Annotated in this window: 45 protein-coding genes and 2 tRNA genes (2 of these 47 cut by a window edge); 21 read left to right on the top strand and 26 right to left on the bottom strand. The window is 43.6% G+C overall.

The genetic code is table 11. The features are described from left to right. Window positions 1–1,271, top strand: the 3' portion of a protein-coding gene (locus tag EYW48_RS03525) for an EAL domain-containing protein (RefSeq protein ID WP_274700630.1). Its footprint begins 781 nt before the window's first position; the window shows 1,271 of its 2,052 coding nt (coding positions 782–2,052); its start codon lies off the left edge, out of view; its stop codon occupies window positions 1,269–1,271. A 5-nt stretch (window positions 1,272–1,276) separates the two neighbouring features. Here EYW48_RS03525 and rimI read toward each other — a convergent pair whose 3' ends face one another. From rimI to EYW48_RS03505, 4 genes are all read right to left on the bottom strand, one after another. After that, on the bottom strand, window positions 1,277–1,723 hold the full coding sequence (gene rimI, locus EYW48_RS03520; protein WP_176245422.1) for a ribosomal protein S18-alanine N-acetyltransferase: 447 nt from the start codon (window positions 1,721–1,723) through the stop codon (window positions 1,277–1,279). A gap of 7 nt (window positions 1,724–1,730) precedes the next feature. Then, window positions 1,731–2,132 (bottom strand): DNA polymerase III subunit psi, encoded by a 402-nt coding sequence (locus EYW48_RS03515; RefSeq protein WP_277431864.1) that lies wholly within the window; start codon window positions 2,130–2,132, stop codon window positions 1,731–1,733. 159 nt (window positions 2,133–2,291) lie between these two features. Beyond that, a complete protein-coding gene (locus EYW48_RS03510; protein WP_277431863.1) occupies window positions 2,292–2,795 on the bottom strand; it encodes an N-acetyltransferase in 504 nt (167 codons plus the stop codon). Next, entirely contained in the window at window positions 2,779–3,306 is a 528-nt protein-coding gene (locus EYW48_RS03505) for an SCP2 domain-containing protein (RefSeq protein WP_171979544.1), read from the bottom strand. The genes EYW48_RS03510 and EYW48_RS03505 overlap by 17 nt, the downstream gene beginning before the upstream one ends. Window positions 3,307–3,503: 197 nt before the next feature. Between EYW48_RS03505 and EYW48_RS03500 the strand changes: the two genes are divergently transcribed. From EYW48_RS03500 to EYW48_RS03490, 3 genes are all read left to right on the top strand, one after another. After that, entirely contained in the window at window positions 3,504–5,555 is a 2,052-nt protein-coding gene (locus EYW48_RS03500) for a bifunctional diguanylate cyclase/phosphodiesterase (protein ID WP_168786810.1), read from the top strand. A gap of 98 nt (window positions 5,556–5,653) precedes the next feature. Next, on the top strand, window positions 5,654–6,667 hold the full coding sequence (locus EYW48_RS03495) for a peptidase U32 family protein (RefSeq protein WP_171979546.1): 1,014 nt from the start codon (window positions 5,654–5,656) through the stop codon (window positions 6,665–6,667). 4 nt (window positions 6,668–6,671) lie between these two features. Beyond that, a complete protein-coding gene (locus tag EYW48_RS03490; RefSeq protein ID WP_176245413.1) occupies window positions 6,672–7,562 on the top strand; it encodes a U32 family peptidase in 891 nt (296 codons plus the stop codon). A 189-nt stretch (window positions 7,563–7,751) separates the two neighbouring features. Here EYW48_RS03490 and EYW48_RS03485 read toward each other — a convergent pair whose 3' ends face one another. The 16 genes from EYW48_RS03485 to rlmE form a co-directional block, all read right to left on the bottom strand. Continuing rightward, window positions 7,752–9,095 carry an MATE family efflux transporter gene (locus EYW48_RS03485; RefSeq protein ID WP_053311259.1) on the bottom strand — a complete coding sequence of 448 codons (1,344 nt, stop codon included), beginning with the start codon at window positions 9,093–9,095 and terminating at the stop codon, window positions 7,752–7,754. 89 nt (window positions 9,096–9,184) lie between these two features. After that, window positions 9,185–10,111 carry a lipoprotein NlpI gene (gene nlpI, locus EYW48_RS03480; RefSeq protein WP_053311397.1) on the bottom strand — a complete coding sequence of 309 codons (927 nt, stop codon included), beginning with the start codon at window positions 10,109–10,111 and terminating at the stop codon, window positions 9,185–9,187. A gap of 155 nt (window positions 10,112–10,266) precedes the next feature. Continuing rightward, the gene (gene pnp, locus EYW48_RS03475) at window positions 10,267–12,402 is read right to left on the bottom strand and encodes a polyribonucleotide nucleotidyltransferase (RefSeq protein WP_171979548.1); all 2,136 of its coding nucleotides are present in this window, start codon (window positions 12,400–12,402) and stop codon (window positions 10,267–10,269) included. Between the two features lie 316 nt (window positions 12,403–12,718). Beyond that, on the bottom strand, window positions 12,719–12,988 hold the full coding sequence (gene rpsO, locus EYW48_RS03470) for a 30S ribosomal protein S15 (RefSeq protein ID WP_053311261.1): 270 nt from the start codon (window positions 12,986–12,988) through the stop codon (window positions 12,719–12,721). A 109-nt stretch (window positions 12,989–13,097) separates the two neighbouring features. Further along, window positions 13,098–14,048, bottom strand: coding sequence for a tRNA pseudouridine(55) synthase TruB (truB, locus tag EYW48_RS03465; RefSeq protein ID WP_168523209.1), 951 nt, complete (start codon window positions 14,046–14,048; stop codon window positions 13,098–13,100). After that, complete coding sequence (rbfA, locus tag EYW48_RS03460; RefSeq protein ID WP_053311263.1) at window positions 14,049–14,465, bottom strand: 30S ribosome-binding factor RbfA; 417 nt, start codon at window positions 14,463–14,465, stop codon at window positions 14,049–14,051. It lies immediately after the preceding gene. Between the two features lie 105 nt (window positions 14,466–14,570). Beyond that, window positions 14,571–17,282, bottom strand: coding sequence for a translation initiation factor IF-2 (infB, locus tag EYW48_RS03455; protein ID WP_176311988.1), 2,712 nt, complete (start codon window positions 17,280–17,282; stop codon window positions 14,571–14,573). 24 nt (window positions 17,283–17,306) lie between these two features. After that, the gene (gene nusA / locus EYW48_RS03450) at window positions 17,307–18,794 is read right to left on the bottom strand and encodes a transcription termination factor NusA (protein WP_053311265.1); all 1,488 of its coding nucleotides are present in this window, start codon (window positions 18,792–18,794) and stop codon (window positions 17,307–17,309) included. Window positions 18,795–18,829: 35 nt separating this feature from the next. Continuing rightward, window positions 18,830–19,285 (bottom strand): ribosome maturation factor RimP, encoded by a 456-nt coding sequence (gene rimP / locus EYW48_RS03445; RefSeq protein WP_053311266.1) that lies wholly within the window; start codon window positions 19,283–19,285, stop codon window positions 18,830–18,832. Between the two features lie 206 nt (window positions 19,286–19,491). Continuing rightward, window positions 19,492–19,568 (bottom strand) — tRNA-Met (locus EYW48_RS03440). 54 nt (window positions 19,569–19,622) lie between these two features. Beyond that, a tRNA-Leu gene (locus tag EYW48_RS03435) sits at window positions 19,623–19,706 on the bottom strand. Between the two features lie 27 nt (window positions 19,707–19,733). Continuing rightward, window positions 19,734–20,069, bottom strand: a complete 336-nt coding sequence (gene secG / locus EYW48_RS03430) for a preprotein translocase subunit SecG (protein WP_053311267.1) — start codon at window positions 20,067–20,069, stop codon at window positions 19,734–19,736. 261 nt (window positions 20,070–20,330) lie between these two features. Continuing rightward, entirely contained in the window at window positions 20,331–21,671 is a 1,341-nt protein-coding gene (gene glmM / locus EYW48_RS03425) for a phosphoglucosamine mutase (protein ID WP_261926976.1), read from the bottom strand. A gap of 22 nt (window positions 21,672–21,693) precedes the next feature. Next, on the bottom strand, window positions 21,694–22,524 hold the full coding sequence (gene folP, locus EYW48_RS03420; RefSeq protein WP_277431862.1) for a dihydropteroate synthase: 831 nt from the start codon (window positions 22,522–22,524) through the stop codon (window positions 21,694–21,696). Between the two features lie 58 nt (window positions 22,525–22,582). Beyond that, a complete protein-coding gene (gene ftsH / locus EYW48_RS03415) occupies window positions 22,583–24,541 on the bottom strand; it encodes an ATP-dependent zinc metalloprotease FtsH (RefSeq protein ID WP_168523221.1) in 1,959 nt (652 codons plus the stop codon). Between the two features lie 99 nt (window positions 24,542–24,640). Then, on the bottom strand, window positions 24,641–25,270 hold the full coding sequence (rlmE, locus tag EYW48_RS03410) for a 23S rRNA (uridine(2552)-2'-O)-methyltransferase RlmE (protein WP_053311271.1): 630 nt from the start codon (window positions 25,268–25,270) through the stop codon (window positions 24,641–24,643). A 119-nt stretch (window positions 25,271–25,389) separates the two neighbouring features. Between rlmE and yhbY the strand changes: the two genes are divergently transcribed. Then, window positions 25,390–25,686: a ribosome assembly RNA-binding protein YhbY gene (gene yhbY / locus EYW48_RS03405; RefSeq protein WP_053311272.1), complete on the top strand. Its 297-nt coding sequence runs from the start codon at window positions 25,390–25,392 to the stop codon at window positions 25,684–25,686. Between the two features lie 82 nt (window positions 25,687–25,768). Here yhbY and greA read toward each other — a convergent pair whose 3' ends face one another. Then, window positions 25,769–26,242 carry a transcription elongation factor GreA gene (greA, locus tag EYW48_RS03400; RefSeq protein WP_053311273.1) on the bottom strand — a complete coding sequence of 158 codons (474 nt, stop codon included), beginning with the start codon at window positions 26,240–26,242 and terminating at the stop codon, window positions 25,769–25,771. 555 nt (window positions 26,243–26,797) lie between these two features. On the opposite strand from greA, the gene EYW48_RS03395 reads away from it, so the two are divergent. Both EYW48_RS03395 and dacB read left to right on the top strand, forming a co-directional pair. Next, window positions 26,798–27,859, top strand: coding sequence for a porin (locus EYW48_RS03395; RefSeq protein WP_277431861.1), 1,062 nt, complete (start codon window positions 26,798–26,800; stop codon window positions 27,857–27,859). A 100-nt stretch (window positions 27,860–27,959) separates the two neighbouring features. After that, complete coding sequence (dacB, locus tag EYW48_RS03390; protein WP_277431860.1) at window positions 27,960–29,402, top strand: serine-type D-Ala-D-Ala carboxypeptidase; 1,443 nt, start codon at window positions 27,960–27,962, stop codon at window positions 29,400–29,402. On the opposite strand, the gene EYW48_RS03385 is transcribed toward dacB, so the two are convergent. Next, window positions 29,381–30,226 carry a magnesium transporter gene (locus EYW48_RS03385; RefSeq protein WP_053311276.1) on the bottom strand — a complete coding sequence of 282 codons (846 nt, stop codon included), beginning with the start codon at window positions 30,224–30,226 and terminating at the stop codon, window positions 29,381–29,383. The two genes, dacB and EYW48_RS03385, sit on opposite strands and share 22 nt — an antisense overlap. A 440-nt stretch (window positions 30,227–30,666) precedes the next feature. Then, a complete protein-coding gene (tyrS, locus tag EYW48_RS03380) occupies window positions 30,667–31,854 on the bottom strand; it encodes a tyrosine--tRNA ligase (protein ID WP_171979557.1) in 1,188 nt (395 codons plus the stop codon). Between the two features lie 129 nt (window positions 31,855–31,983). Between tyrS and EYW48_RS03375 the strand changes: the two genes are divergently transcribed. Next, the gene (locus EYW48_RS03375) at window positions 31,984–33,276 is read left to right on the top strand and encodes a peptidoglycan DD-metalloendopeptidase family protein (protein ID WP_171979558.1); all 1,293 of its coding nucleotides are present in this window, start codon (window positions 31,984–31,986) and stop codon (window positions 33,274–33,276) included. Window positions 33,277–33,336: 60 nt separating this feature from the next. On the opposite strand, the gene EYW48_RS03370 is transcribed toward EYW48_RS03375, so the two are convergent. The 3 genes from EYW48_RS03370 to erpA form a co-directional block, all read right to left on the bottom strand. Beyond that, entirely contained in the window at window positions 33,337–36,438 is a 3,102-nt protein-coding gene (locus tag EYW48_RS03370) for an efflux RND transporter permease subunit (protein WP_277431859.1), read from the bottom strand. Window positions 36,439–36,446: 8 nt separating this feature from the next. Further along, the gene (locus tag EYW48_RS03365; protein WP_261918090.1) at window positions 36,447–37,553 is read right to left on the bottom strand and encodes an efflux RND transporter periplasmic adaptor subunit; all 1,107 of its coding nucleotides are present in this window, start codon (window positions 37,551–37,553) and stop codon (window positions 36,447–36,449) included. 105 nt (window positions 37,554–37,658) lie between these two features. Beyond that, on the bottom strand, window positions 37,659–38,000 hold the full coding sequence (erpA, locus tag EYW48_RS03360; protein ID WP_053311281.1) for an iron-sulfur cluster insertion protein ErpA: 342 nt from the start codon (window positions 37,998–38,000) through the stop codon (window positions 37,659–37,661). A gap of 442 nt (window positions 38,001–38,442) precedes the next feature. Here erpA and hemL point away from each other — a divergent pair, with 442 nt between their 5' ends. The 13 genes from hemL to EYW48_RS03295 form a co-directional block, all read left to right on the top strand. Next, entirely contained in the window at window positions 38,443–39,735 is a 1,293-nt protein-coding gene (gene hemL / locus EYW48_RS03355) for a glutamate-1-semialdehyde 2,1-aminomutase (RefSeq protein ID WP_053311283.1), read from the top strand. A 260-nt stretch (window positions 39,736–39,995) separates the two neighbouring features. Beyond that, the gene (locus tag EYW48_RS03350; RefSeq protein ID WP_274671918.1) at window positions 39,996–41,081 is read left to right on the top strand and encodes an AI-2E family transporter; all 1,086 of its coding nucleotides are present in this window, start codon (window positions 39,996–39,998) and stop codon (window positions 41,079–41,081) included. A gap of 75 nt (window positions 41,082–41,156) precedes the next feature. Beyond that, complete coding sequence (gene rsmC / locus EYW48_RS03345; RefSeq protein ID WP_171979562.1) at window positions 41,157–42,182, top strand: 16S rRNA (guanine(1207)-N(2))-methyltransferase RsmC; 1,026 nt, start codon at window positions 41,157–41,159, stop codon at window positions 42,180–42,182. 207 nt (window positions 42,183–42,389) lie between these two features. Then, complete coding sequence (locus tag EYW48_RS03340; protein ID WP_277431858.1) at window positions 42,390–45,776, top strand: response regulator; 3,387 nt, start codon at window positions 42,390–42,392, stop codon at window positions 45,774–45,776. Between the two features lie 899 nt (window positions 45,777–46,675). Continuing rightward, a complete protein-coding gene (locus EYW48_RS03335; RefSeq protein WP_053311287.1) occupies window positions 46,676–48,349 on the top strand; it encodes an ABC transporter substrate-binding protein in 1,674 nt (557 codons plus the stop codon). Window positions 48,350–48,516: 167 nt separating this feature from the next. Then, entirely contained in the window at window positions 48,517–49,503 is a 987-nt protein-coding gene (locus EYW48_RS03330; RefSeq protein ID WP_053311288.1) for an ABC transporter permease, read from the top strand. Between the two features lie 2 nt (window positions 49,504–49,505). After that, window positions 49,506–50,540: an ABC transporter permease gene (locus EYW48_RS03325; protein WP_053311289.1), complete on the top strand. Its 1,035-nt coding sequence runs from the start codon at window positions 49,506–49,508 to the stop codon at window positions 50,538–50,540. A gap of 2 nt (window positions 50,541–50,542) precedes the next feature. Next, a complete protein-coding gene (locus tag EYW48_RS03320; protein WP_053311290.1) occupies window positions 50,543–51,526 on the top strand; it encodes an ABC transporter ATP-binding protein in 984 nt (327 codons plus the stop codon). A gap of 37 nt (window positions 51,527–51,563) precedes the next feature. Beyond that, a complete protein-coding gene (locus EYW48_RS03315; protein ID WP_053311291.1) occupies window positions 51,564–52,559 on the top strand; it encodes an ABC transporter ATP-binding protein in 996 nt (331 codons plus the stop codon). Between the two features lie 166 nt (window positions 52,560–52,725). After that, window positions 52,726–54,447 carry a glycoside hydrolase family 9 protein gene (locus EYW48_RS03310; RefSeq protein WP_176312898.1) on the top strand — a complete coding sequence of 574 codons (1,722 nt, stop codon included), beginning with the start codon at window positions 52,726–52,728 and terminating at the stop codon, window positions 54,445–54,447. A gap of 1 nt (window position 54,448) precedes the next feature. After that, the gene (locus EYW48_RS03305; RefSeq protein ID WP_277431857.1) at window positions 54,449–55,324 is read left to right on the top strand and encodes an N-acetylglucosamine kinase; all 876 of its coding nucleotides are present in this window, start codon (window positions 54,449–54,451) and stop codon (window positions 55,322–55,324) included. Between the two features lie 9 nt (window positions 55,325–55,333). Next, on the top strand, window positions 55,334–57,247 hold the full coding sequence (locus EYW48_RS03300) for a family 20 glycosylhydrolase (RefSeq protein WP_176311992.1): 1,914 nt from the start codon (window positions 55,334–55,336) through the stop codon (window positions 57,245–57,247). A gap of 91 nt (window positions 57,248–57,338) precedes the next feature. Beyond that, on the top strand, window positions 57,339–57,671 hold the 5' end (the start) of the coding sequence (locus tag EYW48_RS03295; RefSeq protein ID WP_277431856.1) for a N,N'-diacetylchitobiose phosphorylase. 2,073 nt of this gene lie beyond the right edge of the window; the window shows 333 of its 2,406 coding nt (coding positions 1–333); its start codon is at window positions 57,339–57,341; its stop codon lies off the right edge, out of view.

Genomic DNA, 57,671 nt, shown 5'->3' with positions numbered 1-57,671 from the left:
CTAAAGCTATCGACGAAAGTATTCAAGCGAAAACTTCTGGGGTTTTGTTTTATCTCGATCTGGATCGTTTCAAAACCATTAACGATTCATTAGGTCACACAATTGGCGATAAACTGATTAAAGCCATCGCGATGCGGATGGATGCGTGGCTTAAAAGTAATCATTTAGCCGCAAGGATCGGCGGTGACGAATTTGCGATATTGATACCCAATTTGAACAGAAGCCAGGCCGAAGAACTGGCGCAGCAACTGTTGGCGCTAGTTTCAAATCCGTATTCCATTGATGAGCACCAACTGTATTGTACCGTCAGCGTAGGCATTTCTATTTTCCCTTCGGTTGGCAAAACCAATATCGACGTACTCAGACAAGCCGATACCGCGCTATACCGAGCCAAAGTCAACGGACGTAATAAATACATATTTTATGAACCAGAAATGCAGGCTCAAGTTGAATCGTTCTTAGAAATAGAAAAAGGGCTGCACGAAGCATTAAACATGCAGCAACTTGAGCTTTACTACCAACCTCAGGTAGATGAAAAACATAACATTATTGGAGTCGAAGCATTAATTCGCTGGAATCACCCAACGAAAGGCGTTCTACCTCCTGGTGTGTTCATGCCCATCGCAGAAGAAACAGGACAAATCATTCCGATTGGTCAGTGGATCATTGAGCAGGCATGTTACCAATATGCGACATGGAAAAAACAAGGTGTGCTACCTGCACATTTTCGTCGTCTTGCGATAAACATCAGCCCACTGCAATTTTCTCAGGACTCATTCGTTGAGCACATAAATCAAGCTCTACAACATGCAGGAATAACCGGTGAACATATTGAGTTAGAAATTACAGAAGGTTTATTACTTGAAAATGTTGAAAGCGCCATCCAAAAAATGGTTCAGCTTAAAGAGAGCAACTTAAGTATTTCGATTGATGATTTTGGTACTGGTTATTCATCGTTGCGCTACCTAAAGTTATTATCTGTTGATGTGCTAAAAATTGATCGCTCGTTTGTCACTCAACTGCATTTAGATGAAAGTGATCAAGCGATTGTTGATACGATTTTGATGATTGCTCGACGCCTGAATTTAGAGGTAATTGCCGAAGGGGTCGAAGATTGTGAAGAGCTTTATGCGCTCAAGCAACTTGGATGCACTCAATTTCAAGGCTACTTGTTCGATAAACCACTACCGGCAAACGAACTCGTGAAACGTTTTGAGGCTGCTTGTTATCATATAGAAACAAACACCCCAGATAACATCCACGACCATTAATGTGCTTACAAAAAATAGTAGCTCATGATGATCGCGTCCTCTGAACCTTTATCGGTTGGGTAGTAATTAACTCGGCGATCCAGTTCATTAAACCCTAACGACTCATACAAAGAATAAGCGCGGACATTGCTTTCACGAACCTCAAGCCATGCGCTTTCAGCTTTTGCTTTCTCACACATAGCTAAGAAAAACTCGGTCAGCATTTTACCATAGCCCTTTCCTTGCCACTTAGGATCGACCGCTATGTTCAATAACGTCACTTCACCAATAATATTCTGGGCGTAAAAGTAACCGACGACCTCTTCATTTTTCAACATCACATAGTGACAAGCACCACGGTTATTGAGATCACGCACTAAAGACTCAGCCCAAGGGTGGCTGTGTGCTTGTTGCTCAATACACCAAATGGCATCAAGATAAGGCAGAGATAATGGAACAATATCAATATTCATCAACGTATTACTCATAAGAACAAATCTGCTGCCACAAATCGCGGCGATGTTCGTTATTACCCTCAATATCACTAAGATTTGGAGAAACTAAAACCTTGGCCGACACTTCGCTGTGTGATGGCTCACAGCCCGCAAACCAAACCCATTCAGGCAAAGATCCACTTAATTGATCAATATACTGAGGTTCAAGGTGACGCGCATCATTTAACTCAATCCCCATACTTTTTAGCACACGAGAGAATAACAACGCACTGCTTTGCGGTGGGCAGTTGGGTGAAACCAGTAGTAACCGGCAAGAGTCTGGCAAATCAATCGTAGATAACGACACCCCTAATAAACGCTCAGGATGCACCAACTTCCAATACTGAATGCCCATTTCTTGTAAATATTGATATTCGTGATTTGACATCTGTTTATGACCTTATTGAACGCCGCAATGCTAGCAAATCAGTGCCGATACAGAAACCGTTAATCGCTTTATCTTGGCTAATAAGAGAATCAACTACGCTTAGCGCTATAAAAATTGGGAGCACATTGGCTCCCAATTCACAATCATGTAGTGAGACAATTACAGTTCAGAGAACTCTGAGCAGTACTCAATCAAACCAGAGCGTCCAGACAATTCTCCATCAACTAACTCTGCAATACGGAAAGCGCCAGCGGGTACGTCCCAAGCGCAATGAAACTCCAGTTGCGCTGCATCTTCAAAAGCAAACCGTTGGTAGTACTCTGGATTGCCAAGCACCACACAAGCAGGATAACCAAATTCAGCTAAAGAGATCAGCCCTTCAGTGACTAATTGCGCTGCGATGCCTTGTCTGCGCCACTCTTTTTTGACCGCTAACGGTGCAAGCCCTTGCCAATTTAAGTCTTCACCATTGAGGAATACGGGGCTAAACATTGCATAACCGACAACTTCGCCTTCATCATCACACGCAACAAGCGCTAACGTCAGGTGACTATTTTCTCTTAATGACATCACGAGCTTGGCTTCAGCATCGGTTTCAAATGCAGACTTCAATAAACGGTCGATTGCTAAGATGTCTGCAGGGGCTTCAGTTCGAATAAGCATTGATTACCTCATTTTGTGTCGCCGACGATTGTACGCCTTTATACACAAAATCTGCTAGCTGATTTATTAACATCTGTAACGATTTAGGCAAAAGATCTAAATCAACGCTATCCATTAGATTTTTCACTTCCAAACCAAGTTCAGTATCACCTTCAATCGAAAGACGACGCTGGAAAAAGAGCGTGTCAGGATCTTCTTTGCGTCCCGCAATTAGAACTAAATCATTCAAATTCCCGCTAAAGCTAACGTCTTCTTGTTGTGCTTTGTCTGCCACAACAAGCCGCTGCATTTCATAACTAATGTACCAACTCAGATTCAAATCTCGTATGGAAACTTTTAGCCATTTTCCTTCAAGAAAATCGAAGTCACCATCCTCTAAGGCCTCATGGAATATGGTTTTAAGCCCTTCTAGCAAGGCTTTTTTTTGTACAGTTTGCGGTAATAAGTGGAGTGGAGATCGCAAAATTGATGCGGCATTTTGAACTAGTTGAGTACGAATCTTGTTAATCACGCGCTTTATCCGTTACCTTGTAATGTAGTAGTGGCTAATCATAATGGATGTGATAGTGCTGATTCCTGTTATGCATCAAAAAACGTACATTGTTTGTGAACCTTTTCCATCGCTGCAATCAAAGTTATAGTTAATGTGTTACTTACGTTGTAACATCCTCATGAATATAAGTGCTCTGGAGAGTTGGTAGTACCTTGATGCCTTCGCAACATTTACAACATTGGTTTGCAAAGATAACCGAGAACAACTCGTTCTTTTTTGCGATCTTAGATGACCAACATAATTATGTTATGGTCAACGAACGTTATTGCGACATCGCTGGACTGAGCTCAACCGAATTGGTTGGGATGAATGACTGCCAAATTCTCGGTGAGTATTTCTATCATCATCTCAAACCCTATTATGAACGTGCATTTCAAGGTGAAACTCTAGAAACGGAATTAACTCTCCACGAAGTAGATTTAGAAACTAGCTTGCATTTTTCTATCTCACCTATATTGATTGACAAGGAAGTAAAACAGATTGTTTTTCATGCCATTGACACATCTGAAAAACAGATACTGATTCGCTCTCTAGAAGAATCTGAAAGTAAATTTTCAACACTCACCTGTTTGCTTCCTGACGGACTATTATTGGTCGACAACGACTGCATTATCTCAGCAAACCCTGCCTCCGCTCGTCTACTTGGCTTTGAAAGCACCGCAGAACTACTCGGTGAAGACCTATCTAGTCTGTTTATTGATGACAAGGCTAAAACCGTTTTCAGTTCACAACTGAGTTCATTGATAGCAAAGGCACCTCTAGTCTGTCTAACTGGCCCTAGGTGTGGTTTTGAAAGACAAGTGCAATTACACGCCAGTGAAACCGTTGTGTTAGGTAACAACTCGCAATTGGTGTTGATCCAAGATGCTGAAGATTCACCCAAACAGCTATCAGCAACCGCTCAAGCCGATATTCATATTGATTCACTGACTGGTTTATATAACCGCTTTGGATTTACCAAACGTTTAGAGCAATTTATTCAAAATGAAACATCGCTGGTCATGCTTTATCTCGACATTGATAACTTCAAAAATATCAATGACTCTTTAGGTCACCATATCGGTGATAAGGTGATCAAAGAAGTCTCGATGCGCCTTAAACGCTTGCTGCCTCAACAAGCGGTTGTTGGGCATCTCGGTGGAGATGAATTCGGTTTAATTCTGCCAGAGCCTGAAAATAACCGCGCAGCAGAGATGCTTGCTGAACGTATTATTGCACTAATTAATCAACCTTTTGATCTTCACCATTTCAGCAAACGCCTCGCTTGTTCTATTGGTAGCGTTACCTACCCAGGTGATGGTAACGATGCACGAATGCTACTCCAGAATGCCGACACCGCCATGTATGAAGCTAAAGATCGTGGCCGTAATCGCTTAATTAAATTTAATGATCAAATGAACAAAGAAGCGCGGATGCGCTTATGGTTAGAAATTGAACTGCAAAAAGCATTGCAGCAAAACGGGCTTGAAGTGTGGTATCAGCCTAAGGTCAATGCACGCGACTTTAGCATTAATGGTGCTGAGGCATTAGTACGCTGGAAACACCCTGTTGAAGGCTATATTAGCCCTGGGGCCTTTATTCCAGTCGCGGAAAAGGCGGGATTAATTGAGCACTTAGGTCGCGTTGTGATGCGTGACGTTTTTGCTACCGTTAAACGTTGGAAGCTACAAGGTATTTTGCCTGGGCGTGTGGCGATAAACCTATCTCCTGAACAATTTGGTAATCCTAAGCTAATCGATTACATGGAAAAGCTACTGCGTACCACCGAGTTGGATCCAAACTGTATTACCTTCGAATTAACCGAAAGTGCAGTCATGAGCGACAGTGAACACACACTGCAAATGCTAAATGCGATTAAAAAACTTGGTTTCTCGCTTTCGATTGATGACTTTGGCACTGGTTACTCGTCACTCTCCTACCTTGCTAGATTCCCAATTGATGAGCTTAAAATTGACCGAGCCTTCATCACCGATATTGATACCTTACCCAAACAAGTGACGGTGATTGAAAATATCATTAATTTAGGTAAATCATTAAACCTCACGGTTGTTGCAGAAGGTGTAGAAACACAACAACAAGCGACTTTACTCTCGAACTTAAACTGCAATTCAATTCAAGGATTTCATTTTTATCGCCCTCAACCAAGGCAAGAAGTCGAAGAGTTATTTGTACAAAACCGCCGCCACCGCACGAGTCTCGCCAAGTAAATCTTACTTATTCACCGCAAACCTGCCTTACATCAAATTTGCCATTAATAATTCTTCATAAAATACAGCCACTTTTCCTCAAAATATCTTACAGAGCAATGGAACTTTTATGTCCTGCAGGTAATCTACCTGCGCTAAAAACTGCGATTGATTGCGGTGCTGACGCAGTGTACATCGGCTTTCGAGATGACACTAATGCGCGTCACTTTGCAGGCTTAAACTTCGCAGGCAAGAAATTAGAGAAAGCCGTGCAATACGTTCACGACAACAAGAAAAAAATTCACGTTGCTTTAAACACCTTTGCTCATCCTAATGGATTTGAACGCTGGACAAACGCTGTCGATAATGCAGCGAACTTAGGCATTGATGCTTTGATCGTCGCAGATATCGCAGTGCTCGATTACGCTGCTAAGAAATATCCAGACCTTGAGCTACACCTTTCGGTGCAAGCATCAGCCACCAATGTCGCTGCAGTCGATTTCTATAAACAAAACTTCAACATTAAACGCGTGGTCCTGCCACGAGTGTTGTCTATCCACCAAGTCAAACAGCTTTCACGCAATATCACTTCCGATGTCGAGCTTGAAGTGTTTGCTTTTGGTAGCTTGTGCATAATGTCTGAAGGACGCTGTTATCTCTCTTCCTACCTGACAGGGGAATCACCCAATACAGTGGGCGCTTGCTCTCCCGCCAAATATGTTCGCTGGCAAGAAACCGACTCGGGTCTTGAATCTCGCTTAAACGAGATTTTAATTGATAAATATGCGGCAGGTGAAAATGCCGGATACCCAACGCTGTGTAAAGGTCGATTCGAAGCTGTGATTGATGGCGAAAACAAACGCTATCATGCACTAGAAGAGCCAACCAGCCTTAATACACTATCGCTGCTTCCTGAACTATTTGCAGCCAATGTGACTTCAGTAAAAATTGAAGGACGCCAACGTAGCCCCGCCTATGTCGAGCAAGTTACTCGTACTTGGCGTGCAGCAATAGATCGCTACCAAGCTAACCCACAAGCATACCAAGTTGAAGCCGCGTGGAATGCCGCCTTGGCCAATGTGTCCGAAGGTACGCAAACCACACTGGGTGCATACCACCGTCAATGGCAGTAATCGAATGGAAAATACAATGAAATACGCGCTGGGTCCTTTACTCTATTTCTGGCCAAAACAAGAGGTCGAACACTTCTACCAGCAGGCACAGCAAAGTGCTGCAGATATTATCTATTTGGGTGAGTCTGTCTGCTCAAAACGGCGAGAAATGAAAACACAACATTGGCTCGATATCGCTAAAGAGCTTTCTCAAACTGGTAAACAAGTGGTGTTATCCACCATGGCACTATTAGAGGCACCTAGCGAAATCACCATCATGAAGAAATACATTGATAACGGTGATTTTGCGATTGAAGCTAATGATGTTTCCGCGATTCAATTAGCCAGTGAAAAAAGCGTTCCTTTTGTGGTTGGCCCTGCGGTCAATACCTACAATGCGCACACGCTACAGCTATTTCTAAAACAAGGAATGACTCGTTGGTGCATGCCAGTTGAGCTATCTCGAGACTGGTTAAAAAACGTATTAGTTCAATGTGATGAACTGGGTATCAAAAATCAATTTGAAATAGAAGTCTTTAGTCATGGCTATCTACCATTAGCCTACTCTGCACGTTGCTTTACCGCTCGCGCGGAAAACAGAGCAAAAGATGAGTGTGAAACTTGCTGCGTCAAATACCCAACTGGCATTCAAGTACATAGCCAAGAAGGACAAGCGGTGTTTAATCTCAATGGTATTCAGACGCAATCTGGCTATTGTTATAACTTGATTAATGACTTAGCAAGTATGGATGGGTTGGTTGATGTGGTTCGCCTCAGCCCACTCGGTATAGAGAGCTTGTCACTGCTTGAACAATTCAAAGCAAATGAGAAGGGCACGCATTTTTCACCGCTAGTCGATCATCAATGTAACGGTTATTGGCATCAACTCGCTGGTTTAGAGATCCAACAGAGCTGATGCTCTGCAAGTATATATCCCCAAACTACTTGAAGTTGCAGGTAAGCGGCAAGTGAGTGAATCCTCATGATCATAGATAAACTATGTAATTGGGGTGAGCAAACGTAGCCAATACCGCTGCAACTTCAAGTAGGAAAGATAACCGCCTTCAATTCAGGAGGCGGTTTTCAATAAACTGGCAACTATAATTTATACCAATACTGGCTGCGGCTTCGATTGATCATTTGGCAGTAAACGTAAATCTCGCCACAGCATAGCCCCCACCAATAAACTCAAAGCAATGTTTGAGATTGGAAAAGCAATCCACACACCAGTAACACCGTAAAATTTTGGTAATAAGTATAAAAATGGAAGTTGAATCAGCATATTACCTATGGTGATAAAGAGAGCCTTACTACCATGATTAGTTGATTGATAATACGCTGCCGTCACCACCAAAAATCCATCCAAAAACAGCGCAAACATATGCAGTCTCAGCCCACGAACCGCATCTACCATAAGCTGTGAGTCAGTCGAGTTAAACACCGAGACCACTTGATGCGCAAACAAGTTAAGTAACACAATAAAACCGATACCACCGAGCAGCGCAATACTCATTGATAATCGAAGTAACTTGCGAATATTGTGGTAATGCTTAGCGCCATAGTTAAAGCTTGCTAGCGGCTGCATTCCATTAGCTATACCTTCGACCGTTAAGTAGTAAACCGTCACGATATAGCCCAAAATAGCATAAGCTCCAACGAGCGTCGCACTGCCATAATGAGTGAACAGAGTGTTGTGTACCGCGACCATCATTGAACCATAAGCGTACATAAAGAAACTGGATAAGCCGATCGCAACAATTTTAGGTAATAATGACCATTGAAAAGTCATCACAGCAAGTGAAAGTCGTAACTTCGCACGTGACGAAAAAAAGTAGCCAATACCGAGTAAAGTGACACTGAACTGCGCAATAGCGGTAGCGATCGCGGCGCCCATTAATTCCCAGCCTAAGTAAGCGATCAAGATATAATCAAACACAATATTAATGATCGCACCGCATACCATCAGTAGCGTTGCTAAACTGGGGCTATCATCATTGCGCAGTAAAAACGGTATTGCGATAGAACCGAGTGTAAAAGCACAAGCGATAATCAATACCTCTAAGTATTGTAAACCTAGCTCGTATACTCGTCCTTGTGCACCTTGCCATAATAGAAAATCATCGGCATAAAACCAGAGAATAGCGGCAACAATTGGCGTCAGTAACAGTATTAATAATAAACCCGTTGAAAGTACCTGTTTGGCGGCTGTTATGTCTTGCTCACCTTGTTTAATCGACGCTAACGCCCCAGTACCAACCCCAACCAACATACCAATTCCTAAAATAGAACCGATCACAGGCCAAGCAATGTTGATCCCAGCTAAGCCATCGGCCCCTATATAGTGACCAATGAAAATACCATCGACCACTTGATATAAGCCATTCACCAACATAGCCGCTACCGTTGGAATGGTATAACGCCAAAACTGACGATAAATCGAATTTTTCATACGACACTCCATAAGCTATCTATTTTTTGGCATGATGAGCAATAAAAAAGCCGCGGCATTACGCAGCGGCTTAGATAAGATCTTTCCAGTTACTCTGAAGTCGCCTGCGTTTTAGCTTCAGCCTGTACTTTTGTCAGGTACTCAGCTCGCACTTGTTGAAATATTTTACCCAACTCAAGGAAGGAGTAACGATGCTCAACATATTCATACACATTGAAAGAGAGGGCTAATTTATACAATGAGATCGCATGAGCATAATCCCCTTCTTGTTGGTAACGTTTTGCCAGATAGAAATAGGTTTCCGTTAAACGCTGTGCCAATAAGGTGTTATCGCGAGAACCGTTTAAAATCGCTTTAAAAGCTTGCTCTTCAGAGATTTCATCTAAAGTTAAAGCAACCAATACCCACCCCCACTGCTCGTCACGTTCTTGATAACGATTAAGCAGGTCAGAGCGAGCGGTAGCTGAGTCAACTTCGCTTTGAATGATATACAACCATAATGCACGAAACGGATCACTTGGATCTTGCTGATAGTGATGAGTCATCTCTTGTAACGCTAAATCAATGCGATCTCCATAATATAAGGCGATCGCGCGATTTCGTTCGGCATAGAAGTTATCAGGGTCTAATTCGAGTGTTGAATCAAACGCTTCATAAGCGGCATCAAACTCCCCGACTTGCGTGTAATACACGCCTAATAAATTAAAAATATCAGGTTGAGCTGGGTTAATCGCAAGTGACTGATTAAAGTCGACACGAGCCAAATCACGTAGTCCAACGCTGTCATAGCTGTTGCCGCGCTCATAAAACATTTTGGCGCGCACATCGTCAGCTAAGTCTGCACGTTGTAGCAATTGCGTGAGACGTGCAATTTGTACTTCCTGTTGCACAGTCGACTGCAAAGGCACCGCCATAGGTGGATATAGCCACTGTCTCTGATTTTCATCTTGAGTTGAAGCACAGCCTGATACCGTAAATATCAAAATACTCAGCGCTAGTGTTTGAAACCATTTCACAAATAAGACTCCTGTATACCCCAAGCCAATACCGAATAAATCCATTATATTGCGATAATTTAGGCATAAAAAAGGGAGCGAATAACGCTCCCTTTATATCATGCTTTATGCCGAAAAGGCGACTAAAGCCCTAAGCTTCTCTGCCTAAAACTATATTACTCAGCTTCTGGTGCAGATTTTTCTTGAGCCGCTTCTTCAGCAGGTTTTTCTACCGCTTCTTTCATGCTTAGACGAACGCGGCCTTGGCGGTCAATTTCAAGTACTTTAACTTGAACTTCTTGACCTTCTTTCAAGTAGTCAGACACTTTCTCAATGCGTTGATCAGCAATTTGAGAAATGTGTACTAAACCATCTTTACCAGGAAGAATGTTAACGAATGCACCGAAATCAGCTAGACGAGCAACCTTACCTGTATAGATAGCGCCGACTTCAACTTCAGCCGTGATCTCTTCGATGCGACGGATAGCTTCTTTCGCTTGAGCGCCATCGGTTGCCGCAATCTTGATTGTGCCATCATCTTCGATTTCAATCGTTGTGCCTGTTTCTTCCGTTAGAGCACGGATAACAGCGCCACCCTTACCGATCACATCTTTGATTTTCTCAGAGCTGATCTTCATGGTGTAGATACGTGGAGCAAATTCAGAAATCTCTTCACGAGCGCCAGAGATAGCTTGGTCCATTACAGAAAGAATGTGTTTACGTGCACCTTGCGCTTGGTTAAGAGCAATTTGCATGATCTCTTTAGTAATACCTTCGATCTTAATGTCCATTTGAAGCGCAGTAATACCTTGGTTAGTACCTGCTACTTTAAAGTCCATGTCACCAAGGTGATCTTCGTCGCCTAGGATGTCAGAAAGAACAACGAAATCGTCACCTTCTTTAACAAGACCCATTGCAATACCTGCAACAGAAGACTTGATTGGTACACCTGCATCCATAAGAGCAAGAGAAGTACCACATACAGAAGCCATTGAAGATGAACCGTTAGATTCAGTGATTTCTGAAACCACACGAACAGTATATGGGAACTCTTCTACTGAAGGCATTACCGCTGCAATACCACGCTTAGCCAGTTTACCGTGGCCAATTTCACGACGCTTAGGAGAACCTACAAAACCAGTTTCGCCCACACAGTATGGAGGGAAGTTGTAGTGTAGTAGGAAATTATCTTTACGCTCACCTGTTAGCTCATCGATGATTTGAGCATCACGTTGAGTACCAAGAGTTGCAGTTACGATTGCCTGAGTTTCACCACGAGTAAATAGTGCAGAACCGTGAGTGCGAGGAAGAATGCCTGTGCGTACGTCTAGCGCACGAACCATGTCTTTCTCACGGCCGTCGATACGTGGGTTGCCTGCAATGATGCTGCGACGTACAACTGTCTTCTCTAGATCGTGGAAAATAGTGTGGATTTCTTTCGTATTTGCTTCAGGATCTTCAGCAAGAATCACACTGTTTACTTCAGCAGCAATTTCATGAATACGGTCGTAGCGAGCCATCTTCTCAGTGATTTGGTAAGCTTCAACAAGCTTAGCTTCTGCTAGTTCAGCGATCTTATTATTAAGTGCTGTGTTCTCTTCAGGAGCAACCCAATCCCAAGCTGGAGTGGCAACTTCAGCAGCAAATTCGTTGATCGCATTGATCACAACTTGTTGTTGATCGTGACCGAACACAACTGCAGCAAGCATCTCTTCTTCAGTTAGGTTGTCAGCTTCAGATTCAACCATAAGAACGGCGTTATTAGTACCCGCAACAACAAGGTCAAGCTTAGAAGTAGCTAGCTCTGTCATGCTTGGGTTAAGTACAAGTTGACCATCAATGTGGCCAACACGTGCTGCACCGATAGGACCGTTGAACGGGATGCCTGAAATAGCAAGTGCTGCAGAAGTACCGATCATTGTTACCATATCCGGTTGAACGTCAGGGTTTACTGACATAACCGTAGCGATAACTTGTACTTCGTTTTTGAATGCGTCTGGGAACAGTGGGCGAATTGGACGGTCGATCAAACGAGCCGTTAGTGTTTCGCCTTCAGATGGGCGACCTTCACGCTTGAAGAAGCCACCTGGAATTTTACCTGCAGCGTAAGTACGCTCTTGGTAGTTTACAGTAAGAGGGAAGAAGTCTTGACCTTCAACCGCTTCTTTTTTACCGACTACAGAAACGAATACTGCAGTATCGTCCATAGTTACCATTACGGCTGCTGTAGCTTGACGCGCGATAACGCCGGTTTCGATAGTCACGGTATGGTTACCGTACTGGAATGTTTTCACTACTGGTTTATCAAACATGTATCTTTGTATCCTTGCTCTAGAGTTACCTCTAGATTAAATGAAATTACACTCAAGACATTACGAATCGCGACTAGTAAAAATAGGCTCTAACTCTTGAAAGCAAGAATGATGCTTTGGCTCACTCTTGTATCTGAACGCTACTTTTAATAGCCGCGACCTGCTGGCCGACTTCGGTGACTGTAATGCTTTAAGTATGGTTGCTAATGTGTAAAACACACTTTTACGGCGGGTAGTATAAACTACTTAGAGAAGGTTGTACCAAATTTAGATAACAAAAAAGGGGCTAAAAGCCCCTTTTCTGAACAAACCGATCTTAGCGACGAAGCTCAAGACGTTTGATTAGGTCTTGGTAACGACCAAGATCTTTACCTTTTAGGTAATCAAGAAGCTTACGACGGCTAGAAACCATGCGTAGTAGACCGCGACGGCTGTGGTGATCGCCTTTGTGAGCTTTGAAGTGACCTTGTAGGTGGTTGATAGAAGCAGTTAGTAGTGCTACTTGTACTTCTGGTGAACCTGTGTCGCCTTCGCCACGTGCGTATTCTGCTACGATAGCTGCTTTAGTTTCTGCATTCAGAGACATAATTCTCTCCTAATAAGAGTAAGTTTAAAGGTGTAGCAGCCAATCTCTGATTCAGCCGCTACGCGAAGCGAGGATTATAGGGAAATCACTCACGTTAAGCAATAGCTATTTATAGTGACTCTTCGTCTCTAAAAACGACTAAACGCTTCGGTGCCACGCGACCATCGTTATCGATTTCACCCACGCCAATAAAGAGTTTTTCTTCTCCCATTGTCATGCGAACGCTACCTTCGGTTGGTACACCAAATACTTGAACAGGCTGCCCATGTTGAACCATGTCTGCCAATTCAGGAATTAAATTCACCTCAGGGAGATCTTCTACTGCGGTATCCATAGCCATCAGTAGCGGATCGAGTAACTCTTTTGGTGCAATATCTTGCTCGCGCGCTTGCTCAAGTAACTCATTAAGCTGCTCTAGTGTCACCATTTTTTCATACGGGTATTTAGCGACCGCAGTACGACGTAGCATAGTGACATGCGCGCCACATCCAAGCATTTCACCCAAATCATCAACAATCGTACGAATGTAAGTCCCTTTTGAGCAGTGAACTTCCATTTCCACTTCATCGCCTTCAAAGCGAATCAGTGTAATTTCGTATACCGTGATTTTGCGAGATTCGCGCGGAACATCAATACCTTCGCGAGCATACTCATAAAGTGGGCGACCTTGGTACTTCAATGCTGAAAACATTGAAGGAATTTGGTCTGTTTCGCCACGAAACTTCTCAATGCAAGCATGTAAATTGTCTAATTCGACATTAACTGGACGCGTTTCAACCACTTCACCATCAGAGTCTGACGTATTGGTACGCTCACCGAGTTTAGCGATCACTCGATACTTTTTATCAGAATCTAACAGAAATTGGGAAAACTTGGTCGCTTCACCTAAGCAGATAGGCAGCATGCCTGTCGCGAGAGGATCTAAAGCTCCAGTGTGACCCGCTTTTTCTGCAAAATAGATACGCTTTACTTTTTGCAGTGCATCGTTAGAAGAAATGCCCGTTGGCTTATCAAGTAAAATTACCCCGTTAATTGGGCGACCTTTACGACGACGTGCCATCTATTCATTTCCTTCTTCTGCAGCTTGTTCATCTTCACGACCAGCATCTTTTTGTTTGCGCTTATCGTTACTGACCACTTCACTTACAAGGTTTGACATACGCATACCTTCAACCAAAGTATTGTCATAAGTAAAACGGATTTCAGGCGTCAAACGCAGACGGATGCGCTTACCAAGCATCATACGAATATGAACTTCATGCTCTTTTAATGCCGCTAAACAACTTTCTGGAGTTTGCTCACCCACACATAGAAAAGTGACAAACACTTTTGCATAAGCAAGGTCACGAGACACTTCAACTTCAGAGATGGTAACCATACCCAAACGTGAGTCACGAACTTCACGTTGTAGGATCATGGCAAGTTCTTTTTGCAGCTGTTGCGATACACGCTGCGTGCGGCTAAATTCTTTTGACATATCTTTTCTCACATATAGAAAGAATGGGGGGATGGTTCAACCCAGCCCCCCATGGTGTATTCAACAACCGATTACTGTCTATTTAAATACAGCAACGTTAGTCAATTAATCCAGTGTACGTTTAATTTCCACTGTTTCGAAGACTTCGATTTGGTCACCAACGCGAACATCATTGTAGTTCTTAACGCCGATACCACACTCGTAGCCATTCTTAACTTCTTGTACGTCATCTTTAAAGCGACGTAGTGATTCTAGCTCACCTTCGTAGATAACCACGTTATCACGTAGTACGCGAATTGGGTTACTACGTTTGATAACACCTTCAGTCACCATACAACCTGCGATTGCACCCAGTTTCGGTGACTTAAATACGTCACGAACCTGCGCAAGACCAATGATCTCTTGCTTGAATTCTGGAGCTAGCATGCCGCTCATTGCCGCTTTTACTTCGTCAATCAATTGGTAAATGATTGAGTAGTAACGTAGGTCTAAGTTTTCAGATTCAATAGTACGACGAGCCGAAGCATCAGCACGAACGTTAAAGCCAAGTACGATAGCGTTAGAAGCTGCGGCAAGTACTGCATCAGTTTCCGTAATACCACCAACACCAGAACCTACGATGTTAACTTTCACTTCATCAGTAGAAAGCTTACGTAATGAATCGGCAATAGCTTCAACTGAACCTTGTACGTCTGCTTTCAGAACAACGTTCAATTCAGCAACTTCACCAGCAGTCATGTTAGAGAACATATTCTCTAGTTTAGATTTTTGCTGACGAGCAAGTTTCACGTCACGGAATTTGCCTTGACGGTAGTTTGCAACTTCACGAGCTTTACGCTCATCACGTACAACAGTCGCTTCATCACCAGACGCAGGAACACCTGAAAGGCCGATGATTTCAACAGGAATTGACGGACCAGCTTCAACGATTTCTTGACCATTTTCGTCACGCATCGCACGGACACGGCCATATTCTTGACCACAAAGAAGGATATCGCCTTTACGCAAAGTACCAGATTGAACCAATACTGTTGCTACAGGACCACGACCTTTATCTAGGCGAGATTCTACAACCACACCAGAGGCCATACCTTCTTTAACTGCAGTCAGTTCTAGAACTTCTGATTGAAGCAGAATGGTTTCTAGAAGACCGTCGATGTTCGTTCCTTGCTTCGCAGAGATGTGAACAAACATGTTCTCACCGCCCCACTCTTCAGGGATAACATCATACTGCGCTAATTCATTCTTAACGTTGTCAGGGTTTGCATCTTCTTTATCGATTTTGTTAACCGCAACAATTAAAGGAACACCCGCCGCTTTAGCGTGCTGAATAGCCTCAACCGTTTGTGGCATAACACCATCGTCTGCTGCAACCACAAGAACAACGATATCTGTCGCTTGAGCACCACGAGCACGCATAGCAGTAAACGCTGCGTGTCCAGGAGTATCAAGGAAAGTAATCATGCCGTTTGGTGTTTCAACGTGATAAGCACCAATATGCTGCGTAATACCACCCGCTTCGCCAGAGGCAACGTGAGCTTTACGAATGTAATCAAGTGTTGACGTTTTACCGTGGTCAACGTGACCCATAATAGTAACAACCGGTGCACGACTTACTGCCGCTGCATCGTTGTCGCGATCGGCAAGTACCGCTTCTTCAAGTTCATTCTCTTTACGAAGAACAACTTTGTGGCCCATTTCTTCAGCAACAAGCGCTGCTGTTTCTTGGTCAATCACTTGGTTAATTGTCGCCATAGCACCCATTTTCATCATCACTTTGATGACTTCAGTGCCTTTAACTGACATTTTGCTCGCCAGTTCAGAAACAACAATTGTTTCACCAATTACAACATCTTGCTTAGCAACTACCGCTGATTTATCAAAACCATGTTGCATAGAAGCAGGCTTAGACATGCGACCTTTACGAACTTTACCACGGCGAGAATCACGCTCTTGCTTATCATCTTTAGATGACATTTTACGCTTGTTCGCTTTGGTTGGCTTACGAGCACCTTCTTCACGGCGATCTGCTTCATCTTCGGCTTCACGTGCATACGTTGAAGTCGTAACATGGTAATCTGTATTTTCTTCCATACTACCCTTTTTCTCTTCTTCAGCAGACCAACGCTCTTTGTTCTTCTCAGCCAATTCACGCGCTATTTCTAGCTGGCGCTGACTTTCCTCTTCAGCTTTACGTAATGCTTCGGCTTCTTGACGACGTTTTAGCTCTTCGGCTTCTTTTCGCGCTGCTTCTTGCTTAATTTTATCTTTAGCAGAAAGTTCTGGTTTCACTGCAGAACGTTTTGCTTTCTCATCAGCGTTGCTCTTGTCACTTGCTTGTGCTTCAAGTTTCGCTTTCTCTTCTGCTTCACGCTTTGCTTTTTCTTCCGCTTCGCGTTTTGCTTTTTCTTCAGCTTCACGTTTTGCTGCTTCTTCAGCTTCACGTTTCGCTAATTCTTCGGCTTCGCGCTGCGCAGCTTCTTCAGCTTGACGAGTCGCTTCATCATCAATTGCACTGCGCTTAACGTAGGTTCGTTTTTTACGCACTTCAACTTGAACATTCTTACTTTTACCACCGCCAGCGTTCACGCTAAGAGTACTGCGCGTTTTACGTTGCAGAGTCAAACGCGTCGGTTCGTTATCACCAGTAGTGTCGCCATGTTCTTTTCTCAGGTGAGATAGCAGTTGTTGTTTCTCGTCATCGGAAACGCTATCTACATCTGTTTTTTTCATGCCTGCATCAGCAAGTTGTTCTAATAAGCGGTCAACTGGCGTACCAATTTCTTCACTCAGTGCTTTAACTGTTAGTTGTGTCATGCCGCTTTCTCCCCTTGCTGAAAATTATTCTTCGTCGCCAAACCAACAAATATTACGTGCTGCCATAATAAGTTCACCAGCACGTTCTTCGGTAAGGCCTTCAATATTTTCAAGTTCATCAATACCTTGGTCAGCTAAATCTTCAAGTGTTACTACACCTTTGGCTGCCAGTTTAAATGCCATTTCACGCTCTAAACCTTCAAGAGCAAGTAGATCTTCAGCAGGCTCTAGACCTTCAAAAGACTCTTCTTGTGCCAATGCAATCGTTGTTAGAGCATTTTTAGCGCGAGTACGTAATTCTTCGATGAGATCTTCATCCAAGCCATCCACTTCGAGTAACTCAGCCTCTGGGACATAAGCCACTTCTTCAAGTGTTGAGAATCCTTCTTCGACAAGAAGCTCAGCGAAGTCTTGCTCAATATCAAGATACTTCATGAAGTTCTCGATTGAAGCCATTGATTCTTCTTGGTGTTTCTTCTGAAGATCAGCCACTGTCATGACGTTCAATTCCCAACCCGTCAATTGTGACGCTAGGCGAACGTTTTGACCATTACGGCCAATAGCTTGTGCTAAGTTGTCAGCTTCAACAGCGATGTCAATTGAATGTGCGTCTTCATCCATGATGATAGAGGCGACATCAGCAGGAGCCATTGCGTTGATAACAAACTGAGCTGGGTTATCATCCCAAAGAACGATATCAATACGCTCGCCACCAATTTCACTTGAAACCGCTTGAACACGTGCACCACGCATACCAACACAAGCACCTACAGGATCGATGCGTCTATCGTTGGTTTTTACTGCGATTTTTGCACGAGAACCAGGGTCACGAGCTGCACCTTTTAGTTCGATCAACTCTTCGCCAATTTCTGGCACTTCAACACGGAAAAGCTCTGCAAGCATCTCAGGTTTTGAACGAGTAATGAACAATTGGAAACCACGCGCCTCTGGGCGAACGGCGTACAACAGACCACGAACACGATCGCCTGGACGGAAGTTTTCGCGCGGCAGCTGATCATCACGTAAGATAACCGCTTCAGCATTGTTACCAAGATCAAGAATAACAGAATCACGATTCACTTTCTTAACCACACCAGTAACCAACTCACCTTCGTTGTCGATAAACTGTTCAACAATTTGCGCACGTTCAGCTTCACGTACTTTCTGTACGATAACTTGTTTTGCAGTCTGCGTGGTAATACGGTCAAACGTTACTGACTCAATTTGGTCTTCAACATATTGACCAAGTTCTGCCGTTTCGTCGTAGTACTTAGCCGCTTCGAAAGAAATTTCTTTCGTTGGGTTCTCTACTTCTTCAACAATTAACCAACGGCGGAATGTTTCAAACTCACCCGTTTTACGGTCAATGGCAACACGAACATCGATTTCGATGTCATGCTTCTTCTTTGACGATGTCGCTAGCGCAGTTTCAAGCGCCTCAAAAATACGTTCACGAGGTACTGCTTTCTCGTTTGAAACCGCTTCAACTACCGCTAAAATCTCTTTACTCATTTATCTAGCCTCTTAAGCTCTTTTCTCTAGGAGAACTAAAATTTAGGAATCAGGTTAGCTTTTGAAATGTTGCTAAGCGCAAATTGCTCTTCTTGCCCATCAACGCTAATCGCAACAGTTTCACCTTCAATAGAATGAATAATTCCTTTCCATTTTCGGCGGTTGCCTACGGCCATTTTCAAAACGATGCTGACTTCGTGACCAACAAACTGTTCATAGTGTGCTGCTTTAAAAAGTGGTCTTTCTAAACCTGGTGAAGAAACTTCTAGGTTATAAGCCACTGAAATTGGATCTTCAACATCAAGAACGGCACTTACTTGACGACTCACTTCAGCACAATCGTCAACAAGAATGCCATTTTCATGATCAATATAAATGCGTAGTGTTGAGTGCTCACCGGCACGAATAAACTCTAATCCAACTAACTCATAACCAGATGCTGCCACTGGAGCTTCAAGCATTTCAGTCAGTTGTCTTTCTAAACCAGTCATTTAAACCACTCCAGAAACAAAAAAAGGGCACAGAGCCCAATTTAAATCCCAAGCAACTATCTAAAATCTCAGCTTGAGAAATTTAGATAACAAAAAACCCCGAAAGTCGGGGTTTTTTGTTGCTGGACCCTGATGATTGAGAATCTAAATTCTCAATTGCAGTGAGGTTGACACTGCTCAAACTTGCATCCAAAACCCTAAAGAATTGGTTGCGGGGGCCGGATTTGAACCGACGACCTTCGGGTTATGAGCCCGACGAGCTACCAAGCTGCTCCACCCCGCGTCCGACTTGCGAGCATTATACGCTCAATCAAGTGATTTACAAGTTTGTAAATAATGGTGCCGAGAGAGGGACTCGAACCCTCACACCATAGGCGCTAGCACCTCATGCTAGTGTGTCTACCAATTTCACCATCTCGGCAATTATTTATACTTATCTAACGATAAGTTATTGCGGTATTTCATCACCAGCTTTTGCTGGTACATCAACCGCGGCATCAGTAGTTTGCTCAATCACTTGACCTTGTGTAGGGTCAACCCATTGTGATTCAGTTTTATGCGTAGACATATTGCCTAATGCCAAACTAAGGATGAAAAATACTGTTGCAAAAATTGCAGTCATTCGGGTTAGGAAATTTCCTGAGCCACCAGCACCAAACACAGTGTTTGAAGCGCCAGCACCGAAAGAGGCTCCCATATCTGCGCCTTTACCTTGTTGAATTAACACTAGGCCAATGATACCAAGCGCCGCCAACAGGTAAATCACAAGTAGAACTGTAAACATTACTTCCACCTATGTTCCAAATTGTTGAGCCAGCGCCGTTCTTATCAGTTGACTTAAACAAAGCTAGCGGCCTCCTCAGCGAAGGCGGACGCAATACTAACTAATGCAACCAATACTGACAAGCGCTATTTCGTAAAAAAGCACTGTTTGCGTATCAAACGCTCAAAAAAAGGGCAATAAACAGATACAAACACGGCTAACCAAGTTTATTAATGCTGATTCATCAAATAAAGCTTAGGTCAGCCGTTATTTAGCGCTAATTTAACAACTTGCTTTCACGGCTTGTGCAATTTTCAGTGCGGAATTTTTAACCAACTCCGCATCTTCACCTTCAACCATAACTCGTAGCAGTGGCTCAGTACCTGATTTACGTAGTAATACTCGCCCTTTGCTGCCAAGTTCAGCTTCAACAGCAGTAACCGCAGCTTTAACCGCTTCCGCTTCTAAAGGATTAGAATCACCGCTAAAACGGACATTTTCTAACACTTGTGGGTAGAGTGTCATGCCCTTGGCTAATTCATTTAGCGACAATTCACTGCCAACAACCGATGCAAGTACTTGCAAAGCGGCAACAATTGCATCGCCGGTAGTCACTTTGTCGAGCAGGATGATGTGCCCTGAATTTTCAGCACCAATTTTCCATCCCTTCTCCAGAAGTTTTTCCATCACATAGCGGTCACCAACGGCAGCTCTGGTAAATGGAATACCAAGCTGTTTTAAGCCATTTTCCATACCAAGGTTAGTCATTAATGTCCCCACAACACCACCTTTCAACTCGCCTCGGCGCAGAGCATCACGGGCAATAATGTACGCAATTTGGTCACCATCGACTTTATTGCCAAGCTCGTCAACCATGATGATTCGATCGCCATCACCATCAAATGCCAAACCTAGCGCGGCATTTTCTGCGACCACTCGCTGCTGTAGCGCTCTTACATCTGTAGCACCGACTTCATCGTTGATATTGAGACCATTAGGCTCAACACCCATCGCAATAACTTCAGCACCTAGCTCTTTAAATACGTTAGGAGCAATGTGGTAAGTGGCACCATGTGCGCAATCCACTACAATTTTTAAGCCTGCCAAGCTTAATTTTGACGGAAAAGTGCTTTTACAAAACTCAATGTAACGACCCGCAGCATCAACTAAACGTGTTGCTTTGCCTAACTCTGCCGATTCAACACACTCGATATCTTTATCCAGCTCAGCCTCAATCGCCAATTCGATATCATCTGGCAATTTTGTGCCTTCTGACGAGAAGAATTTAATCCCATTATCATAATAAGGGTTATGTGACGCCGAAATAACGATGCCCGCTTCAGCACGGAAAGTTTGTGTTAAGTAAGCGACGGCAGGTGTTGGCATTGGGCCAGTCAGTGTCGCTTTTAGTCCCGCAGCCGCCAACCCAGCTTCTAAAGCTGATTCAAGCATATAACCAGAGATACGCGTATCTTTACCAATGATGACTTTTTTGGTGCCTTGTTTTGCTAGTACGCGTCCAGCAGCCCAGCCTAGCTTTAATACGAAATCAGGAGTGATAGGGTATTGTCCAACTTTACCGCGGACACCATCTGTACCAAAGTAACGTCTTTTGTCAGACATGATTCTTCCTTAATTATTATTTTTAACTATTTTGAATAATGGTTTGCACAATTTTCATTGCCTCAAGAGTTTCATCGACATCATGAACCCGAATAATTTGTGCACCTTTCATCGCTGCTACCGTCGCGCATGTTACGCTCGCTACCATACAGTCTGCTGGATTTTTTTCTAGCAGCTTAAAAATCATAGATTTCCGAGACATTCCCGCCAAAATAGGAAAACCTAGCTGATGAAAGGCTTCAAGGTGTGCCAGAAGATGATAATTGTGCTCGAGCGTTTTTCCAAATCCAAAACCGGGATCAAGAATAATTTGTTCACGAGCAATACCTACATTCTCACACGCAACAACGCGCTCTTGAAGAAATGCCTTTACATCGGTAAGAACATCTTGATAACAAGGGCTCATTTGCATGGTTCTTGGTTGGCCTTGCATATGCATTAAACAGATAGGCACACCAGCCTTGGCTGCTACCTCTAATGCTCCTGGCTCTTGTAATGCTCGTACATCATTGATCAGATCGGCGCCGGCATTAACCGCCTGCCTCATCACTTCTGCTTTACTGGTATCTATCGATATCCATACATTATGTTTCGCTCGAATCGCTTTAATGACTGGAACAACGCGTTGTAGCTCATCCTCTAATGTCACTTCAGGCGCGCCCGGTCTTGTTGACTCACCACCGATGTCAATAATGCTAACACCGGCTGCGATCATTTTTTCTGCGCGTTCTATAGCCAATTCAAGTGAATTAAATTTACCGCCATCTGAAAATGAATCTGGCGTTACATTAAGTATACCCATCACATGTGGGCGGTCGAAAATCAGCGTTTTCGTTGGAGTTTGAATCTTCATTTTGCTCTAAAACACAAAAACCCCGAGTGAACTCGGGGCTTAATTAAAGGATTAATGATTACTCAGCATCTTTCTTTTCTGAGGATTCATCTGGTGTCGCTTCAGCAGCAGGCTCTTTGGTTTGCTCTTGAGCTTTTTCCGCTTCAGTACTGACTTCCGCATCATCGGCTTTTGCCTTTGCTTGATCGCCCCAACCTGCAGGCTCCCGGATTTCAGTTTTACGTTCCATTAGATCATCAATTTGACCAGCATCGATAGTTTCATATTTCATCAATGCATCTTTCATTGAGTGCATAATATCCATGTTATCTTCAAGGATTTTACGCGCTCGGTCGTAGTTGCGATCGATAATCTTACGAACTTCATCATCAATAAGCTTAGCGGTGTCGTTCGACACGTGCTTGGTTTGAGTTACGCTACGACCAAGGAATACTTCACCTTCATCTTCAGCATAAAGCAATGGACCCAGTTTTTCTGAGAAGCCCCATTGTGTCACCATCTTACGAGCGATATCCGTGGCACGTTCAATATCGTTAGAAGCGCCTGTTGATACGTTATCCTTACCATAAATTAGCTCTTCAGCTAAACGGCCGCCATACAAGCTAGAAATCATCGACTCTAGATGTAGTTTCGACATGCTGACACGATCTTGCTCTGGCAGATACATAGTCACACCTAACGCTCGGCCACGAGGGATAATTGAGACTTTGTATACTGGATCATGCTCTGGTACTAAACGTCCAACGATAGCGTGCCCAGCTTCATGGTACGCGGTTGACGCTTTGGTTTCTTCAGACATCACCATTGAACGGCGCTCAGCACCCATCATAATTTTGTCTTTGGCTAATTCGAATTCAACCATAGAAACATTACGCTTGTTACCACGAGCCGCAAACAATGCCGCTTCGTTTACAAGGTTCGCAAGGTCTGCACCAGAGAAACCAGGTGTACCACGTGCAATCAATGATGGTTCAACATCACCCGCTAGCGGCACTTTACGCATATGAACTTTCAATATTTGTTCACGGCCGCGTACATCAGGCAAGCCAACAACCACTTGACGGTCAAAACGACCAGGACGAAGCAACGCAGGGTCTAAAACATCCGGACGGTTCGTTGCAGCGATAACGATAATACCTTCGTTACCTTCGAAACCATCCATCTCAACCAGCATTTGGTTTAGTGTTTGTTCACGCTCATCGTGACCACCACCGACACCAGCACCACGTTGACGACCAACCGCATCGATTTCATCGATAAAGATGATACACGGTGCCGCTTTCTTTGCTTGTTCAAACATGTCACGCACACGAGATGCACCAACACCAACAAACATTTCAACGAAGTCAGAACCTGAAATGGTAAAGAACGGTACTTTCGCTTCACCTGCAATTGCTTTAGCAAGCAGCGTTTTACCCGTACCAGGAGGACCAACCATTAAGATACCTGTTGGTATTTTACCGCCCAGTTTTTGGAAGCGACTTGGATCACGCAAGTAGTCAACCAGCTCTTTCACATCTTCTTTCGCTTCATCGCAGCCAGCAACGTCACCAAAGTTAGTTTTAATTTGCTCTTCACTCATCATACGAGCTTTGCTCTTACCAAATGACATTGCGCCTTTACCGCCGCCGCCTTGCATTTGACGCATGAAGAAGATCCAAACCCCAATCAATAGAATCATTGGGAACCAAGAGATGAAAATAGTTCCGAGCAAGCTTTGCTCTTCTGGAGGCGTTCCTTGTACTTTCACGTTTTGGTTGATCAAGTCATCAAGTAGCTTTTGATCATACACTGGCATGTAAGTTACATAACGAGCACCACCACCTCTACGAGTAAAGGTAATTTCACTGTTGTTAAATTGAGCATCTTGAATCTGGCCTTGGCCAACTTCCTGTACAAACGTGGTGTAATCAACTGCTTTGCCGTTACTATCACCAGGGCCGAAGCTCTGGAACACCGACATTAAAACAACAGCGATAACTAGCCACAGAATTAAATTTTTTGCCATATCACTCAAGGTGTAAGCCTCGCGATAACTAGTTGTAATTAAAGGTAGGGTACTACAGTTTGTAACCTGTAGCCATAGTGTTAACTCATGCTTTGCACAGCAAAAACGTTAACCTTTGTAACCAGTGGCTACAATGTACACTTCTCGAGAGCGAGCTCTCGATGAGTCGGGTTTGCGAATCTTTACGGCCTTGAACATGTCTCGGATATCCTTAACATATTGGTCGAACCCTTCGCCTTGGAATACTTTGACCACAAAACTACCATTTGGGGCAAGAACTTGTCGACACATATCTAAAGCAAGTTCAACTAAGTACATTGCTCTGGGTTGGTCAACCGATAAATTGCCGGCCATATTAGGGGCCATATCAGACATCACTACATCTACCATGTCTGGCTGGATGCGTTCTAATAGTGCTTCTAACACAGATTCTTCACGGAAATCACCTTGTAGAAAGGCAACGCCTGCGATGGAATCCATTGGTAAGATATCACATGCGATAACTTGCCCTTCATCACCGACAATACCTGCCGCATATTGAGACCAACCACCAGGGGCTGCCCCCAAATCAACGACGGTCATTCCCGATTTCAGCAATTTATCTTTATTTTGAATTTCTTCAATTTTGAAGATAGCACGAGAACGGTAACCTTTCTTCTTGGCTTCATTCACATACTTGTCATCAAAGTGTTCTTTCAACCAACGGCCAGAGCTCGCTGAATGCTTCTGTTTACTCATTCGATTCCTAACTGAAATGCTTCTATCCAAGAAAGTATGGTATAAAATATAGTCTTCAAGCATAGATGGCGTTAAAATAGCGTTTTTCAACCCTTATATTAAATAAAATTGGCCGCGTAATGAACCTAAGCACCAAACAAAAGCAGCATCTTAAAGGCCTAGCACACAGTCTAAAACCTGTTGTGCTTATGGGCGCAAATGGACTCACTGAGGCTGTTCTAGCGGAAATCGAAATTGCACTGAACCACCACGAACTGATTAAAGTTAAAGTGGCATCAGAAGATCGCGAAACTAAACAGTTGATCATTGATGCCGTTGTTCGTGAAACTGGCGCAGAAAAAGTACAGACTATCGGTAATATTCTTGTACTGTTCCGCCAATCAGAGCAGCGTAAAATCGAAATTCCTCGCAAATAGAGTCTATCGTTATTCTCTATTTAGTCATGGATAAAGACAAAAAAGGTCGCATGTTGCGACCTTTTTGATTTCTGACCTTCAGTTAAATGTATTCAACTTTGTCAATTTCGAAATCTTTATCGCCACCTGGGGTAGCAATAATCACTTCATCGCCTTCCATTTTACCGATCAAACCGCGTGCAATCGGAGAACTAACAGAAATTCGACCCAATTTAATATTAGCTTCATCTTCACCGACAATTTGATAACGCTTTTCTTCGTCGGTATTGACATCGATCACTGTTACTGTCGAACCAAAAATTACTTTACCCGTATTTTCCATTTTAGTGACATCAATCACTTGAGCAACAGAAAGCTTGTATTCGATATCGCGAATTTGAGCTTCGCAAATGCCCTGCTCTTCACGAGCGGCATGATATTCAGCATTCTCTTTTAAATCGCCAAGCTCACGCGCAGTTGCGATAGCTTCTGAAATTTGTGGGCGCAGTTTTAATAGCCTATCTAGCTCGGTACGCAGTAGCTGTTCACCACGTACTGTCATTGGAACTTTTTCCATTTTACACCTCATATGCCAAAACTTTCTTTGGGCAAAACAAAACTACCCAACCTGTTAGGCTAGGTAGTAGATGGAACAACATAATTACTGATTAGTGTAATCAAACTTTGTGACTAAATCACCTGAAATCAAGTGACTCTTTGATCATCTTTTGTCAATTGAATCAAAAAAAACGGCAGTGAAACACTCTCCACCACACTACAAGGCAAATCATTTCGCACAAAAAACCGACCCACATCACTAAAAAAAAATAAAATAGGAACAAATCAAACCAGCTTTAAAAACCAATTTTATTTTAAAAAAAACAAAGACTTGATATTTATTTACCACAAATAAAGCATCGTTCATAAGTCCGATTTATATCATTTTACTAACTAATAAGGGAACTTAAGGGTAAAAAGTAGCACAAGAAATATTAAAAGCACCTTGTCGTATATGATTTAAGGTTTTACACAAAGCTGACATATGCAACATGTTTGGGATTTATTATTTCTCTTAGGACGATACATACGTCGGAAATAAAAATTTATGGACAATAAATTAGGACTAAATAAGATGAACAAAACTCTGATTGCTCTAGCAGTATCAGCCGCAGCAGTGGCTACAGGCGTAAACGCAGAAGGCGTAAACCAAAGCAGTGACCGTGCTGGCTCTACAGTGTACAGCTCTCAAGGCAACACTCTAGAAATCGGCGGTCGTGCTGAAGCGCGTCTGTCTCTTAAAGATGGTAAAGCTCAAGACAACTCTCGTGTACGTTTGAACTTCCTAGGTAAAGTTGCGATCAACGACAGCCTATACGGTGTTGGTTTCTACGAAGGTGAATTCACTACTGCAGATAATGACGTAACCGTTGATGGTGATCAAAAATCAGGTTCAGACCTTGATAATCGTTATGGTTACGCTGGTATCGGTGGTAACTTCGGTGAAGTGACTTACGGTAAAAACGACGGTGCACTAGGTGTTATCACAGATTTCACTGATATCATGTCTTACCACGGTAACTCTGCAGCAGATAAAATCGCTGTTGCTGACCGTTCTGATAACATGTTGTCGTACAAAGGTCAATTTGCTGACTTTGGTCTAAAAGCAAGCTACCGTTTTGCTGACCGTACAGACTCATTAACAGATTCTGGTTATGATGATAACGGTGCTGACGGTTACTCAATCTCTGGTATCTATGCATTCGGCGACACTGGTTTCAAACTAGGTGCAGGTTACGCAGACCAAGCTGATCAAAACGAGTACATGGTTGCGGCATCTTACACAATCGCTGATGCTTATATCGCTGCTATTTACACTGATGGCGAACTAGCAAAAACTAACGGTGATTACACTGGTTACGAAGTTGCATTTGGTTACAAACTACCAGGTTCATCTGCGATTACAGCAACGTACAACAATGCTGAAACTTTTGATGAGACTTCTGCAAATCAATTTGCAATTGACTACACCTACTACTTCAAGCCTAACTTCCGTACTTACATCTCTTACAACTTCAACATGATTGATGAAGGCGATAAGATCGGTTCAGTTAAAAATAACGCTGGTCTAATCAGCACTGCAACTAAAGCACAAGCTGAAGATGAGCTAGCTCTAGGTCTACGTTACGACTTCTAGTCTATTGACTTAATGTCTTAGATGCCAAACGCCTGCTGACTAGCAGGCGTTTTTGTATCTCGCTATACTGTCAGTCACACTCTGTTTTGAAATACTGATTATGTCACTACTGCATCGCCGCTTTATCTCACTTGTTTCTTTTGTGCTGCTACTCAGTAATTCTACCTTTACAGCCTTTGCCTACTCGCCACTTGAAGCCTTACCTCAAGGAAGCCGCGTCGGGCTGCTGGTAAAGCCATTAGGTTCTGAATATATTTTCCAGCAAACAGACAATCTCGGTCTTTATTTTCCACCAGCCAGCACATTAAAGCTGGTTACTGCCCTAGCAGCCAAACTGGAGCTCGGTGATCAATATCGTTTTTCAACTACGCTCACGCACAGTGGCAATGACATCATCATTCGCTTTTCTGGCGATCCAACATTAACCAACCAAGATCTCAAAAATCTACTTACCACCCTCAAAAAACAAGGATTAAGTAGAATTAACGGTGATCTCTGGTTAGATAATTCCATTTTTAGCGGTTACGACCGCGCAGTCGGTTCGCCGTGGGATATTCTAGGGGTATGCTATAGCGCCCCATCGACAGCCATCACCTTAGATGGCAACTGTGTACAAGCTTCTATCTATACTCAAGATGATGGAAAAACCCGCGTCTACGTTCCTGAGCAGTACCCGATTCATGTAACGACTAATGCGCAAACGGTTAGCAAACTCGAACAAGAAAGTACCCGTTGCGATTTAGAACTAACCACCTCTGAGCAAAATAATTACCAATTAAATGGCTGCTTAGCCGAGCGGAGTAAACCGCTACCGCTCAAATTTGCCGTGCAAGATCCTAACTTGTATACCACTCGAACTATCTATAAACAGCTAAAACAGGTCGGAATTAGCTTAGAAGGTGAAGTGAAAGTGGGCAGCTACCATGCTGAAAAAGGACGTGTTATTGCAAAGCACCAGTCTCAGCCACTTGAGGTATTGCTAGAGATCATGCTCAAAGAATCGGACAATTTGATCGCTGATAGCCTCACAAAAACATTGGGTCGCCACTTTTTCATTCAACCGGGCAGCTTTAATAATGGTACCGAGGCAATTAAACAGATCATCTTCTCTCGCACTGGGGTCAATCTCGAACATGCTCAACTTGCTGACGGTTCCGGTTTATCACGAAATAATCGACTTTCAATCGACAGCATGGCTAATATCCTCAACTACATTTGGCAAAATGATCACACACTAGGCTTAATTGCGATAATGCCCAAAGCAGGCGAATCAGGCACTTTACGCTATCGTTCTAGCATGCGCGGGCAAGATGTTAAAGGGCAGTTAGTTGCCAAGAGTGGTTCGTTATACGGCAGTTATAACATGGCGGGGTTTGGCTTAGACAAACAGGGCAAGCCGAGTACTCTATTCGTCCAGTTTGTGACCGATTATTACCCAAATAATAGAAGCAGCCAACCTAATGTTACTGCTCCTATTACTCAATTTGAGACGCTTTTTTTCCAAGATGTGGTCAAATTCAGTCAGCTTAATCCTAAGAAGTAGTTAACCACATTGAAATAGATCCACATACCAGAAATATCAACCATAGAGGCCAGCACAGGGCTGACGAGCACGGCGGGGTCTAATTTAAACACTCGCGCAATTATCGGCAATATACCGCCAATGGTGGTCGAAATCGTCACTTGGATAAACAACGCCACTGCTATTGCCAAGGCAATACTTTGCAAGCTAAAGCCACCCGCTGAATTGGCATCACTAAATAGCATAATGCGCGCGACCATCACCGCAGAAATCGCCACAGCAAGGCAAACAGCTACCCGGCTCTCTTTCCACAGCACAAGTAACCATTGACGCTTTTTTAATTCCCCAACCGCTAACGCGCGTACAACCAATGTCGCGGCTTGCGAGCCAGTATTACCGCCCGCCGCCGCGATGACTGGCATGTACACGGCTAATAACACTAGTTGGCTTAAAGTATCTTCGTATTGAGTAATAATAAGCCCTGATACGATACCTAATAGCGCTAACACAATGATCCAACCAATACGTTGTTTGACGTGTTCGAGCACACTAGTGGTTAAATAGCTTTGCGCGGTTTCGACCTCTGAATAAATAAAACCAAGTTGGTTAGCATAGTGACGTGCACGCATGTCATGACCATCTTTGTCTAATTCAGTTAATAGTTGTTGCACATACCCCACCGAGCAATGACGCAAAATAGCGACAGCCTCTTCAATAGGCATTACGGTGAGTAAATGTACCTGTTTCTCCTGCTCATACTGTAAAAATGCATTACGTGCTGCACCGATCTCTTCTTGAGAAAAGCTTGGTGAATTTTCAATATAGATGTTGCTCATTACCGTCATGGCGAATCTCCCGATTGGCAAAGGTAACGACCACCGAAATGAACCCCAAACAACCCAATATCACAGCAGCGAATAATGCTGCAGTCATAAAAACGTTGATCAGTGATTTTCATCTCAATCTAGAGATAAGGAGAAAAATATAGAAAGGACTGAATAGAAAAGGAATGCCCTACCACCTAAGGTAGGAACGAAGATCGCCAATACCGAAAGCGGTTATTTTTCTCCCTTCATACTAGGGGGATGGTCGGTATTGTTCATATAAATCTCCGAAGGTACTGCCCAATTAGCAGTGGCGAGAGTCTACCAAAAGTAAAACCAAAATACAGCCTGATTTTAAAGTTTTTAATTCATTCCAACATATTGATAAGTAATCATAAAAATAGAATAAATAAGCAACCAATAAAAAAGCGCCCGCAGGCGCTTTAACGTTCACAATAGGCTTATTTTATCGTGACTCGAGCAAACTTACGCTTACCAACTTGATAAACGTACGTGCCAGCGGTTGGTAGATACTTAGTATCTTCGATTTTCTCACCGTCTTGCTTTGCGCCGCCTTGCTTAATCATTCGCATTGCATCAGACGTTGAGCCAACCAGGCCTGCATCTTTTAACAAATTGGTAATTGCAATACCGGCATCAAATTCAAACTCTGGCATTTCGTCAGGCATTGCGCCTTTTTGGAAACGGTTAATGAATTCTTGCTCAGCCGCATCGGCATCGGCTTCTGAATGGAAGCGAGCAATAATTTCTTTAGCAAGTAAAATCTTAATATCGCGAGGGTTAGTACCACTTTCGACATCCACTTTAAACTGTTCAACTTCCGCTAATGGACGGAATGAAAGCAGTTCATAGTAGCTCCACATCAAGGTGTCGGAGATCGACATGATCTTACCGAACATTTCACTTGGTGATTCACTAACACCAATGTAGTTGTGCGCAGACTTAGACATTTTTTTCTCACCGTCTAAGCCGACAAGCAATGGCATCATCAACACAATTTGTGGCTTCTGACCATTGGCCTTTTGTAATTCACGCCCCATCAGTAGGTTGAATTTTTGGTCAGTACCACCTAACTCAACGTCCGTTTCCATTGCTACTGAATCATAACCCTGTAGGAGTGGATACATAAATTCATGAATAGCAATAGGTTGGCCGTTCGCATAACGCTTTTTAAAGTCATCACGCTCTAACATACGAGCCACGGTTTGGTTTGATGCTAGGCGAATCATACCTTCTGCGCCTAATTGCGATAACCATTCCGAGTTAAACTGAATCTTAGTTTTAGCTGGGTCTAAGATTTTAAACACCTGCGTTTTATAGGTTTCAGCGTTACGCAATACGTCTTCACGCGTCAACGGTGGACGAGTGGTATTTTTACCACTTGGATCACCAACCATACCGGTGAAATCACCGATCAAAAACGTGACTTCATGACCAAGGTCTTGGAAAGTACGAAGTTTGTTTAAAATCACCGTGTGACCAAGGTGAATGTCTGGTGCCGTTGGATCTGCGCCTAACTTAATGCGTAGTGGGCGACCTTCTTTTAGCTTCGCGATTAATTCTTCTTCTGGGATTAGCTCTTCAACGCCGCGTTTAATCTCAGCTAAAGCCGCTTCAATACTCGCCATTCTTGTTCACTCCTACAGATTTGGCAAAATTTAATAGTTGAACATCTTACTTGAATAGCGATGCTTTTTGAAACCAGTTAGACTAACGAACTGACCAATTTTTTTATAATTTACTAAACGAACCTGAATATGTTGTCTATTTTTGCTCGTCTTCCTTGGATACACAGAGCCCTTATCGCTTTTCTCAGTGCCATCATTGTATTTGCTCTGTTTTTTCTGCCCGATCCAAAAGACCTATCGAGAGATCAAGAACGCTTGGAAATTGGTCGGCATTATCCACTGACGATAAACGCTGAAGCACTCTCTCCCGGCGTGTCTATCGCCCCATCTGCGGTACTGCGTTGGGAAACGTATCAGGTTCGCCCTGGCGAAAGCACCGCCGTACTGTTTCAGCGGATTGGACTTTCTTCGCGTTTACTTTATCAACTTACATCGACTAACGATGATATTAACCACCAATTATCACGCTTGAACCCTGGTGATGAACTGCAGTTCGGATTTGATGAAAATAATGAGTTGATTCAACTTAAACGAAAAATTAATGCATTTGAAAGCTTCCGCATTACCAAGTCTGGGGACAGTTTCACCTCTGAATTTGATAAAAAAGAGGTGATGTACCAATACAATTATGCTGAAGCGAGCATTACCTCTAATTTCTGGAATGCTGCGATATCCGCGGGCCTGACAGCGAACCAAATTATGGAATTGGCCGGGATATTTGGCTGGGACATCGACTTTGCGCTCGATATTCGTGAAGGTGACCAATTCAAATTGCTCTATCAAGAAAAAGTGGTTGAAGGTGAAATCATTGGCAGAGGCAATATTATTGCCGCCACCTTTACCAACCAAGGTACGCAGTTTACGGCCATTCTTGATGACAGCACGGGCAATTATTACGACGAAAATGGCCGTGCGATGAAAAAAGCCTTCTTACGCTCGCCTATCGATTTTCGTCGTGTATCTTCAAACTTCAACCCAACGCGCCGCCACCCAGTGACAGGAAAAGTAACCGCCCACCGAGGTACCGATTACGCCGCTCCTGTCGGCACGCCAATTTGGGCCGCTGGTGATGGCGTTGTCGAGAAATCGAGCTATAACCAATTTAATGGTAATTACGTATTTATCCGCCATAGCAATACCTACATCACAAAATATTTGCACCTAAAACGTCGCATGGTCAAAACAGGTCAGCGTGTTAAGCAAGGACAAACCATTGGTACTTTGGGGGGCACAGGGCGAGTTACCGGCCCGCACTTGCACTATGAATTTCTGGTTAATGGCGTGCATAAAAACCCAAGAACGGTCTCTTTACCGCAGTCAAAATCACTAACGGGCAAAGCGAAAACGACCTTCATTGCCAACGCACAAATTCGTATGGGTAAATTAGAACGCTATAGTCAACTACTGTACGCGAGCAAATAATAAGTTGCTGATTTGATGACAAAGATAAAGCCCAATGCTGTGGGCTTTATCTTTGTCACGTTAGCTATTTTCACTGTCAGTCTGAACCCGTTGCCGCCCAAGCATGAGTAAACAAGGCGTCAATACTAAGGTTAACACCGTTGCAAAGGTCAACCCACCAGCAACTGCCGTTGCAAGCTGTGACCACCACTGCGTACTTGGTGCACCAAACTCAATTTTTTGGTTAATCAGGTCAATGTTCATTTCAAGAACCATGGGCAATAAGCCAAGAATTGTCGTCACGGTGGTAAGCATTACTGGCCTTAAGCGCTGAACACCGGTACGTAAGATCGCTTCTTGCTTTGATAAACCTCGGCCTAACAGTTGGTTGTAAGTATCAATCAGTACAATATTGTTATTCACCACAATACCAGCCAACGCAATTACACCAATTCCTGACATAATGATGCCAAACGGTTTTTGGAAGATAAGTAGCCCAGCAAAAACGCCGACCGTTGAAAACAGCACCGCACTCAGAATAAGGAACGCTTGATAGAAACTGTTAAATTGCGTGACTAGAATCAGCGCCATGACCGCTAAGGCAATCAAAAATGCATTTTGCAGGAATGCAGATGAATGCTCCTGCTCTTCATTTTGACCACGCAACTTAAATTCAACACCGCTAGGTAAGTTTAGCTCAGACAAAGCTTGAGTCACTTTCGGTAACTCTAACGCAAGGTTATAGCCTTCGTTGAGATCCGCCATAATGTCGATAACACGCCGTCCATCAATACGCTTGATGGTATCTTGTTTATGGTCAGGCTTGATCTGAGCAAAGTTGGTTATCGGCACAAGGCCAACTGGCGTGTTGACTCGTAGTTGATCAAAGCGACCTATATCTCGCTTCTCTTCAGGATAACGAACCAAGATGTCGACTTCTTCATTCGCATCATCAGGCAAGTAATCACCAATTTTTAAGCCATTAGTGACAAACTGAACGGTATTGCCAACCAAGGTGGCGTCTGCGGAAAAACGCGAGGCATCATCGCGACGAATATCAATACGCCAGTCAATCCCCGCTTTGCTCGAAGTGTCACTAATATTAGTTAAGGCAGGGTTATTATCCGCCCATTGCCTGACTATTTTAGCCGCAACTTCAAGGTTTTCCGGTGTGCGAGCCGACATTTCGATCACCAGATCATTCTCAACCGGTGGTCCTGCATCGGGAAATTTATACTCAATTTCTACACCAGCAAATTGATTGGTCACAGATTTGAGATCTTCAATGATAGCTTTTACGCTACGTCGGTATTGCCAATCAACAGGGGTTATTTGAATTTGACCGATTTCATCTTCACCACCAGTGCGAGTATAAACGCTTTCAAACTCCTCATGGCCGAGCATCACTTGCTCGATTTCCTGCATGATCACATCTTTCTCTTGAATAGAAAGATCGCCATAAGATCGTACTTTGACATTAAAATAGGGCGGATCAACTTCCGGGAAAAACTCTGCCCCTAGCCCAGCCTTGGCATAGGTAAAACCAATCGCGATCGCCAGTAAAATAGCACTGAGCAAAATTTTCAGTGGGTGCTTAATCGCAATGGCAAGAGTGTGGTAGTAAAGCTTAGTGATACCCGTTGCTTGTGTGAAGTCACCATCATGCAATGCCAGCATTCGGGCCTGACTTTGCGCGGATACATACTGTGGCCGGCCGATTAAACTGCCGAGTACTGGCACAAACAACAGCGCCATAACCAAAGAGGCAGCTAGTGTTGCTATCAAAGTTAAAGGTAAGTACTTCATGAACTCACCGGTAACATCTGGCCAAAAAAGCAAGGGAGCAAAAGCAGCAAGTGTCGTGGCCGTTGAAGCGGTGATTGGCCATGCCATGCGTTTTGCGGCATCTCGATATGCTTGTTTACGAGGCGTGCCTTCTTGCATGCGGCGATCAGCAAATTCCGTAACTACTATCGCCCCATCAACCAACATGCCGACGGCCATAATCAATGAAAACAGTACGATAATGTTAACGGTTAAGCCAAACAGTGACAGCACCAACAACCCAGTTAGAAATGAGCCAGGGATCGAAATGCCGACCAACAGTGCGGTTCTCATGCCCAAAATCGCGATGATAACAATTACCACCAAAATAATGGCAGAAAGAATATTGTTTTGTAGATCATTGAGCATGATCTCCACATCTTTGGATTCATCCCATGTGTATTTGACTAGTAAGTTGCTTGGCCATTCCTCTCGCTTTTGCGCTTCGTTCATTACCGCTTTGACTAGCTCCACAGTATCAATAATATTTTCGCCCGCCCGCTTTTTAACATCCAAAACCACCGCAGACTTACCATCTAAACGCGCAAAACTTTCTGGGTCACGAAATGCCCGCCGGACCGTAGCAATATCACCAAAAGTGATCACTTGCTTACCATCAACCTTAACTGGAAGCTCTAATACATCTTTCAGTGAGTCAAATACTGAAGGGACCTTCACCGAAAAGCGACCATAACCAGTATCTACAAATCCGGCAGCAACTACTCGGTTATTGAGCGCAATTAAGTTATAGATATCACCTTGGTCTAAACCGTAGCTCTCCATTAACAACGGATCGACGATGATCTCAACAATATCGTCACGATCCCCTGCAATATCAACTTCCAGCACTTGACGATAACTCTCTAATTTATCTCGAAGTTGACGCGCAATTTGCACAATTGTTCTTTCAGGAACAGTACCGTACAACACCACCGACAATACCGGCTGCTCAGAAGCTAGCGTCACTTCATTGACAGTCGGCTCATCACTGTCTGCTGGTAGTTTTGGCTCTGCTAAGTTAACCGCATCTCGAACATCTGCCATTGCTTTATCTAGATTAACGCCAACATTAAACTCCAACACCACCGAAGCATGTCCTTCAGAAGCATTCGAAGTCATCTCTTTTACTCCCTCAATCGAGCGCATTTCCTGCTCTAAAGGGCGTACGATAAGACGCTCGGCATCACTCGGTGAAATACCTTGATGGCTGACAGAAACGTAGATGATGGGAATAGTTATGTCAGGGCTAGACTCTTTCGGAATGGTAAAATAGGTTGCTATGCCCGCAATTAAGATCAGCAGCAGTAATGACAGCATGGTTCGCGAACGTGATAACGCCGCATCAATAATGGAAAACATCGCGCCCCCTACTGTGCTTCAGCGTTTGCTTGCTTGACTGCAATCACTTGATCACCATCTCGCACAAAACCTTGCCCAACGGTGATAATATCAACCTTCTCACCAAGCCCAGTTAGCCATACACCGTCTTGCTCTGCTTTGACGAGATTGATAGGCATAAAACGGACGCGATCTTCAACTAAGGTTTTAACGCCAAGGTTGCCATCAGCATCCAAAGCAAGCATCGCAGGTGTGACTTTTACGGCAAGTTGTGTTTCTAGACTGAGCTCTACCTCTGCGCTAACGCCGGCTGGAATGGCCTGATTTGGGTTAGCCAATTCAACTTCAATAGCAAAAGTATTGGTGGTCGGTGAAGAAACCCGTGAAATATACCTCACCCGACCTTCTACCGTTGAACCATCAATAAAACGAATTGTGGCGAGCTGATCTTGTTTTATTTTCTGGATATGTCTCTCGCTCACATCCGCTTCGATGACTAATTTACTTAAATCAATAAACGTCGCTATCGGATCACCGATACCAACAAAGTCACCCTTTTCTACCAAAAGGTTTTCAACAATACCGTCAAAAGGAGCAACCACCGAGGTATTACGCAACGCTAATTTTGCACGGCTTTCCATCGCCTTGGCATCGGCTAAAGCTGCCTGCGCGGTAGCAAACGCCACCTCACCTTGCAAACCTCGGTTTTTCAATGACTGCGCGGCTTTAAACTCTTTTTGCTTCACTTGTAAAAGCGCTTGAGCGCTGTCTAGTTGTGCGGCTAAATCACCTTTATCAATGGTAACGATTGGCTGCCCTTTGGTGATTGATTGACCTTTAGTAGCCGTTAATTGAGTAATTTTCCCCGCAATTTCAGCGCCAATCGTTGCTACGCGATCCGGTGCCGTTCGACCGTATAAATCAATACGTTTATCGGTTTGTTGTGCTTGAAATGATTGATAAACAACTTTAGCTAAGGGAATTGTTGTGACGGATTTCTGGCGAGGTTCTTCGGCTTTCAACGAACCAAGTCCTAGCCAAAGAGCAAGAAGCAGGATGAAAAAAGTAGAAATAAGCCATGGTCTTTGCGTAAAAAAGCCACCGAACTGTCGGTTGCTCGCCTGAGTATCTGGCATAGATAATCCCTTATTATGTTATTGCCTGAACGGCAAAGCCCTACGAAACATCCTCATACGTAGGGCTTGTTAACTAGTTCATTTGTCTAGCTAAATATGCATCATTTATACACTAAATGATGCACCACAACCGCATGTTGTTGTGGCATTAGGGTTATTCACAAAAAAACGTGAACCTTCCAACCCTTCGGTATAATCAACAACACCGCCAATGAGATATTGTAAGCTCATAGGGTCAACAACTAGGGTTACACCGCTATTAACAATAGTGGTATCACCTTCGTTAACATTTTCATCAAAGGTAAAACCATACTGGAAACCGCTACAACCACCACCTGTAATGTATACACGCAGCTTTAATGCAGGGTTTTCTTCTTCAGCAATTAACATTTGAACGCGTTTTGCAGCTGTATCAGAAAACGACAATGGTACGTTTACTTCACTCACGATGACCTCTCTCACTCGTGTAAATACCTGTCAGGTTTATACCTTTCCAACTTGAAACTACAGCGGAATTGGCTACGTTCGCTCACCCCATCACATCGTTTATCTATGCTCATGGGGATTAGCTCACCAGCAGCCTAGCTGCAACTGCAAGTTGTTTGGGTATATTATGATCAATTCATACCTGCAAAGGTGACTCTTTTTTAATAATGAGTCGATTATCCAATACCTGACCTATTCGTTCAAGTATTCACCATCACTTAACTTAAACTCTGATTTTACAGAGAGTGAACAGCAAACTAGTGGTTGTATCACCGGTTGTACACCATCTTTAACACCGCTGGCTGTGAAAGCGCTCAGAAAATCAGTGAAAAAAAGTGTCTTTGGTCCATTTGGGTATACAATGCCCCGCAACTGGTCCGAACGAGCAAAAGAGGATAAATCCATGACCAAATCAGCAGAGCTTTACCAAAAAGCACAACGATCTATTCCTGGCGGTGTTAATTCTCCAGTCCGTGCTTTTAATGGTGTTGGCGGCTCGCCGATTTTTATCGACCGCGCAGATGGCCCTTTAATTTTTGATGCCGATGGCAAAGCCTATATCGATTACGTTGGTTCTTGGGGACCAATGATTTTAGGCCATAACCACGTGGTTATCCGTGAAGCAGTGATCAGCGCAGCACAGCGCGGTCTAAGCTTCGGTGCACCCACTGAAATGGAAATTGATATGGCAGAACTGGTCTCTGAACTGGTGCCATCGATGGAACAACTGCGCATGGTTAGTTCAGGTACTGAAGCTACTATGAGCGCGATTCGTTTAGCTCGTGGATATACTGGCCGCGATAAAATCATGAAATTCGAAGGCTGTTACCATGGCCACGCTGATAGCTTGCTGGTAAAAGCTGGTTCTGGCGCACTAACTTTGGGTCAACCAAGCTCTCCAGGTGTTCCGGCTGACTTTGCTAAGCATACCTTAACCGCAACGTTTAATGATTTAGATTCAGTCCGTGAGCTATTTGCCGCAAATAAAGGTGAAATTGCCTGTATTATCGTTGAACCTGTTGCTGGCAACATGAACTGTATTCCACCAGTTGAAGGCTTTCATGAAGGGCTGCGTGAAATCTGTGATCAAGAAGGCGCACTACTGATTTTTGATGAAGTCATGACTGGTTTCCGTGTTGCTTTAGGTGGCGCTCAAGCACACTACAACATAAAACCTGATTTAACGACGTTAGGTAAAGTGATTGGCGGTGGCATGCCTGTTGGCGCATTTGGTGGACGTAAAGAAGTGATGCAATATATCGCACCGACCGGGCCTGTTTACCAAGCGGGGACGCTATCAGGAAACCCTGTAGCAATGGCAGCTGGTTATGCCTGTTTATCGCTACTGAAAGAAGAAGGCAATGAAAAACGTCTAAATTCAAAAACCAAACACTTAGCTGATGGCTTTAAAGAATTAGCAGATAAACACGGTATTCCAATGGTAGTTAACCAAGTGGGTGGCATGTTCGGCTTCTTCTTTACCGAGCAAGAACGAGTGACATGCTATGAAGATGTAACAAAGTGCGATGTTGAACGCTTTAAACGCTTCTTCCATTTAATGCTTGAGCATGGTGTATACCTAGCGCCTTCTGCTTTTGAAGCAAGCTTTACTTCATTAGCTCATGGCACTAAAGAGATTGAAGCAACACTAGAAGCGGCTGATCGCAGCTTAGCGATTATTGCATCTGAAGCTTAAACACTATCTTTTATGTCCCTATAGTTAGGAACACGTACCATAAAGGCTGCACACGCAGCCTTTTTTATTGCCAATTTAGTACAACTAGCACACCAAGTACGAGCAAAGTGAGGGCAAACCAAGGCACTTTGCGCCGCTGATGTGACTTTCCACTGCACTCTTTTTCATTGTTGCAACACCCCATATCCACAGTTCCTCATTGATAACGCGCTGATTTGCAGCCATTATAAAACCAATACCTTATTTTGTGAGAATAAAACGTGCCTGAAAAAATAAAAATAACCTCTAGTCATTGGGTGTTGGTGTTTGCACTACTGGCTTCTGCAATAGCGTGCTATTTACTAGTCGAGCCTTATATTAACTCCATTGTGATGGCCTTTATTATTTCGTTACTGATGTTCCCTATTCACGAATGGCTTGAACGCAAAATGCCGAAACATAAAAATACTGTTTCGCTCATTTCCTGCGTGATCTTAACTTTTATTATTGTGATTCCATTGCTATTTGTTTTCGCGGCGATCGTCCAACAAGGCTCTTTATTTTCTCAAAATATGTATCAATGGGTGACTCATGGCGGCATCCAAACCGTTTTTGCTCATCCTTGGGTGGTTAAAGGGTTATCGATCGCTAACCAATACTTACCTTTTGATGAAATACAGCCACAGCAGATCGCACAAAGAGTAGGACAATTTGCCACTTCATTTGGCTCGAATCTGGTCAGTATTAGTGCAAAAATACTTGGCGATGCCACCAACTTTTTGATGGATTTCTTTTTGATGCTGTTCGTGTTGTTCTTTTTATTACGCGATCACGACAAAATCATCAATGCCATTCGGCACATACTGCCATTTTCACGCACCCAAGAAGACAAGCTACTATCTGAAATTGAGCAAGTCTCTAAATCAGCAGTAATGGGGTCATTTTTGACAGCGATAGCACAAGGTTTCGCTGGTGGTTTGGGGATGTGGCTTGCAGGTTTCCCTGGCCTATTTTGGGGAACCATGATGGGCTTTGCCTCATTCATTCCAGTCGTTGGTACAGCATTAATTTGGATTCCAGCCACCGCTTATTTATTTTTGATAGGTGATACTACTTGGGCCATTTTCCTTGCGGTTTGGAGCATTGCAATCGTCGGCTCTATCGATAACCTACTTCGCCCACTATTAATGCAAGGCAGCTCAGGTATGAACACTTTACTGATTTTCTTTTCATTGCTAGGTGGTATTCAGCTATTTGGTTTGATTGGCTTAATTTATGGTCCATTGATTTTTGCCATTACCATGGTGCTGTTCAACATCTATGAAGAAGAATTTAAAGAGTTTCTAAACCAGCAAGACAACAGCTAAATACAGCAGAAATAACTTCAAGCAAGGGGGCGATTATGCGAAAATCGCCCCCTATTTTTTAGCGTAGAGTTCCCCATGTTAACTTACACCGCACCGAGTCAAATTGCCCAACGTCAACTCGCTTATTTCGCCGATAAGCATGTTCTAGTTGCCGGAGAGGTTGAAGACCTATTTCCGGTTGAATTAACTCATCATTGCCGTTCAGTTTCGGTGTTCACTACCCATTATGGTTACTATCGCCAGTTAAACGCTCATAGCCAAATACAACGATATTTTGGCGCTCAATTTGTAGCAGAAACCAACGCTGATCTGATTTTACTTTACTGGCCTAAAGCTAAGTTGGAAGCGGAGTATCTGCTTGCAATGTTACTTGCTAAATTGGGCAAAAATACCGAGATCGTGGTTGTTGGTGAAAATCGCTCTGGTGTAAAGAGCATCGAAAAAATGTTCCAACCCTACGGCATAGTAAAAAAGTATGACTCTGCGCGTCGTTGTTCTTTTTATTGGGGGCAATGTATCGAACAACCAGCCACCTTTGACATCAATGACTGGTTCAAAACCTATCAAGTTCAATATCAACAACATTCATTAATGGTCAAAAGCCTACCGGGTGTATTCAGCCATGGTGAGTTTGATCTCGGTAGCCAGTTATTGCTCGACACACTACCGAACCTCAGAGGTAAAGTGCTCGATTTCGGTTGTGGTGCTGGTGTACTCGGTACAGTCATGGCAACACTCAATAGCGATATTGAACTGGAAATGTGTGATATTAGCGCGCTGGCTATTGAATCAAGCAAAGCAACTTTAGCCGCTAATGGTTTAAGCGGAAAAGTATTTGCCTCAGATGTCTACTCTGACACAAACAGCAACTACCAGTTCATCGTCAGCAACCCACCATTCCACTCAGGTTTAGAGACTAGCTATAGCGCCACAGAAACTTTACTCGCGGATGCACCTAGCCATCAAACATCAAATGGTGAGTTATTTATCGTCGCCAATAGTTTTCTAAAATATGCTCCCATTATCAACCACGCCTATGGTAATTGTGAGACGATAAATAAGACCAATAAATTTGTCATTTATCATGCGAAGAAGTCTTAAAACATTTCACCTTAACTGTTGAATCCACCTAACCACGGCCTTGACGCATACCGTTATGGCTAATTTTGCGTTGATGACAACACTTTCAATAGGACTTACTTGTCAAAGTAAAAAAACTTGTTAATTTCGTTGCTTTAAGTTTTCTTTGTTTTTCATTTGCTTTAACTGGAAACAGTTAAAGCCTCACAGAAAGTAACGCTTTTTTCTATGTTTAGGTTCTCTCGTAAGCAAAAATTTAAACGCCTGCAAAATACATTGATGCTGGCTTTTCTTGTTCTAAGTATCACCCCTTTGACGGTGATGGCCATCTTTTTTCTCCAATCACACAGTCAAGACCTGCAAGAACAAAGCACCTCTCACTTACTTTCCGTTCGTGATAATAAGCAGCAGCAATTATTCGACTACTTCGCGGCCAAAGAATCGGAAGTGATGGGCTTTGTCCGCTCAGAACTTGCCTATGCCAGCGGTGGGCGATTTTACGGTTTAGTTAATGCATTTCAAAGACTTGGACCTGACATCAAACAAGCACGAGAACATGCACAGCAGCGCTACATCCCAGGTTCTGGCGATCAAATAAAAACTTCTATTTTGCCTCAATCAAGTAGTTATGTGGGCAGTGAAAGATATCGTTTGTTGCATAAACGATATCACTGGGCTTATTTAGAATTACTAAAACGATCGGATTTTGATGATATTTTATTAGTCGACATTGCTGGTGATGTGGTTTATTCAGTCTATAAACATGATAACTACGGAACGAACCTACTCACCGGAAAATATAAAGACTCCAATATAGGAAAAACTTTCCGCCGTTTGACACAAGAAGTCAACGAGCATCATAAAAGTAATGGGGAGTATACTCCGGTCATCGTTTCAGATTTCTCACCACAAGATGGTAAGCAAGTCGCGTGGCTAGGAGCACCTATCATTCAACAAGGTTATCTGCACAGTTATGCCATGTTCCGTTTGCCAAATAATGGCATTACAAAACTGGTGGCAGATACCAACCAAACCTCACAAATAAGAACCTTACTGGTTGGTCAAGATCATCTATCCCGCACCTTGGAATATGAGCAAGTAGAAATCGATAAAAGCCAAAAGGTCATTAACCTAGCGCTCTCAGGAATCAGTTCAGTTGGCACCTACACCAATACCTTGGATGAAAAAACCATCGCGGCCTACACTCCGATTATCACCACTGGCCTGCAGTGGGCTTTAGTCGTTGAACTTCCAGAGAAAGAAGCTTACGCACGAGTCCACCAGCTAGAAAAACTGTTTATTTTTGCCATGCTGACCGCCATTATTTTAGTGGTCATCGCCTCTCACTACTTATCCAACTTCATTACGTCTCCACTATTGAAGCTGACATGGGCAGCCGAAAAAGTATCCGCAGGTGATCTGGATGAAAACGTCATCAATACTGAACGCAAAGATGAGATCGGCCGTTTGGCGGTTAGCTTTGAACGCATGCAACGTTCTATTCGTGAAAAAATGCAGTTGATCAAATCGCAAAACAAAGAACTTGAAAGCAATATCCAACTGATCCGCAAACAAAATGAAGAACTACACTTAGCCAATAAATTAAAAGATGAATTTCTCGCGACCACCTCACACGAATTAAGAACACCTTTGCACGGTATGGTGGGGATTGCCGAAGCCTTAGTCTCTGGGGCCAATGGCCCGATTACGGCTGATCATCGTTACCAATTAGGCATTATCATCAGCAGTGGACAACGCTTAGCAAACTTGGTTGATGACCTATTGGACTACCATAAAATGCGTTATGGCAGTTTGGATATCAACCGCTGTGCTGTTGATCTCTCTAGCGCAACCCGTTTAGTGTTAGAGCTTTCAAGCCACCTACTGGGTAAAAAACCAATACGCATTATTAACCAAGTCCCTGATGAATGTGTTTGGGTTTCAGCCGATCCACAAAGACTCGAACAGGTACTCTATAACTTAATCGGTAATGCGATTAAATATACGACTGAAGGTAAAATTGTTATTTCAGCCAATGTCGTCGATGACAAGATTCGTGTGCAAGTCGTCGATACTGGGCAAGGAATTCCAGCAGAACAGCTTGAGCATATTTTTGAACCTCTTATTCAAGCAGGACAAGATGCAAGTCGCTACCGTCAAGGTGCTGGACTTGGGCTTTCGATTAGCCGTCAACTGATTGAACTGATGCACGGTACGCTGTATGTCAGCAGCCAGCCTATGGTAGGTACTACCTTTAGCTTTACCCTACCGATAGCCTCAGACCAAGAGATCCAATTCGCCAGTCATATAGAGCCGCGCCACTTCCAAGCACCTGAAATTGCAGAAATAGAGCAGCCAGAAGCGAACACTCTCCCTGATAATAATTCTGGTCCACTGCTTCTAGTCGCTGATGATGAACCCGTCAATTTACGAGTGTTAGACAGTTTCTTACGCTTAGAGGGCTATCAAGTCCGCACAGTAAAAGATGGCAATGAAGTATTGGCGGCCGTTGAACAACAAAAACCAGAACTGTTGCTACTCGATATCATGATGCCAGGTCTTAGCGGTTATCAAGTTTGTGAGAAACTCAGAGAACAGTACGACCACGCTGAGCTGCCTATCATTATGCTTACCGCATTAAATCAGACTGATGATCGTGTTCGTGGCTTTGATGCTGGTGCTAATGATTACCTATCAAAACCATTTAATAAACATGAATTAGCAGCTCGTATCGTGGCTCATCTATCTGCTAGTAAGGCAGAGCAGCGCCGCATCGAAAACAAACAACTACAGCAAGAACTTAAACATCGAGCCATGGTCGAAGCCAGCTTACTAGAAACACAAGGACGCCTTCTTGAACAACTAGAGTCAGCACCAGAGGCAATTATCTGCATTCGAGATGACCATAAAGTACGTTTTGCTAATGAGGCCGCCGCTAGGTTATTCAGGCGCAGCCAGGAGCAGTTAAAACGCTCTAATGCCGATGAATTGATCGCACCAAAGTACTTAGTTGTCGATCAAGAACACTATTGCGGCAATATCGATATTTATGTCGATGATACTCGTCAGCATATGTCAGCCGATATTCTACGATTACCAGAAGGCTCTGGGCTGCAAGCTATGTATATTTTTAATGTTGGGGGAAATATTAACGCCGCTCGCATTAATAATCTGGAAACCGCCATCGAAGCACTCTCGAGTTATGCTTTTGAAGGTGATAGAGAGAAACTTCAACAATTAAAAGAGCTCGGTGGGGAGTTTACCCGTATTGCTGACAAAGTATCGGGAGATAACCAATCAAAGCAAGATCTGATGCGTGAAGTCCTCGTAGAGGCCATGACTTGTGCTTTAGATTACTGGGAACGAGTGACTAGCCAAAGCAAGTTTACCTTCGCCGAACAAAGTGGCTTGTGGCGGGTGTATCTTGATAGAAGCACTCTGCAAACAAGGACATTAGATAAATACTTGCGAATAGAGACACTACCCAAAACCCCTCGTTGGCGGACAGTTCTAAACTCTTTAGATTACATTTTAGAGCACTGCCAAGAGCAAGGACCGGAACGGGCTCATATCGAAACTCAGCGTGACAAACTACAAAAACTGCTGACTAGCTAATGCTATATTGTCTACACAAACCCGCCTAGTGCGGGTTTTTTATTACCGCTAGCCAAGGCATCACCGATGGCCACATAATCTCTCTTATACCAATCACAGCAAATGAGTGATCAGAAATAGCACAGGAAAAAGACTTGAGAACAAGGCAGGATTTTTCGATAACTAGTTATTCTACAATCAAAAATTCTAACGCAGTTATCGAGTATTTTAACCAGCTAGGATGAACAGTTATTTACTACGATTGGTATTACCTATCTCCAAAACGCTTTTCTAGTGTCTGATGTCGTTTAGTGGCTTAAAATTTTAACCGAGTATTGGCAGGCAAAAACCTTGCTTTACAAAAGAAAAAAAGAGGTCAAAACAACATAAAGATTCCAGTTAAAGAGTCAGAGGATTCTCATTCAACAGTGAAAAATCACCAATAGTATTGAGTAAAGATAGAGATTGCGAACCGAATCACAACAATTCGGCAGATTTAATTTAGGTACGCAAATTAACGAAAAACCTAAGGCGTGAGCAAGATCTCCACTTACAAGAAAATCAAAAAAAACCTTTTAAATAAAGGCCAAAATACGTAGTGAACACTTACATAAAGTGGAATACTTATAGTTATTCGAGAGGTTGATCACTGTCGATAAATTGAACAACATTGAGAGCAAATCGATAATATTGACGTTTATGACGTCAAAGTGTCATGTTTTGACGTTTTTAACGGGAATTGGAATTGATAATTTTCTCTGCAAGGTGTCTTCTTACTCCTACCAAAGGTCTACAGGCCACTCAAGTTGACTCACTCCTCCGGTTTGTTAACAGATAATGAGGTAGGCCTTGGAGAGTGTTTATCAATTGATAACATTCAAATCCATTAGTGAAATGAAAGCAAATAGTAAGGAACAGCTATGCTTGCCAATATAAAAAAAACAGCACTAGCCGCAGCAGTAATCGCCGCTGCAGCAACGAGTGTTTCAGCTCCAGCAGCAGCACGTAGTGAGCTAACTATCGTACCGGATTTCTACCCTACAATGGTGCGCAACTTTAACCCGTACCTAGCAACAAACCTACGTACTACAACTGACTTCATCTACGAACCTCTTGTAGTATTTAATGAAATGCACGGTAATACTCCGGTAATGCGTCTTGCTGAAGGCTTTAAAATGTCTGATGACTTGATGAGCGTTACATTTGATATCCGTAAAGGTGTTAAATGGTCTGACGGCCAAGCATTTACAGCTGATGACGTTGTGTTCTCTTATGCCCTTTTACAAGGCAAGCCAGAACTTGACCAACGTGGTATCAATAAATGGGTAACTAGCGTTGAGAAATTAAACGAGTACCAAGTTCGTTTCCGCCTAACAGAAGCAAACTCTAACGTACCTTATGAGATTTCTCTGGTTCCTATCGTTGCTGAGCACGTATGGAAAGATGTGAAAGATCCAACAACCTTTACCAATGAAAACCCTGTAGGTACTGGTCCATTTACCGAGATCGACACATTCACTCCTCAGCTTTACATCCAATGTCGTAACCCGAATTACTGGGATGCAGCAAGCCTTGAGGTAGACTGTCTACGTGTTCCTCAAATTGCAAACAATGATCAACTTCTAGGTAAGATCGTAAACTCTGAGCTTGATTGGACATCATCATTCGTTCCAGATATCGATCGTACTTATGCAGCAGCAAGTCCAAATCACCATTACTGGTACCCTGCAGCGGGCACTCAAGCATTTATGATTAACTTCAAGAATCCAGATGCCGCGAAAAATGAAGCGTTAACAAACGTAGACTTCCGCCGCGCATTCTCTATGGCTCTTGATCGTCAAACCATCATCGATATCGCGTTTTACGGTGGCGGTACTGTCAATGACTTCGCATCAGGCTTAGGTTACGCATTTGAAGCTTGGTCAGATGAAAGTATTCATAATAAATACAAAGGCTTCAACACATACGATGTAGAAGGTGCCAAGAAACTACTAGCTAAAGCTGGCTTCAAAGACGTAAACAACGATGGTTTTGTTGATACACCATCAGGCAAGTCTTTTGAGCTACTAGTTCAGTCTCCAAACGGTTGGACTGACTTTAACAACACCGTACAGCTAGCTGTAGAGCAACTTGGTGAAGTTGGCATTAAAGCACGTGCACGTACACCAGAATTCGCAGTATACAACCAAGCCATGCTTGAAGGTACTTACGATGTCGCGTACACCAACTACTTCCACGGTGCCGATCCACATCTATACTGGAACAGTGCTTACAACTCAGCACTGCAAGGTGGTGAAGGTATGCCTCGCTTCGCGATGCACTTCTTCAAAAATGAGAAGCTAGATAGCTTACTTGATAGCTTCTACAAAACAGCCGATAAGAACGAGCAACTAGAAATCGCTCATGGTATTCAGCAAATCATCGCTGAAAATCAAGTAACGGTTCCTGTAATGTCTGGTGCATATATGTTCCAGTACAATACAACTCGCTTCACTGGTTGGTGGAACGAAGAAAATCCAAAAGGCCGTCCAAACATTTGGGCTGGTATCCCAGAGCGTCTATTGCATGTACTGGACCTAAAACCAGTTAAATAAGTAGAAGTTCAATCCTTGCGGCGTACCTTGTACGCCGCTGATAAAAATCCCCTTTAATACCTATTAAAAGTATAGCGCTCGTCGTTAGGGGATTTATCGCTCTAAATTTCGCTAGGAGCGACCTGAAACCAGATACAGGATAAAACTGGGTGAGTAAGGTGTGAGTTATGGGTTATTTTTTAAGACGTTTGTCGTTCTATTTTATCGCGTTGCTAGTCGCAGCAACTTTAAACTTTATTATTCCGCGAGCGATGCCAGGTGATCCAGTTACCATGATGTTCGCGAATGCAACAACACAAGTAACACCAGAGCGAATTGCTGCAATGAAACAGCTTCTTGGCTTCGTTGATGGTGGATATTTAGTTCAATATGTAACCTACATAAAAAGCATTTTAAGCTGGGAGCTAGGTACATCCATTAAATTTTACCCTTTGAGTGTTAATGAGTTACTTGGTAGTGCTTTTGGTTGGTCACTATTTCTAGCTGGCACGGCGGTAGTTATCTCTTTCTCTATCGGTTCCATTTTAGGTATTTTCGCTGCATGGAAGCGTGGTAGTCGCTATGACACTTTCGTTACTCCAGGCATGTTAGTCATTCAGGCGGTTCCACAGGTCGTTATCGCGATGATCGCCATGTTTACCTTTGCTATTGGCTTACAGTGGTTCCCTACAGGCTACGCCTATACTGCAGGAGTAACGCCAGATTGGACCAGTTGGACATTCATTAAAGATGTGGCTTACCACGCTTTCCTTCCTCTGGTTTGTGCTTCGTTAGTCCAAATCGGTGGGTTCTTGGTCAACATGCGTAACAACATGATTAACTTGTTGGCAGAAGACTACATCACTATGGCAAAAGGTAAGGGCTTAAGCGAAAACCGCGTAGTCTTTAACTACGCTGCACGTAATGCTCTATTACCAAGTGTAACGGCACTGTCGATGTCTCTTGGTATGGCGATTGGTGGCCAGCTCATCATCGAAATTATCTTTAACTACCCAGGTCTTGGTACGGTTCTCTTTAACGCTATCAACGCTCGTGACTACCAAGTACTGCAAGGCCAATTGTTAATTATGACTCTGTTTATGCTGTTCTTTAACCTACTAGCAGACATGCTGTACGTCGTTCTTGACCCTCGCCTACGTAAGGGAGGTAAATAATCATGAAAGATCTTATTAAACTTGTTCGTGGTAATACCGTTGCCATGGTTGGCGTGGTGATTCTCAGTGCATTCTTATTTATCGCTTTAGCAGCACCGCTTATCACAAGCCACGCTCCTGATAAACGCACGGGTAATCCACATGAATATCCATCATTTGTCGTAAAAGCAGCCAAAGCTGATCCAAATGGTTGGGTCGCTGAAAACCTAGCAACAGACCGCCGTACGCTGTTAATGTCAAAAAAAGCTGATCACGTACTTGGTACATCACGTATGGGCCGTGACATCTGGTCACAAGTTGTTTATGGCGCACGCGTTTCCCTAGCGGTTGGTTTTGGTGCCGGTATTACCGTCTGTTTCTTAGCAACCGTAATCGGTGTTTCTGCTGGCTACTTTGGCGGAAAGATCGATGATTTTTTAACCGCAGCGATGAATATCATGCTGGTTATTCCTCAGTACCCACTTTTATTTGTGGTCGCCGCCTTCATTGGGGAGGCCGGGCCATTGACCATCGCGCTAATCATCGGTTGCACCTCCTGGGCATGGGGCGCACGTGTTGTTCGATCGCAAACACTCGCATTACGTGAGAAAGAGTTTGTCAAAGCAGCTGAAGTGCTCGGTGAATCCTCCTGGCGCATCATTTTCATTGAAATTTTGCCAAACCTTATCTCTATCGTTGGCGCAAGTTTCATTGGTTCAGTAATGTACGCCATCATGATGGAAGCAACCATTTCATTCCTTGGTCTAGGCGATCCCAACACTATCAGTTGGGGCATCATGCTGTACAACGTACAAACCTCATCTTCAATGCTGATTGGCGCTTGGTGGGAACTGCTCGCTCCATGTATTGCTTTGACGCTTCTCGTTACAGGGCTTGCACTGCTTAACTTTGCCGTCGATGAAATTGCGAACCCTCAGTTACGTTCACACAAAGGCATGAAACGTTGGAAAAAACTGGCAGCTCAAGACAAAAAAGAGCGCAAGCCTGAAGAACAACTACCACCACAAAACAATGCACTTTGGAGCGGAGATAAATAATTATGACATCACCACTTATTTCAATCCGTAACCTATGCGTAGACTACATTACTGACGCTGGCGATGTCCGTGCTTGTAATAATGTCAGCTTCGATATTGCTCCAGGCGAGGTTTTTGGCCTAGCGGGTGAGTCTGGTTGTGGTAAATCAACCGTTGCATTCTCCTTAATGCGTCTGCATAAGCCGCCTGCATTTATTACTGGTGGCGAAGTGATCTTCAATGGCGAAGACATCATCCAATACAGTGATGAACGCATGCAATCATTTCGTTGGAGCCAGATGTCGATGGTATTCCAAAGTGCAATGAACGCATTAAACCCAGTATTGACCATGGAAGAACAGTTCTGTGATGTGATTATGCGTCACACCAACATGACACGTGAACAAGCGAAACGCCGTGCCGAAGGGTTATTGGAAATCGTTGATATTCACCCTAGCCGCTTGAACGATTACCCACACCAGTTCTCTGGTGGTATGCGTCAACGCTTGGTCATCGCGATTGCGCTCGCACTCAACCCTAAAATGATCATTATGGATGAGCCGACCACTGCACTAGATGTCGTGGTTCAACGTGAAATTTTGCAAAAAATCTACGCTCTGAAAGAAGAATTTGGATTCTCAATTTTGTTTATCACTCATGACTTGTCTTTGATGGTCGAGTTCTCAGACCGCATTGGCATCATGTATTCAGGCGAATTAATTGAGGTTGCACCTTCTAAGCAAATTTTGCAAAGCCCTTACCACCCTTACACCAAAGGGTTGGGAAGCTCTTTCCCTCCATTAACTGGCCCAAAAACAAAGCTAACTGGTATTCCTGGCAATCCACTTAACTTGCTAGATATTCCTCATGGTTGTCGCTTTCAGGCTCGCTGTGATCGCGTCCATGAGGCGTGTACAAAAATACCAACGGCTTTGCGCCAAATAGAGCCTAGTCGCTTCTCCAATTGCCACCTTTACGGTGAACCAATTGCTCAAATGAAGCTGTAGAACAAGTGCTGTATTAAAAGAATTTCTGGAGACAATTATGAGCAAAGAGCTTGGTCAATTACTGGTAGAAGGTAAAAATCTGATTAAGGATTTTCCACTCAACAGTAACGCCCTTAAACAACCGATGATGCGAGCCATTAACGACGTATCATTCAAAATGTATAAAAGTCGTGGTTTATCTGTCGTAGGTGAGTCTGGTTCAGGCAAGTCAACTACCGCCAAAATGATAGCTAAAATGTACGCTCCAACCGATGGCATCATCGAGTACAAAGGCCGCGACATTCAAGAAATAACATCACGTAGCGATCTAATGCACTACCGTGAAGGTGTACAAATGGTATGGCAAGACCCATTTGGCTCTTTAAACCCAACGCATACGATTTTCCATCATATTGCGCGTCCACTGTTGATCCACAAAAAAGTGACGTCTGGCAATAAGAAGGAACTAGAAGAACGAGTTCACGATCTTCTCGAACAAGTTGGGCTGATCCCGCCAAAAGAGACGGCAGCTAAATACCCGCACCAACTTTCTGGTGGCCAGCGTCAACGCGTTAACTTAGCACGTAATATTGCGGTGGGGGCTGAAGTTGTACTTGCTGATGAACCAACGTCAATGCTAGATGTATCAATTCGTGCCGGTGTTTTAAACCTGATGGAAGAGATGAAGTTTGAAAAACAAATGTCACTTCTATACATCACCCACGATATCGCGACCGCACGTTATATTGCCGAAGATCTTGCTGTAATGTACGTAGGCCACATGGTTGAATGGGGCGACACCGAAGAGATCATCCACGATCCTCAACACCCATATACTCAACTCTTGGTTTCAGCCGTTCCAGATCCAAGCAAGTCGATCCACGAGCCATTAAAAGGCAACAAAGGTGAAATACCGCTATGGACGCCAGACTCTGTCGGGTGCCCATTTGCAGGTCGTTGTACTCATGCCACTGCAAAATGTCGTGAACAATTACCTGCTGTTACTCAACTGTCTGATAACCACTTTGTTCGTTGTTATCTCTATGAGCAGTAAGTAATCACCAACTAAAACAATAACTATTTAACTCAATCAACCATCAAGCACTTGAAGTTGCAGCACAACAACCACGCTAGCCAAGCCGCAACTTCAAGCTTGATGGGAAGATACCAAAACAGACGGTACGTTGACGACAACACATTGATTGACCTGGAGAGACTGAATGCAATTACTCACTAACCATATTGGCTATGAATCTCAAGGCCCTAAACAAGCCATTTTGACAACCAGCAGTAAGCGTTTGTCTTCGTATATGGCTTTATTGGTTTGTGCAGATAAACACCAAACGGTCACAACTTTAGAGATCAAAGCACAAGGTTGTGTCGCCAATTGGCATGTGGGTAACTTTTACACTATCGATTTCTCTGAATTTACCACTCAAGGAAGATACTATTTACGTTTCGAAAATACTCGCTCCGAGACTTTCGAAATAGGCACAGCAGTGCTAATGCAGAAAACTTTTTCTGATGTGCTGCACTATTTCAAGTCTCAACGTTGTAGCGGTCTTTTCGATAAGCAAGATAAGCGCGTACCACTGCTAGGTACATCAACCACTGCCGATGTGCATGGTGGGTGGTACGACGCTTCTGGTGACGTTAGCAAATATTTAAGTCACCTTTCTTATGCTAACTATTTAAATCCTCAGCAAACCCCAATGGTGGTTTGGAATATGTTAAAAGGGTTAGCAATTTTAGAGCATCACTCGGATTTTGCTGCGTTTTCACGTACTCGCCTTAAGGAAGAGGCCTTATTTGGCGCGGATTTTCTTGTTCGCATGCAAAATTCCGAGGGATTTTTTTATTCAACAGTCTTTGACAAATGGAGCAAAGACATCAAACAACGCGAGATTTGTGCCTATAGCCATCAACAAGGCGACAAGTCTGATGACTACCAAGCGGCTTTTCGCCAAGGTGGTGGCATATCAATTGCCGCTCTCGCCGCTGCGGCTCGATTAGATGTATACGGCGACTTTACCTCCGAGCACTACCTTGCAGCAGCCGAACATGGTTATTGGCACCTCAAAGAGTACAACACTCGTTATGTTAATGATGGCCAAGAAAATATTATAGATGAGTATTGTGCTCTATTAGCGAGTGTTGAGCTCTATCGCTCAACTCGCCAAGAGCGTTATTTGCAAGAAAGCCGTCTATGGGCTGAAAGATTATCAGCTCGCCAAATGAGTGATGACGAAATCTCTCACTACTGGTCAGCAAATCACGATGGTAGCCGGCCTTATTATCACGCAGCCGAAGCGGGCTTACCTGTTATTGCACTGTGTGAATATCTAACGATTGAGCACCAAGACGATAAAAAATCAGCCATCATTTCTGTCGTAGAAAATGCCTGTCATTTTGAGCTGAATATAACCCAACAAGTCACTAACCCATTTGGCTACCCTCGTCAGTATGTAAAGTCAGTCAACGGCGAAAAACGAACGGCATTTTTTGTCGCTCACGACAATGAATCAGGCTACTGGTGGCAAGGCGAAAATGCACGTTTAGGCTCGCTGGCAACATTAGCCTACAGTGTGAAACCTCATGTATCCCCACAGCTGCACCAGCAATTGCTCACTTTTGCGCAGAATACTCTGAACTGGATTGTTGGCCTTAACCCATACAACATGTGCATGCTTGATGGACATGGTCATAACAACCCAGACTACCTGCCACAGTTAGGCTTTTTCAATGCCAAAGGTGGAGTTTGTAATGGCATTACTGGTGGCTTCGACGATGAAGAAGACATCGCCTTTAATCCACCAGCGCAAAAAGATGACATGTTACAAAACTGGCGCTGGGGGGAACAATGGATTCCTCACGGAGCTTGGTATTTATTAGCCATTATCCAGCAGTTTGATCATTTCTCTTCTTTAAAAGGAGAGCAATAACATGACCTATTTTTACGTTGGTATTGATGGTGGTGGTACCTCTTGTAGAGCGCGGATCCGAGATGAACAAGGCGTGCTCATTGGGGAAGCAAAAAGTGGCAGTGCCAATATTTTACTGGGCGTTGAGATCGCCATGGCGTCCATTATCGAGGCAATTACGCAAGCCGCTCATCAAGGTGGTTTATCATCAGCGCATTTTCCCCAAATGCATCTCGGCCTTGCTTTAGCTGGCGCAGAACAAAAATCAGCTTGGCATGACTTTATGCAGCAAGAACATCCTTTCGCATCATTGACGTTAAACACCGATGCTTATGGAGCCTGCATTGGCGCTCACCATGGTGATGATGGTGCAATCATGATTGCAGGAACTGGTTCGTGCGGCATCTTACTTAAAAACGGTAAACAATATGTGGTTGGTGGACGAGAGTTTCCAATTTCCGACCAAGGTGGTGGGGCCGTCATGGGGCTACGCTTGATTCAAAAAGTATTGTTAATTCAAGATGGTATTGGAGAGCATTGCGAATTAAGTCAACACGTTATGCAGCACTTCAATAATGATATCGACCACATTGTTACTTGGTCAAAAAGTGCCTTACCACGCGATTATGCTCAATTTTCACCAGTAATTTTCGCTCTCGCTCACCAAGGGGATTACCTAGCGATTGAGATGCTAAAACACACCGCTTCAGATATTGAAATGTTGCTAATCGCTTTGAATAACAAGGGAGCTCATCGCATTTGCCTAATGGGCAGCATTGCCGAGCGCATTGTTTGTTGGTTATCCCCACCAGTACAACAATGGATTGTTCAACCTCAATTCGACGCTATCGAAGGCGCGATTATGTTTGCCGGCAAAGCCGAGCATAATTTGTATTAAGGAATACTTATGAGCTATCGAATTGACTTCGCGGTTCTCTCTGAACAAAAACAATTTTGCCGTTTTGGGTTAACTTTTCACAATTTAAGTGATCAAGATTTAAACGACTGGTCACTGCATTTTGTGATAGATCGCTTTATCCAACCCGACAGTGTGACACACGGTGAAGTCACTCAAGTAGGTAGTTTTTGCTCACTTGAACCAGATAGTAAATGCTTACCTGCAAATTCAAATTTTTACTGTGAATTCAGCATAAAAACTGCACCGTTCCATTACTACACCGACGGTGTCAAACACGCATTTGTTCGAACCAATGAATTAGGAATTCAAGTTCAACACGATGTGACCGTTACACCGATTGCACTAGCCTCACCTTATCGTGAACGTAGCATAGTAGCGGAAACTGACACCGCAGCAATGTGCCTAATTCCTAAACCGAACAAAGTTGAAACATTTGATGGGCATTTTACCCTGACAGCATCAAGTCAAATAACATTACAATCATCGTGTGCTGAAATGGCAGCAACCTGGCTACAGCAAGAGCTTAGCTCTCTCTTTGATTGGCAAGTGAAACCCATTGGCAGTGCTGATATTGTCTTAAGAACCAACCCGACCTTCGACGAAGGCACATATTATCTGCTTGTCGACCGAAGCGGCGTGCGCTTAGAAGCCAGTGGACACGTTGGTTTCATTCATGCTTGTGCGACCTTGTTACAGCTTATTCAGCAGCAAGATACAGCACTGACTATTCCTTACGTTAAAATTAGCGATGCCCCTCGTTTTAAATATCGCGGCATGATGCTTGACTGCGCCCGTCATTTTCATGGGGTTGATCGCGTCAAACGCTTAATCAATCAACTTGCCCACTATAAATTCAACACCTTCCATTGGCATTTAACCGATGATGAAGGCTGGCGCATCGAGATTAAAGCCTTCCCTGAATTGACCACTATCGGTGCTTGGCGCGGAACCGATGAGGTTCTTGAACCACAATACAGTTTGCTCACTCAGCGTCACGGTGGTTTTTATACCCAGCAAGAGATCAAACACGTCATTGACTATGCCAATCAACGTGGAATCACCATCATTCCAGAAATAGATATTCCAGGACACAGCCGCGCGGCAATTAAATCGCTACCGCACCTATTGGTGGATGATGAAGATCAATCTCAATATCGCAGTATTCAATACTACAACGACAACGTGCTCTCCCCTGCACTTCCTGGAACCTACCAATTTTTAGATGCCGTGTTGGAAGAAGTAGCAGCGCTGTTTCCTTCTCAGTTTATCCATATTGGTGCCGATGAAGTCCCTGATGGGGTATGGGTTAACAGCTCAAAATGCCAGCAATTGATGGCGGAAAACCACTATACCGACGCCAAAGAATTGCAAGGCCATCTACTGCGTTACGCCGAACAAAAACTTCGTGCATTAGGTAAACGCATGGTCGGTTGGGAAGAAGCGCAACACGGTAATAAAGTCAGTAAAGACACGGTTATTTATTCCTGGTTATCGGAAGAAGCGGCACTGAACTGCGCCAAACAAGGCTTCGATGTGATCTTACAACCTGGTCAATATACTTATTTAGATATCGCTCAAGACTATGCACCGGAAGAACCTGGTGTTGATTGGGCTGGCGTTACCCCTTTAGAAAAAGCGTATCGCTACGAGCCTTTGGCCGAAGTGCCTGATGACGATCCACTTCGTAAACGTATTCTCGGTATTCAATGCGCACTTTGGTGTGAACTGGTCAATAACCAACAGCGTATGGACTACATGATATTCCCACGCTTAACCGCACTCGCTGAAGCAGGATGGACGCAAAAATCCCATCGTGATTGGCAAGACTATCTATCACGGCTGAAAGGTCACCTTCCCTTGTTAGACAAACAAGAAATAGGCTACCGATCACCTTGGAAATAACATGAAGCAGGGAGAGTTCACATCTCTCCAACGTTTTCACTAGCATTAATTTTCGCTGCACAATACGCAGTGTGTTTAAAAGGAAAGAACAATGAAATACGGCTATTTCGATAACGACAATCGTGAATATGTCATTACACGCCCAGACGTACCGGCACCTTGGACAAACTACCTAGGAACAGAAAAATTCTGTACGGTCATTTCCCATAATGCTGGCGGTTACTCATTCTATAACTCGCCAGAGTATAACCGTGTGACTAAATTCCGCCCTAACGCATCGTTTGATCGTCCAGGGCACTATGTATATCTGCGTGATGATGCAACTGGTGATTACTGGTCCATTTCATGGCAACCTGTAGCAAAAAGCCTAGACGAAGCAAACTACGAAGTTCGCCACGGTCTTTCTTATTCAAAATTTAAGTGT

Source organism: Vibrio sp. 1180_3 (assembly GCF_029478545.1).
Taxonomy (GTDB): Bacteria; Pseudomonadota; Gammaproteobacteria; order Enterobacterales; family Vibrionaceae; genus Vibrio; species Vibrio aestuarianus.
The sequence above is the reverse complement of the archived record's forward strand: the minus strand, read 5'-3'. Positions and strand labels throughout refer to the sequence as shown.

Bases quoted from the DNA above. Each gene is read 5' to 3' on its own strand.
- EYW48_RS03300 (WP_176311992.1), top strand. From the start codon at position 55,334: ATGAGCTATCGAATTGACTTCGCGGTTCTCTCTGAACAAAAACAATTT.
- pnp (WP_171979548.1), bottom strand. From the start codon at position 12,402: ATGTTTGATAAACCAGTAGTGAAAACATTCCAGTACGGTAACCATACC.
- EYW48_RS03485 (WP_053311259.1), bottom strand. From the start codon at position 9,095: ATGAAAAATTCGATTTATCGTCAGTTTTGGCGTTATACCATTCCAACG.
- EYW48_RS03365 (WP_261918090.1), bottom strand. From the start codon at position 37,553: ATGCCAGATACTCAGGCGAGCAACCGACAGTTCGGTGGCTTTTTTACG.
- dacB (WP_277431860.1), top strand. From the start codon at position 27,960: ATGTCACTACTGCATCGCCGCTTTATCTCACTTGTTTCTTTTGTGCTG.
- EYW48_RS03510 (WP_277431863.1), bottom strand. From the start codon at position 2,795: ATGCTTATTCGAACTGAAGCCCCTGCAGACATCTTAGCAATCGACCGT.
- EYW48_RS03370 (WP_277431859.1), bottom strand. From the start codon at position 36,438: ATGTTTTCCATTATTGATGCGGCGTTATCACGTTCGCGAACCATGCTG.
- greA (WP_053311273.1), bottom strand. From the start codon at position 26,242: ATGGAAAAAGTTCCAATGACAGTACGTGGTGAACAGCTACTGCGTACC.
- EYW48_RS03330 (WP_053311288.1), top strand. From the start codon at position 48,517: ATGGGTTATTTTTTAAGACGTTTGTCGTTCTATTTTATCGCGTTGCTA.
- EYW48_RS03320 (WP_053311290.1), top strand. From the start codon at position 50,543: ATGACATCACCACTTATTTCAATCCGTAACCTATGCGTAGACTACATT.
- EYW48_RS03515 (WP_277431864.1), bottom strand. From the start codon at position 2,132: ATGTCAAATCACGAATATCAATATTTACAAGAAATGGGCATTCAGTAT.
- EYW48_RS03325 (WP_053311289.1), top strand. From the start codon at position 49,506: ATGAAAGATCTTATTAAACTTGTTCGTGGTAATACCGTTGCCATGGTT.
- rimP (WP_053311266.1), bottom strand. From the start codon at position 19,285: ATGACTGGTTTAGAAAGACAACTGACTGAAATGCTTGAAGCTCCAGTG.
- EYW48_RS03490 (WP_176245413.1), top strand. From the start codon at position 6,672: ATGGAAAATACAATGAAATACGCGCTGGGTCCTTTACTCTATTTCTGG.
- rimI (WP_176245422.1), bottom strand. From the start codon at position 1,723: ATGAATATTGATATTGTTCCATTATCTCTGCCTTATCTTGATGCCATT.
- EYW48_RS03500 (WP_168786810.1), top strand. From the start codon at position 3,504: ATGCCTTCGCAACATTTACAACATTGGTTTGCAAAGATAACCGAGAAC.
- hemL (WP_053311283.1), top strand. From the start codon at position 38,443: ATGACCAAATCAGCAGAGCTTTACCAAAAAGCACAACGATCTATTCCT.
- EYW48_RS03385 (WP_053311276.1), bottom strand. From the start codon at position 30,226: ATGACGGTAATGAGCAACATCTATATTGAAAATTCACCAAGCTTTTCT.
- EYW48_RS03305 (WP_277431857.1), top strand. From the start codon at position 54,449: ATGACCTATTTTTACGTTGGTATTGATGGTGGTGGTACCTCTTGTAGA.
- EYW48_RS03310 (WP_176312898.1), top strand. From the start codon at position 52,726: ATGCAATTACTCACTAACCATATTGGCTATGAATCTCAAGGCCCTAAA.
- EYW48_RS03375 (WP_171979558.1), top strand. From the start codon at position 31,984: ATGTTGTCTATTTTTGCTCGTCTTCCTTGGATACACAGAGCCCTTATC.
- nusA (WP_053311265.1), bottom strand. From the start codon at position 18,794: ATGAGTAAAGAGATTTTAGCGGTAGTTGAAGCGGTTTCAAACGAGAAA.
- EYW48_RS03340 (WP_277431858.1), top strand. From the start codon at position 42,390: ATGTTTAGGTTCTCTCGTAAGCAAAAATTTAAACGCCTGCAAAATACA.
- EYW48_RS03395 (WP_277431861.1), top strand. From the start codon at position 26,798: ATGAACAAAACTCTGATTGCTCTAGCAGTATCAGCCGCAGCAGTGGCT.
- infB (WP_176311988.1), bottom strand. From the start codon at position 17,282: ATGACACAACTAACAGTTAAAGCACTGAGTGAAGAAATTGGTACGCCA.
- tyrS (WP_171979557.1), bottom strand. From the start codon at position 31,854: ATGGCGAGTATTGAAGCGGCTTTAGCTGAGATTAAACGCGGCGTTGAA.
- rpsO (WP_053311261.1), bottom strand. From the start codon at position 12,988: ATGTCTCTGAATGCAGAAACTAAAGCAGCTATCGTAGCAGAATACGCA.
- secG (WP_053311267.1), bottom strand. From the start codon at position 20,069: ATGTTTACAGTTCTACTTGTGATTTACCTGTTGGCGGCGCTTGGTATC.
- EYW48_RS03315 (WP_053311291.1), top strand. From the start codon at position 51,564: ATGAGCAAAGAGCTTGGTCAATTACTGGTAGAAGGTAAAAATCTGATT.
- rbfA (WP_053311263.1), bottom strand. From the start codon at position 14,465: ATGTCAAAAGAATTTAGCCGCACGCAGCGTGTATCGCAACAGCTGCAA.
- rsmC (WP_171979562.1), top strand. From the start codon at position 41,157: ATGTTAACTTACACCGCACCGAGTCAAATTGCCCAACGTCAACTCGCT.
- yhbY (WP_053311272.1), top strand. From the start codon at position 25,390: ATGAACCTAAGCACCAAACAAAAGCAGCATCTTAAAGGCCTAGCACAC.
- folP (WP_277431862.1), bottom strand. From the start codon at position 22,524: ATGAAGATTCAAACTCCAACGAAAACGCTGATTTTCGACCGCCCACAT.
- truB (WP_168523209.1), bottom strand. From the start codon at position 14,048: ATGGCACGTCGTCGTAAAGGTCGCCCAATTAACGGGGTAATTTTACTT.
- glmM (WP_261926976.1), bottom strand. From the start codon at position 21,671: ATGTCTGACAAAAGACGTTACTTTGGTACAGATGGTGTCCGCGGTAAA.
- EYW48_RS03495 (WP_171979546.1), top strand. From the start codon at position 5,654: ATGGAACTTTTATGTCCTGCAGGTAATCTACCTGCGCTAAAAACTGCG.
- rlmE (WP_053311271.1), bottom strand. From the start codon at position 25,270: ATGAGTAAACAGAAGCATTCAGCGAGCTCTGGCCGTTGGTTGAAAGAA.
- EYW48_RS03335 (WP_053311287.1), top strand. From the start codon at position 46,676: ATGCTTGCCAATATAAAAAAAACAGCACTAGCCGCAGCAGTAATCGCC.